51 protein-coding genes and 2 pseudogenes (2 of these 53 cut by a window edge) are annotated in these 57671 nt (G+C 45.1%); 12 read left to right on the top strand and 41 right to left on the bottom strand.

Features of this window, described 5'->3' with window-relative positions; translation table 11 throughout:
* The 18 genes and pseudogenes from ASL11_RS35000 to ASL11_RS36205 all read right to left on the bottom strand — a co-directional run.
* Positions 1-1194: the 5' portion of a sulfatase-like hydrolase/transferase gene (locus tag ASL11_RS35000; RefSeq protein WP_056625991.1), read on the bottom strand. Its footprint begins 279 nt before the window's first position; only the first 1194 of its 1473 coding nucleotides appear in the window; the start codon lies at positions 1192-1194; its stop codon lies off the left edge, out of view.
* A 67-nt stretch (positions 1195-1261) separates the two neighbouring features.
* Positions 1262-2017 carry a sugar phosphate isomerase/epimerase family protein gene (locus ASL11_RS34995; protein ID WP_056625988.1) on the bottom strand — a complete coding sequence of 252 codons (756 nt, stop codon included), beginning with the start codon at positions 2015-2017 and terminating at the stop codon, positions 1262-1264.
* Positions 2014-3099, bottom strand: a complete 1086-nt coding sequence (locus ASL11_RS34990; protein WP_056625985.1) for a Gfo/Idh/MocA family protein — start codon at positions 3097-3099, stop codon at positions 2014-2016. The genes ASL11_RS34995 and ASL11_RS34990 overlap by 4 nt, the downstream gene beginning before the upstream one ends.
* Before the next feature lie 227 nt (positions 3100-3326).
* Positions 3327-4196, bottom strand: a complete 870-nt coding sequence (locus ASL11_RS34985; protein ID WP_056625980.1) for an AraC family transcriptional regulator — start codon at positions 4194-4196, stop codon at positions 3327-3329.
* Positions 4197-4227: 31 nt separating this feature from the next.
* On the bottom strand, positions 4228-5583 hold the full coding sequence (locus ASL11_RS34980; protein WP_056625977.1) for a sulfatase-like hydrolase/transferase: 1356 nt from the start codon (positions 5581-5583) through the stop codon (positions 4228-4230).
* 17 nt (positions 5584-5600) lie between these two features.
* The gene (locus tag ASL11_RS34975; protein ID WP_157257159.1) at positions 5601-6956 is read right to left on the bottom strand and encodes a sulfatase-like hydrolase/transferase; all 1356 of its coding nucleotides are present in this window, start codon (positions 6954-6956) and stop codon (positions 5601-5603) included.
* A gap of 49 nt (positions 6957-7005) precedes the next feature.
* Positions 7006-8517, bottom strand: a complete 1512-nt coding sequence (locus ASL11_RS34970; RefSeq protein ID WP_056625970.1) for a sulfatase family protein — start codon at positions 8515-8517, stop codon at positions 7006-7008.
* Between the two features lie 25 nt (positions 8518-8542).
* Entirely contained in the window at positions 8543-10060 is a 1518-nt protein-coding gene (locus ASL11_RS34965) for an ABC transporter substrate-binding protein (RefSeq protein ID WP_056625967.1), read from the bottom strand.
* A gap of 43 nt (positions 10061-10103) precedes the next feature.
* The gene (locus ASL11_RS34960; protein ID WP_235550667.1) at positions 10104-10940 is read right to left on the bottom strand and encodes a carbohydrate ABC transporter permease; all 837 of its coding nucleotides are present in this window, start codon (positions 10938-10940) and stop codon (positions 10104-10106) included.
* Between the two features lie 12 nt (positions 10941-10952).
* Positions 10953-11915 (bottom strand): carbohydrate ABC transporter permease, encoded by a 963-nt coding sequence (locus tag ASL11_RS34955; protein WP_157257158.1) that lies wholly within the window; start codon positions 11913-11915, stop codon positions 10953-10955.
* A gap of 35 nt (positions 11916-11950) precedes the next feature.
* Positions 11951-12937, bottom strand: coding sequence for a formylglycine-generating enzyme family protein (locus tag ASL11_RS34950; protein ID WP_056625964.1), 987 nt, complete (start codon positions 12935-12937; stop codon positions 11951-11953).
* A gap of 408 nt (positions 12938-13345) precedes the next feature.
* Positions 13346-13648 (bottom strand): hypothetical protein, encoded by a 303-nt coding sequence (locus tag ASL11_RS34945; protein WP_157257157.1) that lies wholly within the window; start codon positions 13646-13648, stop codon positions 13346-13348.
* 48 nt (positions 13649-13696) lie between these two features.
* Positions 13697-14104: a hypothetical protein gene (locus tag ASL11_RS34940; RefSeq protein ID WP_056625957.1), complete on the bottom strand. Its 408-nt coding sequence runs from the start codon at positions 14102-14104 to the stop codon at positions 13697-13699.
* Between the two features lie 319 nt (positions 14105-14423).
* Entirely contained in the window at positions 14424-14642 is a 219-nt protein-coding gene (locus tag ASL11_RS36920) for an aspartyl-phosphate phosphatase Spo0E family protein (RefSeq protein ID WP_157257165.1), read from the bottom strand.
* Positions 14596-15981, bottom strand: a complete 1386-nt coding sequence (locus tag ASL11_RS36915) for a hypothetical protein (RefSeq protein ID WP_056625953.1) — start codon at positions 15979-15981, stop codon at positions 14596-14598. The genes ASL11_RS36920 and ASL11_RS36915 overlap by 47 nt, the downstream gene beginning before the upstream one ends.
* Before the next feature lie 581 nt (positions 15982-16562).
* The gene (locus tag ASL11_RS34930) at positions 16563-17780 is read right to left on the bottom strand and encodes an MFS transporter (protein ID WP_056625950.1); all 1218 of its coding nucleotides are present in this window, start codon (positions 17778-17780) and stop codon (positions 16563-16565) included.
* Between the two features lie 67 nt (positions 17781-17847).
* Positions 17848-18423, bottom strand: coding sequence for a TetR/AcrR family transcriptional regulator (locus ASL11_RS34925; protein WP_056625947.1), 576 nt, complete (start codon positions 18421-18423; stop codon positions 17848-17850).
* 83 nt (positions 18424-18506) lie between these two features.
* A pseudogene (locus ASL11_RS36205) lies at positions 18507-18799 on the bottom strand (IS110 family transposase); the annotation flags it as partial.
* Positions 18800-19002: 203 nt separating this feature from the next.
* Between ASL11_RS36205 and ASL11_RS34920 the strand changes: the two are divergent.
* On the top strand, positions 19003-19284 hold the full coding sequence (locus ASL11_RS34920) for an ArsR/SmtB family transcription factor (RefSeq protein WP_056625944.1): 282 nt from the start codon (positions 19003-19005) through the stop codon (positions 19282-19284).
* A gap of 67 nt (positions 19285-19351) precedes the next feature.
* Positions 19352-20548: an MFS transporter gene (locus ASL11_RS34915; RefSeq protein ID WP_056625942.1), complete on the top strand. Its 1197-nt coding sequence runs from the start codon at positions 19352-19354 to the stop codon at positions 20546-20548.
* 704 nt (positions 20549-21252) lie between these two features.
* On the opposite strand, the gene ASL11_RS34910 is transcribed toward ASL11_RS34915, so the two are convergent.
* Entirely contained in the window at positions 21253-21666 is a 414-nt protein-coding gene (locus ASL11_RS34910) for a MerR family transcriptional regulator (protein ID WP_056625939.1), read from the bottom strand.
* 94 nt (positions 21667-21760) lie between these two features.
* Here ASL11_RS34910 and ASL11_RS34905 point away from each other — a divergent pair, with 94 nt between their 5' ends.
* A complete protein-coding gene (locus ASL11_RS34905) occupies positions 21761-22606 on the top strand; it encodes an SDR family oxidoreductase (protein WP_056625936.1) in 846 nt (281 codons plus the stop codon).
* Positions 22607-22977: 371 nt separating this feature from the next.
* Here the strand turns inward: ASL11_RS34905 and ASL11_RS34900 are convergent, their stop codons facing one another.
* Positions 22978-23373: a ParB N-terminal domain-containing protein gene (locus tag ASL11_RS34900; RefSeq protein ID WP_082596073.1), complete on the bottom strand. Its 396-nt coding sequence runs from the start codon at positions 23371-23373 to the stop codon at positions 22978-22980.
* A 213-nt stretch (positions 23374-23586) separates the two neighbouring features.
* On the bottom strand, positions 23587-26244 hold the full coding sequence (locus ASL11_RS34895; protein ID WP_056625929.1) for a hypothetical protein: 2658 nt from the start codon (positions 26242-26244) through the stop codon (positions 23587-23589).
* 405 nt (positions 26245-26649) lie between these two features.
* On the opposite strand from ASL11_RS34895, the gene ASL11_RS34890 reads away from it, so the two are divergent.
* On the top strand, positions 26650-27315 hold the full coding sequence (locus ASL11_RS34890) for a family 43 glycosylhydrolase (protein WP_056625927.1): 666 nt from the start codon (positions 26650-26652) through the stop codon (positions 27313-27315).
* Here ASL11_RS34890 and ASL11_RS36200 read toward each other — a convergent pair.
* The 3 genes and pseudogenes from ASL11_RS36200 to ASL11_RS37785 form a co-directional block, all read right to left on the bottom strand.
* Positions 27254-27607, bottom strand: coding sequence for a response regulator (locus ASL11_RS36200; protein WP_235550666.1), 354 nt, complete (start codon positions 27605-27607; stop codon positions 27254-27256). The genes ASL11_RS34890 and ASL11_RS36200 overlap by 62 nt on opposite strands.
* Complete coding sequence (locus ASL11_RS34885) at positions 27600-27935, bottom strand: YmaF family protein (RefSeq protein ID WP_056625920.1); 336 nt, start codon at positions 27933-27935, stop codon at positions 27600-27602. Before ASL11_RS34885 ends, ASL11_RS36200 begins: the two co-directional genes overlap by 8 nt.
* 267 nt (positions 27936-28202) lie before the next feature.
* A pseudogene (locus ASL11_RS37785) lies at positions 28203-28344 on the bottom strand (IS110 family transposase); the annotation flags it as partial.
* A gap of 531 nt (positions 28345-28875) precedes the next feature.
* Here ASL11_RS37785 and ASL11_RS34880 point away from each other — a divergent pair.
* The 3 genes from ASL11_RS34880 (at position 28876) to ASL11_RS34865 (ending at position 31824) form a co-directional block, all read left to right on the top strand.
* Positions 28876-29370 (top strand): hypothetical protein, encoded by a 495-nt coding sequence (locus tag ASL11_RS34880; protein WP_056625917.1) that lies wholly within the window; start codon positions 28876-28878, stop codon positions 29368-29370.
* Positions 29371-30143: 773 nt separating this feature from the next.
* A complete protein-coding gene (locus ASL11_RS34870) occupies positions 30144-30869 on the top strand; it encodes a polysaccharide deacetylase family protein (protein WP_056625912.1) in 726 nt (241 codons plus the stop codon).
* A gap of 250 nt (positions 30870-31119) precedes the next feature.
* Positions 31120-31824 (top strand): DUF421 domain-containing protein, encoded by a 705-nt coding sequence (locus ASL11_RS34865; RefSeq protein ID WP_056625910.1) that lies wholly within the window; start codon positions 31120-31122, stop codon positions 31822-31824.
* 306 nt (positions 31825-32130) lie between these two features.
* Here ASL11_RS34865 and ASL11_RS34860 read toward each other — a convergent pair whose 3' ends face one another.
* From ASL11_RS34860 to ASL11_RS34790, 15 genes are all read right to left on the bottom strand, one after another.
* Positions 32131-33093 carry a glycoside hydrolase family 43 protein gene (locus tag ASL11_RS34860; protein WP_327205131.1) on the bottom strand — a complete coding sequence of 321 codons (963 nt, stop codon included), beginning with the start codon at positions 33091-33093 and terminating at the stop codon, positions 32131-32133.
* A 252-nt stretch (positions 33094-33345) separates the two neighbouring features.
* Entirely contained in the window at positions 33346-35106 is a 1761-nt protein-coding gene (locus ASL11_RS34855) for a glycoside hydrolase family 2 protein (protein ID WP_056625907.1), read from the bottom strand.
* Positions 35107-35191: 85 nt separating this feature from the next.
* Entirely contained in the window at positions 35192-37264 is a 2073-nt protein-coding gene (locus ASL11_RS34850; protein ID WP_056625903.1) for an exo-alpha-sialidase, read from the bottom strand.
* A gap of 100 nt (positions 37265-37364) precedes the next feature.
* Complete coding sequence (locus tag ASL11_RS34845) at positions 37365-39731, bottom strand: family 43 glycosylhydrolase (protein ID WP_056625900.1); 2367 nt, start codon at positions 39729-39731, stop codon at positions 37365-37367.
* A 104-nt stretch (positions 39732-39835) separates the two neighbouring features.
* Entirely contained in the window at positions 39836-40672 is an 837-nt protein-coding gene (locus ASL11_RS34840; RefSeq protein ID WP_056625898.1) for a carbohydrate ABC transporter permease, read from the bottom strand.
* Positions 40673-40690: 18 nt separating this feature from the next.
* The gene (locus ASL11_RS34835) at positions 40691-41590 is read right to left on the bottom strand and encodes a carbohydrate ABC transporter permease (protein ID WP_056625894.1); all 900 of its coding nucleotides are present in this window, start codon (positions 41588-41590) and stop codon (positions 40691-40693) included.
* An 80-nt stretch (positions 41591-41670) separates the two neighbouring features.
* Positions 41671-43059, bottom strand: a complete 1389-nt coding sequence (locus ASL11_RS34830; protein ID WP_200962504.1) for an ABC transporter substrate-binding protein — start codon at positions 43057-43059, stop codon at positions 41671-41673.
* A 299-nt stretch (positions 43060-43358) separates the two neighbouring features.
* The gene (locus ASL11_RS34825; protein ID WP_056625891.1) at positions 43359-44282 is read right to left on the bottom strand and encodes an ArsR/SmtB family transcription factor; all 924 of its coding nucleotides are present in this window, start codon (positions 44280-44282) and stop codon (positions 43359-43361) included.
* Between the two features lie 249 nt (positions 44283-44531).
* A complete protein-coding gene (locus tag ASL11_RS34820) occupies positions 44532-45470 on the bottom strand; it encodes a malonate decarboxylase subunit epsilon (protein WP_056625888.1) in 939 nt (312 codons plus the stop codon).
* A 14-nt stretch (positions 45471-45484) separates the two neighbouring features.
* Positions 45485-46111: a malonate decarboxylase holo-ACP synthase gene (locus ASL11_RS34815; protein ID WP_056625886.1), complete on the bottom strand. Its 627-nt coding sequence runs from the start codon at positions 46109-46111 to the stop codon at positions 45485-45487.
* Positions 46102-47817, bottom strand: coding sequence for a biotin-independent malonate decarboxylase subunit beta (locus tag ASL11_RS34810; RefSeq protein WP_056625882.1), 1716 nt, complete (start codon positions 47815-47817; stop codon positions 46102-46104). Before ASL11_RS34810 ends, ASL11_RS34815 begins: the two co-directional genes overlap by 10 nt.
* Positions 47814-48107 (bottom strand): malonate decarboxylase subunit delta, encoded by a 294-nt coding sequence (locus tag ASL11_RS34805; RefSeq protein WP_056625880.1) that lies wholly within the window; start codon positions 48105-48107, stop codon positions 47814-47816. Before ASL11_RS34805 ends, ASL11_RS34810 begins: the two co-directional genes overlap by 4 nt.
* Entirely contained in the window at positions 48082-48978 is an 897-nt protein-coding gene (locus ASL11_RS34800; protein ID WP_082596071.1) for a triphosphoribosyl-dephospho-CoA synthase, read from the bottom strand. The genes ASL11_RS34805 and ASL11_RS34800 overlap by 26 nt, the downstream gene beginning before the upstream one ends.
* Before the next feature lie 8 nt (positions 48979-48986).
* Positions 48987-50639: a malonate decarboxylase subunit alpha gene (gene mdcA / locus ASL11_RS34795; RefSeq protein ID WP_442953119.1), complete on the bottom strand. Its 1653-nt coding sequence runs from the start codon at positions 50637-50639 to the stop codon at positions 48987-48989.
* Positions 50640-50660: 21 nt separating this feature from the next.
* Entirely contained in the window at positions 50661-52073 is a 1413-nt protein-coding gene (locus ASL11_RS34790) for a carboxylesterase/lipase family protein (RefSeq protein WP_056625875.1), read from the bottom strand.
* A gap of 129 nt (positions 52074-52202) precedes the next feature.
* Between ASL11_RS34790 and ASL11_RS34785 the strand changes: the two genes are divergently transcribed.
* The 3 genes from ASL11_RS34785 to ASL11_RS34775 all read left to right on the top strand — a co-directional run bounded on the left by ASL11_RS34785 (position 52203) and on the right by ASL11_RS34775 (position 54536).
* Positions 52203-53081, top strand: a complete 879-nt coding sequence (locus tag ASL11_RS34785) for a LysR family transcriptional regulator (protein ID WP_056625872.1) — start codon at positions 52203-52205, stop codon at positions 53079-53081.
* 181 nt (positions 53082-53262) lie between these two features.
* Positions 53263-54048 carry a hypothetical protein gene (locus ASL11_RS34780; protein WP_056625869.1) on the top strand — a complete coding sequence of 262 codons (786 nt, stop codon included), beginning with the start codon at positions 53263-53265 and terminating at the stop codon, positions 54046-54048.
* Entirely contained in the window at positions 54048-54536 is a 489-nt protein-coding gene (locus ASL11_RS34775) for a hypothetical protein (protein WP_235550665.1), read from the top strand. Before ASL11_RS34780 ends, ASL11_RS34775 begins: the two co-directional genes overlap by 1 nt.
* Before the next feature lie 647 nt (positions 54537-55183).
* On the opposite strand, the gene ASL11_RS36910 is transcribed toward ASL11_RS34775, so the two are convergent.
* On the bottom strand, positions 55184-55348 hold the full coding sequence (locus ASL11_RS36910) for a hypothetical protein (RefSeq protein WP_157257156.1): 165 nt from the start codon (positions 55346-55348) through the stop codon (positions 55184-55186).
* Between the two features lie 163 nt (positions 55349-55511).
* Between ASL11_RS36910 and ASL11_RS34770 the strand changes: the two genes are divergently transcribed.
* Both ASL11_RS34770 and map read left to right on the top strand, forming a co-directional pair.
* Positions 55512-56096, top strand: a complete 585-nt coding sequence (locus ASL11_RS34770; protein ID WP_056625866.1) for a TetR/AcrR family transcriptional regulator — start codon at positions 55512-55514, stop codon at positions 56094-56096.
* 7 nt (positions 56097-56103) lie between these two features.
* Complete coding sequence (map, locus tag ASL11_RS34765) at positions 56104-56850, top strand: type I methionyl aminopeptidase (protein ID WP_056625864.1); 747 nt, start codon at positions 56104-56106, stop codon at positions 56848-56850.
* Positions 56851-57180: 330 nt separating this feature from the next.
* Here the strand turns inward: map and ASL11_RS34760 are convergent, their stop codons facing one another.
* Positions 57181-57671: the 3' portion of a stalk domain-containing protein gene (locus tag ASL11_RS34760; RefSeq protein ID WP_056625860.1), read on the bottom strand. Its footprint extends 112 nt past the window's final position; 491 of the gene's 603 nt are visible here — the last part of the coding sequence; its start codon lies off the right edge, out of view; it ends in the stop codon at positions 57181-57183.

The following is a 57671-nucleotide window of genomic DNA, read 5'->3' as shown; positions in this document are numbered from 1 at the left end:
TTCTACTCCATTGCATTGTGTAAACAAAGCTTCCCTCCATGCTTCTGGCTCCTCGCCATCAAACCATCTCGTCAAGCTGAGCCCTTTCGTATCCGCTGCCATGTACCTACTCGCGTCTGCTATGTCCAGAAAGGTCGGTGCAAAATCCATGATGCTTGTCAGCGCATCGACCTCCCTCCCCGGCTGTGCTATTCCGTTAGGCCAGCGAAGCACACAAGGCAATCTATACGTTTCTTCGAACGGACTGATTCCTTTTAAATACAAGCCGTGTGCTCCAACATTTTCACCATGATCAGATAAGAAGACCACCAGCGTATCATCAGCTTGACCGGTTCGCTTCAAAGCCTTGAGTACTTCTCCCAATAGGTCGTCAACCATGGTGCAATAGCCCCAGTAATGACTAATCGATTCCTTGACTTCTTCCTCCGAAAGTTGATCCCAAATCTTGCGCATCCGGCGGTAAACTTCTGGCCTATTTTGAAGAGAATCGTAGTAATTCGGTGGAAGCGGAATAAGCGACGGATCGTACATTCGTGCATATCTTTCGGGAATTTGAAATGGATCATGTGGCCCCGTTACCCCTACATACATGCACCATGGTGTTTCATCTTTTGTTAGTTTATCCAGCTGTTCAACCGCATGTTGTACCACCCGATAGTCTCTTGTATCCTCGTATTCCACTTGTGAAGTACCATAGAGCTTGTAATTGCCCCAACCTGGCCTTGCAATTTCGCCCGGCTGCCTCGGCCCAGACTGGACCATGCTATCTTTTTCCCGCCAACCGTCTATGGTATGGCCCATCACCGCGTCCATTCCCGCAGTTACAAGAAGCTCTTCCCAGCCCCGATCTACAGGATTTTCTTCCGCTGAAATATGCCATTTACCAGAAAAGTAGAGCTGGTATCCGGCCGACTTGAGCCCTTCCGAGAATGTCGTAACACCTGAGTAAAGCCCACGACGTAGCGCTGCAGCATTGCTCACATTATTATGAATGCCATGCTGCGAAGGATATTTCCCCGTCATGAAGGATGCACGGGAAGGACAACAGTGTGTCATGGTCGTATAGACACGCGTGAAAGTAAGACCGTCATCCGCCAAAGCTCGAACATTCGGCATCTGACAAGGATGATCTCGTGCAATAACCCCGGCCTGCTGCTGGTCGGTCATAAAAATCAAGATATTGGGTTTGCCCACATGTCCCCCTCCTCTAATGATGGCTCCATCTATTTTTTTACGTTTATTCTTATGTGAATAGTCGGATTTAATCCCGTGAAAGGCGCACTAACTGGGTATAACTGACAGCCACACTGTCCATTGCCGACCCTTTGCACTGATCCTGCTCGACCACGTACCATTCTATGCCGTGCTTTTCGCCCCAAATAAGTATAGGTTTGAAATCAATAATGCCTGTTCCAATCTCTGTGAACTCTGAATTGTCCCCTGGCGTCATATCTTTTAAGTGAATATAGGGTATGCGATTAGGGTACTGTTGAATGAAATATAAAGGGTCAATTCCGCTCTTCTTCACCCAATATACATCCGGCTCTGCATAAATATCGCTGCCGTCCGTCGTATCACACATATAGGATAGCGCCGAGCCCCCATCTATCAGCGTCTCAAACTCATAAGCATGGTTATGGTAATGGATGCGCAAACCTTTTTCCTTCCCTTTATGAGCGATTTCATTTAAGACTGACCTCGCCTCCCTAAATCCTTGTTCATTGCGCAATCTTGGAGGCAGCGCTGGACATATGAGGTCGCGAGTGTTGAACATTTCTGCCTCACTTATAACGATATCTAGCTGATTATTAAGCTGCTCATAATCGACGTGCATGCCCGCAACGCGAAGTCCTGTCTCAACTAATACTGCTGCGATTTCACGCGGGTCATGATTGTACAACTGTGCAGTCTGAACACCAGCCCAGCCCATAGCGGCCAATTCCCTTAGTACACCTGCACAATCCTGCTCAAACTCTTTCCGTACCGTATGCAGTTGAATGGCGAATTTCTGTTTCAAGGCTCTCCCCTCTCCTCATCCAACCTGACTTCTCTACCTATGCGTGCAGATTCATACAACGCGCTTAAAATACGAATCATGTCAACGCCATGCTCAGGCCGTATTATAGGCTCCGCTCTCTCTTGCAGCACATCGATAAAATGATGAAGATGCTTGGCATGATTCCCGCCTGTCTTCGCTTTGGATAAATCAGGAATGGTCGTGCACATCGTGTCTGCTATTTCCGAGAACAACTTCACCTCTCCCTTGCGAAGTGAGAACCCTGCTTTGGTTCCACGCAGTTCAACGAATGACTCCTCCTGCTCCACATTCGAGGCCCAACTGAATTCAAGCTGAAGCGTCGCTCCATTCTGGAAACGAATATATCCAGACGCCAAATCCTCTACATCATACACGCCATCATCTTTCTTCTCGCCATATCCGCTATGAATGGAATCCGATAAGCTTGTTTCGGCAAACTTGGTATAGGTTGCGCCAACTACGCTAACCGGTTTCGGATTACCCATCAGCCATATGGCAACATCAATGAAGTGTACGCCCAAATCGATAAGCGGCCCACCGCCGGATATCTCCTTTGTTGTGAACCATCCGCCTTTGCCAGGAATTCCACGTCTTCGTAGCCAACCACAGCGCCCCGTATACGCTTCGCCTAACTGCCCTTGATCAATGAATCGTTTAAGGAACTGCACGCCTGGAGCAAATCGATTATTACGCATCGCCATGAGATGTTTGCCTGACTGGCTGGCAGCCTTCGCCATTTGCAGTGCTTCTTCCACATCGATGGCATCTGGCTTCTCTGTAAACACGTGTTTACCCGCATGCAAGCCTTCAATTGCAATGCGCGCATGAAAGGCATTCGGTGTGCAGATATCGATAAAGTCGAGATCCTTCTGCTTGAGAAGCTCTCGGTAGTCGGTATATACCCTCGGTACATGAAACTCAAGTGCCGAGCGCTTTGCTTTTTCGTAGACAATATCACACAGAGCGGCAATTTCCACCTCAGGATGGGTGCGATAAGCTTCCAAATGAATGGCAGCTACTTGGCCGATCCCAATCACGCCAACTTTTAGTTTCTCTTTCATACCGAATCCTCCTATACCGATATACCGAGATAAATGACAAAACAAAGTAATCTACTTGGAATTATTACTACCAGTGTAACGGATCAATGATCGAATGGAAATGTCATTTTGATTGCCGATCTTTAGCAATTTGTCTCCTCTGAATTCCTGTATATCTAAGGTTTACGTATGTAGATGTTAGCAAAATAAACACTCCCAGCTCACTTATAAATGACACCCTGTCATCGTCATTTGTTGGTTCCTATACGTGTACCAGATTGGTATTGCGTCGGGGACATCCCGTAATATCTGCTGAACGCCCGCGAGAATGAGTATACGTCTGGATAACCAATGGAAAGTGCGATATCCGTTACATTGAATTCTCCATCATTCAGCAGCTCAATACTTTTCTCCATGCGCAGTTTAATCAAATATTGCATAGGACTGAAGCCGAGGATGCGGATACATTCTTGATACAAATGGGAGCGGTGTACGCCAGCAATCTTTGCGACATTGGTAACGGCGATGCCTTCCATGTAGTGGGTGTCCATGTATTGTTTGCATCGCTCCAACCAATCGATATTCACTATGTTCCTCGCCTGCTCATCCGTCTTGCCGATTAACGATTCGAGCAGCTGATACAGCTTCAGCTGCAGCATCACTTCATCATACTCGGCACGGTCTCGAAGCATGCTATGAATACGGTTCATCGTCTGCGCATGCTCCGGCATCCAGCGATGGTTAACATACGGCCTCTCTTTACTGAAGCCGATTCGATCAAGAAAGGGTCCCGCTTGATTGCCTTGGAAAGCTAGCCAATACATCCTCAACTGCTGCTCGTCATCGGCTTTGGCTAGCTGATAGCTGTATCTAAGTCCAGGGTACAGACAGAATAGATCGCCTTTGCACAGTTGAACCGTTCCGTTACCATGTACGAGCGTAACACTTCCACTAATCACAGCATGCACAGAATAACATTCGATTACTTTTGGACCAACTAGGTAGTTGGACTTTGCCCTGTTCTGCCCAGCCCTAATGATCCATAAGCCTCCGTTCTTCTCGAATTCGGATGGTGTGTGGTACAGATATTCGGCAAATTCATGGCCATATTCTTTCATTCGCTCCCCTCCTTCCAAGGAACTATTACTATTATCGTGCTATGAATCGCTCAAGCAGCTCCATCTGCTTCTCCTGGAACTGATGCGCTTTCTCATTCTCCGCTTCCGGCGAACATATTCGCCGCAGCTCCGCATCAAGCTCTGCAGCCTTCCCTGGATATTGCTCATAAACATTACAAAGCTCTTCCGGATCTGTATCTAGGCGAAATAGCTGATGCGGTGCTTCCATGTAAACAATAAGCTTCCAGAATCCTTTGCGTATCATAAACGCGCCCGAACGGGTACCATGACCGTGATATTCAGAAAACACGACACGTTCGGTGTCATCCTGAGCGATTTGCTGCAGTGGGCTTCCTGCCCATTCAGCTGGCCTTATTACACCAGCAGCGTGAAACAACGATGCTTGCACGTCGTGCAAATCGACGGGAGTCGTTACCCGAACGCCCTGCGAGAACCCCGGGCCTGCTCCAATACACGGAATACGTACCGAGTCTTCATACAAGGAACATTTCCACCACATTCCGAATTTACCCAGCATTTCGCCATGATCCGAGGTGTAGATCAATTGTGTGGTTTCTGCTAACCCACGAGCATCTACCGTATCCAGCAGTCTTCCTAGCTGATCGTCAATAAACGCAACGTTGCCCACATAACCGCGTCGAAGTCCGCGAATTTGCTCCTCTGTAAACAAGTCTGCTTCGAAATGCTCGCGCAAATCTTTAGCATAGGGATGATTGGCGCTCTCCTCAATGACGCCATACCGAGGCAGATCAGCCGCTTCCGGATACAAATCCCAATAAGCTTGCGTATTCCATTGTGGAAAATGAGGATTAATCAAATTAATCGTCAAATTCCATGGCGTTGTAAGGGTAGGGGCGACATTCGTCAACCACGCCAATGCTGCATCCATAATCTTTAAATCAGAGTCGAAAGCGTCATCTTTAACCCCATAACCGTTTGCCCGTTGAGCTGCTCCCTCACGGATAGCAAGAGGCCTGCGATGGAAATTGACATCTCCCGGCAGTTTACGTGCCTTCGTATAATGAAGCTCCGAAAAACCTAGACGCTCTATATCGTCAAATACATCAGACTTGCCGAAGTAGACAGTATGAACGCCCTGCTCTCCTAGCACTTTGCCATAGGAAGCAGCACCCGTTGGCAAAGCCAGATTGCAATTGCTATAGTTTTGTAGTTCATGCACTCTCTTACCCGTAAAAAAGGCGCTGCGGCTTGGGCTGCAAAGGGGGGAAGGGCAATAGGCATTTTCATACACCGTACCTCTACCTGCTAGACGTTCCATATTCGGCGTCCGCAAAAACGGATGTCCATATACGGACGAATACATCGGATTATGCTCATCGGACATGATAATGATGGAATTGCTCATACTCATTCTCCCTCTCTTTACACACGTGATTCGTGTTCGGATACACGTCGCTGCCCGCTCTTTTTGCTTTGCGCCTCTACGATCTCGGCTTTCGGTTCGCCTGCCGCTTCCATTCTCCGGAGCAGTCGCTCTCTCAAAATAGCAGTGACATCTCCATGTGAAGCGAACCCTATTAAGTTCGTTAATTCATATGGATCTGCCTGAAGATCGTATAAAAATTCTTCAACGTAGGAATCCGCAGTTGGTACATCGCCAATCGGTTCTCTAGCCGATACGGAATATTTCCATCGCGAAGTTCGAATCGCTCTGCCGATCTGAGCTTCGCTGATCTGCACATAAACATCGTCCGGCCAACTAGCTGTCTCCCGACGTAACAGAGGAAGAAGTGATTTTCCCTGCATCGCTTCCGGCACCTCAATGCCTGCCGCATCCAGCAGCGTAGGCGGCAGATCGATCAAGCTGACAAGCTCGCGGATTTGCCCTCCGCTATCGAAACCTGGGCCGATTACCGCAGACGGTACACGGATGGAGCTTTCATGGCATGACCGCTTGTACTCGCTGTTGCGCGTTTTGAAATGGCACGCGTGGTCGGACGTAAACAAGATAATGGTATTATCGGCGAGTCCTAAACTTTTGACGGCGTCGAACAACCGTCCGAGTGCTTCATCGAGCCGTTTCACCATGCCAAAATAACCGCCTAGATGCTGCGCGCTTGTGCCGCCCAATGCAGCCAAATCAGGAGGTGTCCATCTGCCAGTGTAAGCTTCTTGATAAATGTCCGGCGATGGATAGTCATCCCGATGATTTTGATGATGTGGCTCCAAGAAGGAAAGGAATAGGAAGAAGGGATTTTCCTGCTCCTGATCGATGTAGCGAATCGCTGCATCTGTCAACGCATCGACTCTGTAACCGGGCAGCTTTACTCGCTCATTGTCATTATTAAAGACAACTGCATCGTAGGAGTCGGATGTCATTTCCAAGGCATTCGCCGCAAGCCAATACTCGTAACCGCCACGCCCCTTCTCCGTAACCGGATTCTCGCCAGCGAGATGCCATTTTCCGATATACCCGGTTTTGTATCCTGCGTTGCGGAAATAATGCGCCAACGTTTGTGTCCCTTCCGGCAGCGGAATTGAATTACGATGACAGCCCGTCGTCGTCGGATACAAGCCCGTCTGAAACACCGATCGCGCCGGACCGCAAACTGGCTGACAAGTAAATGAATTGTATAAATGAGTTCCCCGTGCCGCCATTCGATCGAAATTAGGTGTAAGTCCAAGCGGATTTCCGTGCACCCCAGTCGTATCCCAGCGCTGTTGATCCGTGAAGAATACGATAACATTCGGTTGTGAAGCTTTTTGTGCGTTTGCCATAAACATTCATCTCCTTCTTTTTCAATGCAAAATAGCAAGTATTCTCTCGTCAAGCATTGGCGATTCGGGGCATCCAAATCGGTTCTTTCCCAAGCTCCGCCCATGCATACCGCAGCAGCAGGTTGGATTTCAAAGCCTCATATTCCAGTTCATCCCATAGATTCCGCACTTCCAGTGGATCCTCCTGAAGATCGAATAGCTCGCCGTATGATTGATTGTAGTAGACCGTGAGCTTGTAACGCTCATCAACATATGTTTTCAAATGAATGGTCGTTGGTTCATGGTGGTTCTCACAAAGGATATGGTCGCGGGCAGCTTCTTGTTTCCCATTCCAAACCTCCCGTTGGTCTATCCCCGTCATGGAAGAAGGGATTGGCAAGCCTGCGTAGCTTAGCAAAGTCGGTGCATAGTCAACGAGTGATTGCATGGAAACCGACACGCGTCCTGCTGGAACTTGACCGGGGTAACGAGCAATCATAGGTACACGAATGAGATCTTCATAATGAAACGGACCTTTGGCAATGAGACCATGATGCCCGAATAAATGACCGTGATCAGACGTGAACACAACCAGCGTATCTTCTGCAAGACCGAGTTCATCCAACTTATCGAGAATACGTCCAATATAGGCATCCATTAAACTCGTCATTCCGTAGTACACCGCAATGTTCTTGCGAAGCTCTTCCTCATCATGCAAGTGTGAGCGTAAGCCATGCATGCCGAAACCGGACTCTCGATACGAGGAGAAATCAGGCTTTTCCTCTTGTGCCAGACGGAAATGCGGCGGATTGACAGCATGCTCTCCCTGCTGCAGCTTCGGAAGTGTTAACTGATTCGGATCGTACATCGTGTCCCATGGCTCTGGCACTAGGTAAGGTGGGTGCGGATCGAAGAAGCTCGCCCACAGGAAAAATGGCTGATCTGTTTGCTGGTACTGTTCAAGCAGCGCATTGGTGCGTTCAGCGATCCAGGCGTCATAATGATATTGTTCAGGGATCGCCCATTTGTGGACTTGCTTGGGATCCATCGTGCCGGTCGGAGATAGAAAATAGTTACGCCAGTCTGTGCAGCCTTTCTCCTCCAGCCATAGTGCGTAGTGCTGTCCGGCATGGGCCTCATTCGTATGATTCCGGGCAAGCTCCACATGCTTAAAGCCGTAATACGACTCGTCGAACTGCCTCCAAAAATCCAAATCCTGAAGCAGCGGGTATGCCTCTAGAGACGGATATTCCTCCGTCGAAACCAGTGGTTGGAAATGCGCTTTGCCAATGAGCGCAGTTTCATAACCCGCCTTCTGAAAATCTTCACCGACCGTATGAACATTCTCAGGAAGCTTCGTCCCCAATGTCCATGCGCCATGTTGACTCGGGTATTGCCCTGTAATTAAGGAGCTGCGGGTCGGCGTACAGGTAGGATTAGGGCAGTAAGCTCTGGTAAACATTGTTCCTTCCTTGACTAAGCGATCCAGATTCGGTGTCTTAATTTCAGGTTGAAAGGCACCGATCGTATTCCAATGCTGTTGGTCGCTTGTAATAAGCAAAATGTTAGGCTTGCGGCTCACAGAAAACAGCTCCACTCCGAAATTATTATTTTTTAACTAATTGCTTATAATCATCCGATGTATAGTCTTTATCCGCCTGCCAATTAGGGAAGGTGAAATCATCTCTGCTCACCTGCACACCAGATGACTTTACTTTATTCACAGCCTCGTCGAGGCCTTTGTTTAATTTCTCATCATAGGCTTTGAGCAAAGGTGCTGCATCTTTCTCAGCCCCCGTCAGCACCGCTTGCAGAATATCGCTGAATGATGGCTTGATTTTCGGCTGCGAAAGGGTTCCCAGTCCCACGATCACCTTAGCGGTTTGCGGGTTTTGAATCGCATAATCCGGCCGAAGTTTCAACTCTTCTTTATGTAGTTTCAAGAACGAATCGAATTCAGGGTACGGATATAGTGCCTTATTCTCATTAATACTATTAATTGGCGTTAAAGCGACGCCGCTGTTTAGGTACTTTTCATAAAATAGCTGTGAGGAAAAGGCTTTCTCTATAAACTCCGCTGCGGCTTTCGCATTTTTGGATTTGGCCGATATGAGATAGCCAGCTGGGGCTGCTTGCACATAGTAATAAGTTGGCTTGCTTCCAGTAGGCGTCGGTACGGCTGCGAGTCCCAACTTAACATCAGGCGTATCCCTCTTCGCAATCCACATGCGGGCGCGTCCATCAATCAGAAAAGCTGCCTTGCCTTGACCGAATAGCACACTTGCTTCTGTGCTTTTCAATGTAAAAGAGGAGGGCAAAATACTACCGTCCGCTTTGAGCTTTAACAAGAAATCGAAAGCATCAAGTGTGGCTTTGGAGCTGTATACGTATTGGCCGGTCTTATAATTGAATCCCTCTGCCGCCTGAGGATCAATGCCTGCGCTCAGCGCGTTCACGAATTTGCCGATGCCTGAGGCGTCACCGCTCTCTCCACCGCCGAATACGATCCCGTATACATCGCCCTTGCCCTTGGCCGTAATCGTGTTTGACATACTGCGCAGCTCATCCCAAGTTGTCGGCGGCTTCTCTGGGTCAAGCCCAGCTTTCTGCAGTACATCCTTGTTATAGTACAAGATCGAACTCAACTGCGGCCCCGTGAGTGGCCATGAGTAGGTTTTGCCATCAATGACGTTGACACCTTCGGCAAAGGATCCCGCAATAAACTGCTTCTTCCACTCCTCCGAAAGAAGACCGTCATACGGAAGCGCCCATCCATTGGCTACGATGGAACGTATATCTGTATTTTGCGGAGTTTGGAAAATATCTGGAAGCTCGTTAGACGTGGCTGCCGCCTGAACAGCTGAATTGTATTCAGCCCAAGGCATGTAACGGGCTTCGACCCGAATACGACCTTTGTTTTTTTCATTAAATTCCTTTACCATACGCTGACCAGGACTCTCGTCCCCCTTCAAGAAATCGCTTCCTCCCCACACCGTGACGACTGCTTCTTGCCCGACTTCTTTCGTTTGTTCCGGATTTTCAGCGTTATTTCCTGTGCAACCTGAGAGCACCACAACACTCCCCAGCGCCAAAGCGCCAAATCCATTGATCCATTTCTTATTCATAGCCATCCTCCTCTTAAATTAAAAAACTTTTTCTTAAATATGCTTATCCTTTAATTGCACCTGAGACACCTTCGATAAAATAGCGCTGCAGCAAAATAAATACAGCAAGGATAGGCAGCAAAGATATGCTGGCCGCCGCTGCCATTCCCGTCCAGTCCATCGTATTTTCGCCTACGAACTGAAACATACCCACACCGAGCGTCCGTAAATTTGGCTTGCTGAGTGTGAAAATGAGCGGCATAAGAAACGCGTTCCACGTCCACATAAACTGCATGATCGCTGTAGTTGCGATGATCGGTTTTGCCATAGGAAGCATAATGCTCGCAAACGTTCTGAAGAAACCACTCCCGTCGATTTCCGCTGATTCCTCCAGTTCCTTCGGAAGACCACGGAAATAGGCAACGAATAGCAAAATAAACAAGATATGTCCGCTGCCCGCCTCTGCTAAAATTACTCCCCAAAGGGAATTGTTGAGTCCCATAGTGTTAACGAGCGAATAAACCGGAATAATCGTGTATCCCTTGGGCATGAACATTGTCGCAGTAACAGCCGTTACGAAAAACAGCCGTCCACGAAATCGATAACGTCCAATTGCGTAACCCGTAAGGGAGCACACAGCGAGCACGATGAGCACTACCGAAACGGTAACAATCAGTGTGTTCCAGAAGTAAACGGAAAAATGTGCCGTTTCCCATGCCCGTTTATAATTAGCAAGTTGAAACTTTTGCGGCAATAACGTGATGCCTGAAACGATATACTCGTTATTTGTCTTGAAAGAGGCGGCAATCATCCATATGAATGGATAAATCCAGACGATGCCAATCCCGATCAACAAAGTATGCAAAGCTAATAGCGGCATGCGCAGAAGCTTCCTTTTCAAGGTGAGTCCCTCCTATAACCGCCCGGACGCTTTACGTCCGCCAGTCCATTTGACAAACAACCCCAATATAATTGAAATGAGCATGACCACAATCCCATACAAAACTCCCGCTGCGGAGGCGAAGCCTACCCGGGCTTCCCCGTTGCCAGAGAACGCATACCGGTATATGTATACATCAACCATATCCGTTTTGAAGGCTGGGCCGCCGTTGGTCATCGTCTTAACCAGATCAAATACATGGAGCGCATTAACGGCCGACATCAGCACAATAACAGTCCCAACCGGCAGCAACAGAGGTATCGTCAAATAACGGAACAATTGCCAAGCGGAGGCTCCATCGATACGGGCTGCTTCGAACAATTCCTTTGGCAGAGCTTGAATACCCGCTAACCAATACACAAGCTTCATCCCGAAGGTTTTCCAAATGCCAACCACAATGACAATCGCCAATGCCGTATCGATCGATCCGAGCCAATCCACTGGCCGTTCAATCCATCCGAGACGCAGGAGTACCTCGTTCACTAGACCTTTATAAGCACCGAATGCAAACCGCATCACTAAGCCAACAACGGCCGTGGTCGTAACAACCGGTAAGAAGTACACCGTGCGGTAAAACACCTTCCCTTTGAGCCAACTAGCATTCAACAAGAGAGCCATGAGCAGTGCAAGCGGTACTTGAATCGCTACCAAACAAACCATAAACAAAATACTGTTGCGAAAAGCGTTCCAGAAAATCGGATCAAGAAGCGTCTCCTTGAAATTATCGAATCCCGCGAAATCTCGAAGAGGTCCGTAACCATTCCAATGGAAAAAAGCATACACATAGCTCATTGCGATAGGGTACACCGTAAATAGCAGGAACAAAGCCAACTGCGGCGCGATAAAAGCCCAGCACCACATCTCTTTGTGCAAGCGGTAATGAAACCATGTCGGCTTCTCTCTTTTCTGCGTTTTATTTTGAGTAACCATTTGCATGCAGTTACCACCTCCTTTCATTTGAATTCAATCCATTAGGCATCTGCCGCACAGCGAAACCCTATGTTCCCTGTTGAACTATCCGGCGTATTAGCACTGCGAGCAGCAACTCGGTAGCGGTTGCAGTAAGACTTATGGCACAAATACGAACCCCCGCGCATCGATCGGCTAACGCCGAAAGATGGCCCGCGCGGATTTCTCCTGTTTCTGTCCGGCGCTGCTGTAAACCAATCGGAGCACCATTCCCACACATTGCCAACCATGTTATACAAACCGTAACCATTCGGTGGGAACGAACGGGCAGGTGCGGTACCAGCGTAACCATCGGAGGCATGGTTTTTGTCTGGGAATTTCCCCTGCCAAACATTGCATAAATGCTCTGCACCAGGCTTCAGTAGATCGCCCCAAGGGTAGCGCTTCTGAATTAAGCCTCCACGAGCCGCAAATTCCCACTCGGCTTCCGTCGGAAGCCGCTTGCCGGTCCATTTGGCATACTGCGTTGCATCATGCCAAGAAACATGAACGACGGGATGATCCAGCCGTTCATCGATCGAAGAGCCACTGCCTTCCGGCCGAGACCAGCAAGCTCCGTTCACAGCGAGCCACCACGGCACGTTCGGCACTGGCCTTGCATCCACCTCCCGTACCTTATCTGGGACGAACAAATGAAAGACGAACGACCATCCGAACCTTTCCGCCTCCGTTACATAACCAGTTTGCCGGACGAACTTGGCGAACTGCTCATTCGTAATCGTGCAGGCATCGAGATAGAACGGTGAAAGCTCGACCGTTCGAATCGGCCCTTCCCCGTCATTCGGGAAGCCTTCTGCATCATCGGTGCCCATCAAGAAATCGCCTCCCGGCAAATAAATCATGCCTTCTGCTAGAAACGGTTCCTTCTTGCTACTCCCAGCAACCGATTCCATATGTATGAATGTGATCTTGTTTTGCGGCGCGACGGATACTTGCTGCTCCTCTGTTCGAGCAGCGGAGCAACAGCTAAGTTTGTTAGTTGTTCGCATGAAGCGTCTTCCTTTCTATGTTTAGAAATAAAAAAAAAGAGACGCACGACATGAACAATTACGTTCATGAGTTACGTCTCCGTTTATACGGTCGACTATGTTGAAATTAATTAATTAATTAAAACCAATAAGATTACTCGGTTATCTCTTTGTCTAGAATTTTATCCCCTAACCCCGTAAATTGTCAACCGTTTTTGGCAAATTGTTTAGAAGATCGTGAAACGCTAGACCACCAAACTATCCTGCACAAGTTTAAAATAGCCGTATGCCTCGACGCTCTACTGCACGTTAGCTGAGTGAAGGGCTACCAAGTGGCAGCCCTTCTGGCATTGAACTATCGTTCCTCGTTAGTTTAGCGAACTTTTATAAAATCTCAAGCGCTGGAACATTATCATGACCCATCTACAATTAATTCAGTGGCAGAATTTTTCTTAGTTTTTCTGACCTTTGTGCTTGTTTAACTTGTTTCAAATTTCCTTCCATCATTTGAATGAGTGGATGGTTTGGTGGGAGATTTTGCATTAATATGCGTAACTTGTGAGTTTTATCAGCCTCATTAATTGGATGAGTTCGCTTTAAATTTTCAAACTTCTGTGCCTGTTCAACTAGATTTATATTTACTGGCATATTTGAAATGAGTGGCTCATTTAGAGATAGTTTTTGCATTATCTTTTCTATCCTACTATTCGGGGCATTAATCACATTATTCACCCACTTCCTCGCAAACGAATAATTGGTTTATTCAAATTGATATATTATTTAATCTAAATCAACAGTTTTAAAATCCTTATCTAGAACCGTTTGTCCTACAACATTATTACCAGATAGTTCTATACCCTGACTTGTTACCACAACATTTTCCGATGTGTTAAATAACGTGACTCTGACTTCATATGCAAAAACACCTGTAGTAAAAGCAACAAATGAACACGTAGTGCTTTCTTTAATTGTAATTGCGCCACCATTACCTTCTGTTAAATTGGGTCCGTTGAATGAAAGAACTGGTAATAGTGTAGGTATATTATTGTTCCAACTAAAAATTTTTACTAATGCTTTACGGTCATCATCTGGATCTAGATTTGCGACTTCCACATCCACTAAAAATGCTTGGAAATTGAAATTATTTAGGATCCCACTTGATTTAATTATCTTCGATATATTAGACATTAAATTTCCTCCTTTAATGTTTTAGGGAATCTTTCTCCTATCACATTAAATGAGAATCTATATTAATTTGCTATGTACACTGTCCACTTAGAGGACATTTTATAAATAATAACATTCTTCTTCAACTATTCTGCCCGTTAGCTTAACGAAGCTACAAGCGAATCCCGTGGTAGCTTTATTGTGAAGATATTCAACTATCGCGCCCGTTACTTCAACAGACAAAGGCAGCCGATCAATGCCGGCTGCCTTCATGGCTCCTTGATTAAATTATAATTCCTCGTTAACGAAATCACTTCTTGTAATAAACTCTTACAAAGATTTAATCAAATGTTTTATTGATCTTATTGAAAGCATTAATTAATTCATCGAGTTCCATCGAACAATGAAGACATCTAGGGTCTGAAAGACCATATGTTCTAGCGTATTTATTTAATTGTTGCCGTTTCTCGTAAATGGCCTGATCGATTGCTGAAAGGTTGTCCAAAGCTTGTTCAGGCAGAGCCTTTGATAGCTCCCGCTTCAAAGGGATCTTTCCCATGGATTTGTATTTCATTTGATTTACACTCCTTCTCAACTTGTTTAACGACGAGTGAGAAGAAGGTAAATCGAGGCGGTTGAGCTGGTGGCGGCTTCGACCATTGATTCGTACTAAAAAGCCGGAAGTGTTCATAGTTTTGGTTCTTTATCTTTGGCAGAGGCAGAAGAATATCAGGAAAAAGAAAACCCAGACTTCCAAATGACGCACTGCTTCCAGTAACGAGAGATCCGCCCCCTCCCGTTGACCCGTTTCCTGTGTAAAGAGTCAACGGGGCGGAAAACCAAGTACTCGCGAGATCCGTACGAATCGGAGTTGCTTCTGATGTTCCTGTCTGTTCCTTCGCGGCCATCTGTGGCTCGATCAGAGCATTCACTTCCGTCGGAACGGGCAATGATAATACGAGCTTCAACATCCGTAAGGCCGTAGGAGGATCAGGATCTCTTATCGTGGAACACGGGAATGATTTGCTTACCGAGCCGTCTTTCCATTGATCCGCTGTCGGAGTTAACTTGACCTGTGCATCGGGTACGGTACCGTTCACTGGAAACGATCTTGCGGTAGGACTTTCATTCCCACTCGTATTGAAGTGCAGATTCTGAGCTCCGTCTGTTACGATAAGCGGTTCTTTCTTTCCTATCTCAGCCTTTTCTCCCTCGATCAGAGGTAGATTCGACTGGCTCGTACTCGGCACTGGGATATCCGTCACAGACACTTTCACTTGAAGAACGGTCGGAGTAACCACCTCGATTTGGGGTGCTGGTATCGGCGTCAATGGAACTTCAGCCTTAATCGCAGGCGTCTCTATTTGAACGATTGATGTGTCGACTTTTGCGGCAGGCAAGTTTACCGACACCAACGGTATCCGATCACTGGATACTTCCACCTTCACAGATGGAACGTCCAAATTTACCAAAGGCGTTTCAACTGAAATAGGAGGTGTTATCACCTGCAGATCGGGAAGCAGACCGTGTCCGGAAGTTTTCTCCGCAGACGGAGTCGAAACAGGTGGCAAAGACGACGAATCTTTCACCTGGTTAGTGGTAGGTGGAGCCGAATTTCCGATGTTGGTCAGAACGTTAGATAAATTCGGAAGATTCGATACCACTGGCGTCAAATTTAATTGTCCGGAAACCGCTCTCAGTGAATTCTCAGACCCCGACTCTTCACTAGAATGCTTGGCTGAGTAGATTGGGTCTACCGTTAGGTTATTCAGCGACTCCAATAGAGTGGCCTTTGCGATGAGGGGATACGCATACTGCTGTATAAACGCCAGAACGAATACGATGCACAAACTCCTAAGCCAGATCGTTCCTTTTGTTCCTGAATGCTTTGTAAACATACTGTTTTTCACCTCCTTCCCGGCCAAATCAAGTGGGGATACGGATTCCTAACATCTTCCACGAGATAACCCTTTCAGATCTAATGACACTTGTAATCTGGCTTTTGTTACATTTACATAATACTACTTCCAAAAGTTAGTACCTATATTGTTGCTTCTTCTGTTGATACTGGACTTAAATCAGTACCAGTTATTTTAAAATCCCTGATTAGCCAACCCTATTGCTTCTGCGCTTTTATGCAAATCAATTATATCTCGAAGCTTCATGTTACAACATTTTAAATTTAAAGAGTTACCTAGTACCTGGCATATTCGTAGTGCTTCAGTTACACATCCCTCGTCCCGATAAAATTTCCATGTTACCCTGCCCGTTAGTGAGCGAAAGGCTGCCGATCGTGCCGGCAGCCTCCCATTGCAGTGTATTGAACAAACGTTCTTACGTTCTACGCCTAATAATCAACCATTTTTCTTCTTTAAAAACTGCACCCTCTACATTTACTATGAACAAGAAAAATGCCTCCGATAGGATCAATTAACGTTATTCGTTAGCTTAGAACGTGTGGATTACTCAACTGTGCTCCTCAATCAATGAGATTTTCCTTCCTTAATCTCGAAAACTCCGTCGCATAATACGCCATGGCGATGGCTGGTAAGGCGATTCCGATCAGCAGTGCCGCCTCCCAGCCCCCCGTTGCGTAAGCCCATCCCCCTGCCGCTGAGCCGATAGCGCCCCCTAAAAAGAAAATGGCCATATACAAACCGTTAAGCCTACTGCGAAATTCCGCTCCTAAAGAGAAAATCACCCGCTGCCCGAGAACCATGTTGGCGGAAACCCCCATGTCAAGTAAAATCGCCGCAACTACGAGGATGGGGATTGCGAGTGCAGAACTTGATGGAACTAGCAAGGGAAGCAACCCGGAAATGATGACGATGGCCAACGCCCATCCCGTAGCCGGGCGAACCCATCCACGGTCTGCCATACGGCCCGCCGCTGGCGCCACAATTGCCCCCATTACCCCGACTAATGCGAACAGAGCGACCTCCTTCTGAGTGAAATGGAACGGCTGACTTGTCAATACCAACGGAACTGTAGTCCAAAACAAACTGAACGTTCCGAATACACAAGCATGATAAATTGCCCTCCGGCGCAATGCCGGTGTTGCCTTCAGCAGATGCAGCATGGAGTGCAGCAGCGCCGGGTAAGCTGTAGCGGTCAAAGGCTTCCTTGAGGGTAGTGCCTTTGCCAATACAAGAGCCAGCGCGAAAATCAATGCTGCGGAGATGAGATATATGGCGCGCCAGCCCATATACTCCGCCACCAAGCTTGAAATGGGACGCGCGAGCATAATCCCCAGAAGTAGCCCGCTCATGACGTTGCCCACATTGCGACCGCGCACGGCTTCAGGCGAAAGATGAGCCGCATACGGTACAAGGATTTGTGCTGCTACGGAACCTACTCCGATCACGAGTGAAGCGGTGAGGAACAGGATGGCGCTTTTGATTACAGCGGCAATTGTCAAAACAACGGCTGTAAGGAGCAATGATGAAAGGATCAACTTACGATTATCCAGGATGTCTCCCAACGGTACGATAAATAACAAGCCAATCCCGTAGCCGACTTGAGTCAATGTAACGATGAGTGCGGCAGCCCCAGAGGAGAGCCCGATGGTCGAACCGATGGAGCCTATCAATGGTTGAGCATAATAAAGATTTGCCGCTATGATACCGCAAGCGGCTGCCAGGATAAAAATCAGCGATGCCGAAACCGATTTTTCCGTTGGAAAGGAAGCTGAATGCATAGAAAGTCCCCTTTGCTCACCAGAATTTTATGGAACAGTCGTTCCAGAATGTGCAAAAAAAAATGTTTTATATCAATTCCATCACCATGTCTATCATCTGCTGCATCTTGCTGCGGTCACCCTTCACCTTCGCAACGATATTTATACTATGATTCAGGTTTGAGAGCAGATAAGATAAAGTCTTGATATCTTTCTCAGGCATGATTTCTCCCGTCTCCTGACCTTTGCGCAGCAGCTCGTAGAAGGATTTCTCCAACTCGTCAAACCGCTCCCTGATCAACGCATTCAGTTGCTCATCTGGCGAATCCATGCCGACTGCTGCATTAGTAATGAGACAGCCCTTCGGTGACTCTCCGTCCAAGGCGGAATCGATGTGTATCTCGAAGTACTGCCGGATTCCCGATTTTGCGGATGTCGCATTGACGAGGATGTCCCGTTTGGCTTGCTTCCACTTCTTGTACCAGTTGATCGCCTCGATATAAAGCGTTTGTTTGTCCCCGAACGTTTCGTACAGACTTGATCTGCTAAGATCCATAGCTTCCAGCAAATCGGGAATGCTTGCCGCTTCGTAGCCCTTCTTCCAAAAAACGAGCATCGCTTTATGAAGCACCGCTTCTTTATCAAACTCTTTGTAGCGTCCCATGGTTCTCCCTCCGTTTCCGTAGGTAGAGTATATACCTTTCCGGAACGATTAGTCCAGTATTTTCTGCAGATATGAAAATTAGAAATAATTCGATTCTGCAACCGGACACTATATGCTACCCAAAACTCTCGATCACTCATCAGGGTGCGTAGTCTTTGGAACTCTTGAGTCTGCCGCGTATGTTTATAATAATAACCACGGCTTACAATGTCCGCGATGACAAGCGCATCCTTCGGATCACTCTTGGAAGGACTATTATCTCGATTCTCCTTGTTTCTTTTGGTCGTGGCCGGATTCACTAGGACAACATTAGATCCTTTGTTTGTAAGCCAATTCGCTAATTCCACCAATAATGCCCTGTGGGTTCCATGCCAATCTTGGAACGATAATTACGTTGATGCTTCATTTAGTCAGAATATAGAACGTAAAAAGCTCAATGGTGATTTATCATTTTCACCTGATGGCTCTTTTATTATCGGCAAGCGAATGAAAATAACCCTATTTACTTTTATCCTAAGGTATGGTAAATTTATTTCGACAGATATAGAAATAATGACAATAAGCAAAGGTGAGATAACGATGATCGAGGATAACGCGGAAGCACGGCAAGCCGTCAAAGTATACAAAGCACTAGGGGAACCGACACGGCTTAAAATTGCCCTGTTGCTTAACGAAGAGAGGAATTTGTGCTGCTCCGATATCGGAAGCAAGCTGGAATCCGTCGCTGGCTCGACACTATCCCATCACCTGAAGCAATTGACGGATTGCGGCCTGCTCGATCTCCGAAAGGATGGAACGTACATCTACTACAGCGTGAACCGCGAAATAGCACAAAAGTATGCACCGTATTTGCTGGAATAATTTTTTGTCATTATTTCTATATTTCTAGAAATATAGAAGATAGGATTGAGAGAGGAGTAAGAAAATCATGTCATACGCTTGGAAAATTTACATGTTGGCCGCCGTCAGTTTTCTAGTCGGAACGTCGGAGTTTATCATCGCAGGAATTTTGGATAAAGTTGCGGAGGATATCGGTGTCTCGGTGTCCGCTGCAGGACAGCTCATTACCGTTTTCTCGCTCGCTTACGCTTTCGGGACCCCTCTCCTTATGGCCGTTACTGCCCGCTTGGAGCGTCGGAAGCTGCTGCTTTACTCACTCGGCCTTTTCGTAATAGGAAACGGAATCACCTTTATTTTGCCGGGATATGAATCTCTAATCGGATCTCGGATCATCTTGGCACTCAGTACCGGGGTGTTTGTCGTTACAGCCATGACCGTAGCCTCCAAGATGGCTCCGCCTGAAAAGCAAGGTAGCGCCATAGCGACACTCGTTATGGGCTTCAGTACCTCGCTGATCATCGGCGTTCCTCTTGGAAGGGTTGTCGCTTCCGCCTACGATTGGAAAACTATTTTCGGGGGAATCGGCGTACTCGGGCTGTTCGCTATGCTTCTTATTGCCTTCACGATTCCGCAAACGGATGGCGAAGAACCAGTGCCGCTTCGTAAACAGTTGGCGCTGTTGAAGGAACGAAAAACCGTTTTGGCCTTGTCTGTAACCTTCTTCTGGATCGGTGGATATTCGATTGCCTATACGTACATTTCGCCGTTTCTACTCACCGTTACGGGAATGAGTGAAAAATGGGTAAGCATTGGATTGTTCGCTTTCGGCATCGCAAGCTTGATTGGCTCTAAGCTCGGAGGCTATAGCACAGACAAATGGGGATTTCCCCGCACGCTGGTCGGCGGCATGCTGCTGCACGCAGTAGCTCTAATCCTGTTATCGCTGGCAGCTCTATCCCCTGCTCTCGTGTTCCCGCTTCTCATGCTCTGGTCATTCTCGGCCTGGTCGTCGGGTCCTACGCAGCAGGTTCATTTAATCACGCTTGCTCCGGAAGCTTCCGGCATTATGCTTAGCCTAAACATGTCGGTCGTTCAGCTTGCCATGGCCGCCGGAGCGGGGATTGGGGGCATCGTCATAGAGCAAGCGTCGTTGCCGGCCATCAGTTGGATTGGGGCTGCGGGAGTTACCATCGCCGCGGGGACAGCCGCTGCATCGCTCGGACTATCTCGCTCCCATTCGCGCAGGAAGTTGGAAGAGCGAAACTTGAGGGAAGTGGAAGCCTGATTAATCAAATAGGAAGCCAAATTTCACGATAGCTCTTAACAGTTCCGCAGATGGCTGCCGATCCCCCGGTAGCCTTCTCTTTTGGAAGGCCTATACATTCGGAAAGATATGGTTGAGGTGTTCGTCGTAACACTCAAAGACCCGATAAGTAGTTGTAGTCGTTTTGCTTGTCCCACTTGGTTTACTAGATTGATAGACTGCTACTGTTTGATTCAACTAAAAGTTTCCAGTTCACCCAACCCCGAGACTGTACCTTGCTAAACAATCGCGAAACCAATTTGTCATTAAATGAGCAATCCCCGTTGGCAAGTTTCTTACGGGGATTGTACTATGTCAACAGCCCGACATTTATCCATGCTAATCTGCTCTTTAGTTGAATTACAAAAAAGAGACCCACAGCAACGGGCTGAGGGTCTAAGGTTTATATTTTAAAGGGGCGAGTTCCACTGTCTTCCTTCCGGTCTGCTTGCTCGCGATATAGCCAACGAACTATCCATCCCTCTTCCAAACACTTCTTTGATACTAAAGCCTTATCCTCCCCGATTTCTAATCAATGCGGATCGTCTTTTTTAATGATTACTCTAGTATTATTCTTAAGTTTCCTTTAACTCGGGGTTGAGATTCCGAGTCGCCGAACGTAATAACTTGTATGCATGCCTGTTTCAGTTGTTCCGCATGGACTAAAGGGAAGCTACAAATGCAGCTCAATCGGATGAGCTGGCATGCGAAGTCATTAACATCTCTTGAGCTTTTTGCGGATCGTCCATGAGTAGAGTCCGATACTCCAGCATCTTGTTAAGGGTTTCCAGCATTTGGTCGTATTCTTCCTTCTTGCTTTCGATCTCCTTTTTCTTGCCGCGAATCCAATCTATAATCTGTAGGTTAGTTTGCGCATTAGCGTCGTGGTCCTGCAGAACTTCCTTCAGTTCAGCCAGCGAACAGCCGATGGACTGGAACTTCTTGATGAGCTTCAACCGCTCGATAGCTTCTTCCGAATAGTTACGGTAATTGTTGCTTTCTCGCCGGACATGCCGATCATCCAGCAAGCCTTCCTTTTCATAAAAGCGGATCGTATGGATCGTTAATCCCATCTTGTCCGCCAGTTCCTGAATTTTCATGATCATTTCTCCTTTGAAGCGCTTGCCATAGAGTTCACTTTATAGTTTATGCTTAACATGATCAAGCAGTCAACATTTGAAGGAGGATATCATTATGCATGTTTTTGTTACAGGAGCAACAGGGTATGTCGGTTCTGCGGTCGTCCAGGAACTGATCGACGCGGGACATACAGTTTCGGGGCTTTGCCGTTCTGAAGAGAAAGCCGCGGGGTTAAAGGCGGCAGGAGCCGAAGTGCTGTTCGGCAATCTGGACGATCTCGATACTCTAGGCAGCGCTGCCGCGGCTGCGGACGGCGTGATTCATCTGGCATTCACCAACGATTTTTCCGACTTTGAAGGTGCGTTAGCTCTGGATTTGCGGGCCGTCAAAGCCATGGGAGCGGCGCTCGAAGGCACCGGGAAGCCGTTCATTACCACAGCTCACGCAAATGGACATACCGTGGATCTTGCAGTGCTCGCAATGGCAGAGCGGGGTATTCGGACATCGATCGTCTCGCTTGCACCGTCCGTGCACGGTGAAGGTGATAAGGGCTTTGTGCCAATGATGATCAAGATCGCCCGGGCGAAGGGCTTCGCCGCCTACATCGGCGACGGAACGAACCACTGGCCGGCGATTCACCGCCTGGATGCTGCGGTCCTGTACCGTCTGGCGCTAGAAATAGCCCCCGCGGGCTCACGGCTGCTTGGCGCCGGCGATGAAGGCATTTCGCTCCAAGAGATCGCCGCGGTCATCGGGCGGCAACTGAACGTGCCGGCGATCAGTATAACACCTGAAAAAGCAATCGCCCATTTCGGCTTTCTTGGTAGAATTGCGGCATTAGACATCACAAGCTTGTATAACACTACGCAAGCGAGTCTGGCAACAAGGGAGCTTCTGGGCTGGATACCGATGCAGAACGGATTGATCGCTGATCTCGAAAAAGGACATTATTTTGCATAAAAAAAGGAGGGCGTACCTTAAGCCATAAATGGCTGCTTTGGCCCCCCTATAATCACTTCGACTTAAGCTATTAGTATCTGGCTGGACTATATTGAGCATCATCAGTCAACAATTTTACCTATAACAGGCCCGTTAATAGCCTGCCGGATCACTTCGGCAGGCTGTATTATTGTGGTATCTGTTCTTTGTTAGCGCAAAAAATTATTTAAGAGAAACCTTTTTCTTAGCCCTAAAACCGAAGATATCAAAAACACTAGTCCATCACTTCTTTTTCCATTTTATCACAACCGCTCATTGATCATAACTACCCTTAGTTGAATGGTCATTACAAAAAAGCGATGGATTGATTCCACCGCTGAGCTTCGTACCATTTAACTTACTTCTTCACTCTCGTTAGACAAAGCCTTTAACATATTTTCCAAGCTATTGTTATCCCAAATAATAACAAAATACTTTTCTTTCTTTAGTTTTTCTAAAGCACCTAAACGATGATTACCATCTCTTATACTAAATATTCCATTTCTATTTTCCGCAATTAAAGGTGGCATATCCCACCCACCTTCAATACGTTCACAAATTTGATTAATGTTGTAGTTCCACCAATCTTCATTTTCAACGTACTCCATATGCTGTTCAGGTCCAACCACTCTGTCGAGACGATTTATTTCGACTTCTAATGGACCTAGATAGTATCGTTTTTGCATTTTTAAACCTTCCGATAAACCAACATTATCTCCTTCACTATTCAAAAAAAAAAATGAATCCATGTTTCAATATCACCATTTGAGGCATATTCCATTGCTGCTTTCAATGTAAATTCCGACATAACTTACACCTTCTTTTTATATCTTTTCCTATTCCATGAAGTATTCGTGGAGTAATTAAGGTTTTAAATTCAAAATCCCACTCCCCAAAAATCATTGGATCGGGATTTATCAGTACATGAGTACTCTAGACAGACATCATACTCGTTCAACGTTTCAGTCTCTTTTTGTATATTCCGTGAATGATCTCTTCAAATCCTCTGTTGTATAAAGCTTGCCCGCTACAAATAGGGACATGTTACCCAAGATAAGATATTGAGCCATATTGCCAGTGCCATCGTTGGGACTTGTTCCGGATTGCTTTGTTTTTTTCTTGAACAACTGCTCGAACTCTCCATCCTGGACGGTGTCGAGAACGTAAGCCATCTCGACCTTTGTATATTTGTTAGACATTACTAATTTCTTGATTAGTGATTGGTACCCTTCACGCTGCGACACTTTGTTTCCGACCAGCTTTTTCTCCAATGTTTCAAAATCGTAAGCAACCTCACAAAGATACATAACATTATCTTTTTCTATGTAAGATACATCGACTTCCTGAAGCTCTCTTTTGCTGTCCATATCTTTCTCATCCCATTTTTTCGTTCCGATATATATCGGCGTTATCGCCTCATCCGATAGATTGGCGGCTGCCCTGTTGGCATGACGGAACTCGGCCATATGTCCCTGGAAATTGACGAATTCCGCACCTTTGCACATATCCTCCGTGGCCTGCTTGAATTCAGGCTCGCTAATTTTGTTAGGGGTATACTTATGAGCCAGTGTAAGCTCCTGCGCCACTTCATGCATCAGTTCATTCACCTTCTTGCGATTGCCGGTCGCGGATTTTATTCTGCCGATATTTAATGCCAACAGATCGACCTTTTCCGAATTGCCCAAAATGGTAGAAACGATGTTCAAGAGATTATCGTTGTTCTTCCAGCTTTCCTCTATTAATACCTGATTATCCTTGCGGTGGCGCTCCTTTTTCTCATTTAACATCTTGTTACCTCCTGTGCCGTTTGCCTCCCGTTCGTCGGCTTCTTTTGCTTTCAGAGCAGTTTCAGGATTGTTTATGGCCCACTCATTTCTTAACTCTGAAACACGTTGCATAAACCTATCTTCATCTTCCTTGCGCCAGAGATCCGTGAGCTTTTTGATAACTGCTTTTTCTTCTTTATACTGGGCCTGATAACGACTTTTTAAATCAGTTTTTATCTGCTCATCCACATAGGTCACCCGATGTTGCCGAGCCTTTTCCAAGTCAACAATTTTATCCTGTACGTCTTTATGTTCCTTCTCGAGAGTTTGCTTTTCGGATCTGAATTTCTCCAGTGTCTTGAAATTGGTGTCCTTATTATCGATTTCCCATTTATTTATAGCTTTGTCAACAACTATCTCTGCTTCTGCTAATTCTTTAGCTTCAGAAGGGTATTCGGATGCCCAGCTTATATCTGTCCTCAACTTGTCGACACTCTTCCATTTATTTCTTTCAACGATCCTCTTTTGTCGGGTATCCAATGATGCCTTGGTTATCTCATCCTTAGCCAGATCTGTGGTTCGCCCTTTTTCAATGACTGCGATTGATTTTTTTAGCTCTTCAATTTTTTTTGAACGTACTTTTTGCGGGTCTTCGGTGACAGGCACTAACGGTTTCTTATCAGCGATTTGTTTATCAGGAGGCCGCTTAATCGCTTTCTCATCGTACTTATTGGTCGATTTCTGCGTCAATTTTACTACAACATCCGACTTTTCAACGGAAGTCAATTCAACAGTTCCTTCTTTGATAGCAAACGAATACTGCTGATCCCCAGAAGTAATACGGACAAGGTCGACGATTTGATCAAGATTTTTTTTGCGGAAAGTATTGGATGCCAGAGTTTCCGTAACAACCTTCTGCATTTCTTCAGTATTGAGTTTGTACCACTCTAAATTCGTAGGCATGACGACGATATCGGCAATTTTGGTTGAACCTTCAAGCGCAACTTCCTCATTCTGTCCGTTCAACTGCTTGACAGCCTTGATAATCTCCCGTTTAACGGTTTCTACTAATGCCCCTTCGACAACCTTATGTTGGATGGTTTCGACATTACTCCCCCACACGACGCTATCTCCGCCCCATCCGTATCCGAGACCAATCGGTATCTTATCGAGCTCATTCGCTTGCTGTTCCTTTCCTGATTGATTCAAAGCATCTCTTAGATTATCAGGCAGCATCGTTCCGAACTGGGCGGTATTACCTGCTTTTATTTGCTCAAGGGCAAACAATATCTCACGAACAAAGCCGGTGCCAGATTTTGTGGCTTCATTGTCGGTCTTGCTAGTTGATGTCTTCTTAGCCGAACCACTTTCCCGGATTTTAGCCCTGAACGCGGTAAGCGTCTTGTGGAGTCCGTCAGGATTCAACACAAGGCCACTAACTGCCATTTCAAAAATCTCTGCAAACAACCCCGTCGCCTCTCCAATCTCTAGAATTTCCTTGACCTGAGTTTCAGCGTCTTTGTACGTAGGTTCGTCCTCTTTCACTCTGTACATCGTCGAAACGGCTTTATCGACTTGACCCTGGCTATAGCGCTGCAGCACCGGATGCGGCATATCTGATATGGATAATGAGCGAGCGGTTACCGCTCCAGTGTTGGATGTCACCATACGCTGAACTGCCCGGTTTCCTATGGTTTGCTGTAGCTGCATCACTTGATTGGGTCGCATTAGAAATGACGGAGGGCCTGACGGCCTTTCAGAACTTAGGCCCTCTTCTGAGGGCACGCGTTCCTTCCCTGTCAAACTCTCATTTTTTGTACTTTTCCTGCCGGTAAACATATTCATGGACAACAATATCGAGATCTCCTTACGGCGTGGATTCCATCAGCCATTGGATGATTGTTATATAACTGTTGTTACTGATTTCCTTTATTTTACATCAAGAAATTTTGAATAACATGGGTCTTTTGGAATATTATTATATTTTTAACTTCCAAAGGTTGGGAAAGTGTCTGAATGTAGAAAGTTGGTAGCGACTCTATCGTGAAACATTATGAGCGCCCAGGCTAGCCCATGGGTTCCTTCTTCCGAATATTGTGTATGTAATCCGCCTATAAAATTTAAAAACGCCTCATGGCGCCACTCCTGTTTTTCGAGTTATGCTGAAATAAGAAATCATTCAAGATTTAGCATTTAACATAGGTTACTGGAGGAGCACAATAATGAGACATATAGGATCCGGCTAGAGGCTGCGATCTAATGGACAGATATCATGTTTTCTCATCGGAGGATATGGTGAATTGGGTTGATGAGGGAGAGATCCTCCGCTCAGATGACGTGTCTTGGGGCAGACCAGAAGGCGGATTTATGTGGGCACCCGACTGCGCGTTCAAAAATGGGACCTATTATTTCTATTATCCGCATCCAAGTGGTTCGAATTGGAACGACTCTTGGAAAATGGGCGTCGCAACAAGTCAACACCCTGGAAGTGGCTTTACCGATCAGGGATATATCGTAGGACTTGGCGGGTTTGCGATGATCGATCCATGCGTACTGGTGGATGACGACGGTCGAGCTTATATGTATTACGGTGGTGGGAGCAGGTGTGCAGGCGGTGAGCTGAACGACGATATGGTGTCCCTTAAGGGGGACATGCAGGATATGGTTGGGTTGGAAGATTTCCACGAGGCAGCTTGGGTGTTCAAGAGAAACGACATCTTCTACTTGAACTACTCGGACAATCTCGACAACCTGAACCGCATGCGTTACGCCACCAGCACGAGTCCCCTTGGTCCGTGGACATATCGTGGCATTTTCCTTGAGCCGACTGGCTGTTCGACTTCCCACGGCTCCGTAGCAGAATTCAAAGGACAATGGTATGGTCAATACGCTCCCTCTCTAGTTGAGAAATGGCTCTCTCCATAACTTGGCCGAGTTCCAGCGTATTAATCGGCTTCAACAAATAGTCGAAGGCACCGAGCTTCATGGCTTGTCGGACGATTTCGAAATCATCATACCCGCTGACGACTACAGCATTCCAGGCAAACGTTGCCTCCTTCACTAACGCGTCGAGCAATTGGAGTCCTGACATCCGTTTCATTTTCATATCCGTTATGATCAATTCAGGCTTATGTTCTAGTGCCAAGGCTAACGCTGAGTAACAACAAAAAAGGCCGCCCAGAAAGCTCTGGCCGGCCTTTTTGGCTTGATTATACAAGCGGTCTATCAATTAACGTAGCAAAATTGAATTGGTGTCTATGCTCATCATTCTCTGTCGTCATTCCGGTGACGAAGTGCACATGCTTGCCGTTGCCGACAGGAATGGCGGGCCCTGTTTTGATTTTTTTGAGATTATGAAAATGATCTAAAAAGTCCGTATTCGATAGATCGATTTCATGAATATGGCTTTTGCCGCTCCGAATCGCTTGCCCTGTTACGCCTGCAAATCGATGATTGTGTCTGTCCGCGCCTTCCTCCGCCAGCTTCGTACTTCCCTCAAATTCATGAACGTGCGTCTGCCGCTTTCTCGTCGCCTTTTTTTTCATCCGACAATGTCATCCCCTTGGAGTCAAGTCACTTCAAGAGTAGTTTATTAATTATCGGCAGACGTTGTGTTAGGTCTATCGACCAATTATTGAAGAGCTGTCATCCCATTCATTACTTCGGAACCGAGCTGGGGTACATAAACAGTAGCAAATACGGCGTGCCGAGCAAAGCCACGATAATACTTCAAAAAAATAGGGACGTCTGACTGTGCGTCAGCCAGTGTCGTTAAACAGAAGAGGCTACCGATCCATTGTTAGCGGTAAAATGTTCTCGAATGCAATTGATTTTCCATATTCGACTCCGCGAAAGTCTTGCGCTCTAGCCAAATGATTGAACTTGGCGATGTCTACACCAATAATTACTCTAGCCGGTGATTTGAGTTATTTTCTGATTTTGGGTAGAATTCATAGTGTAGTCTCCTTGATATTGCTATTGGATCTGTCGCTGTCCAGCAACTAGGATCCTTTTTACATCATACCAAGGAGTCTTTTTGGTCTTCAAACCTCGTATTTCTACATTATAGGAATGCTGCCCGTTAGATGAATAAATGCTGCCAATGCCGGCAGCATTTAAGGATGTTATATTCAGCAAATGTTATCTGTAATTTAAATAACAAAAATACGATTTGCAGTCTAGAGAAGGTAACCTCCACTGCTGTCCCCCCCCCGGATATAAAAACATTTTCAGTATTTGGTGTGCTTTCCTCATTTCGCTAAATTATTCGTCCTATAATCACAAGTAATATTAGAGCATAAAATACAAACAGAGCCTGTCAAACCACAACTGCTGAAATCAGCAAACTCTGGTGAGAGGCTCCTACATGAATCGTCTATGTATGTTCTATGTCATTCGGACAATGTTCTAATTCAATAGTATACAAAAACTACAAATGGGAATTTTAATTGTGACATCTTCTTTCCTAAAATTGGAGGTATATTGGTGGTCACTTTGAACATTATTATGTTTTTAATAAGCATTGGGGTTCTGTATACATTACGAAGGATGCAGAAAATATTCCTACCAATTGAAAAAATAGTGTACTACATGGTCATTGTAGTTACCATTGAACAGATCCATTCGGCGATTCTTGATAATTATAAGCTGCTTGAGTTTTCGGAAGCTCTTTCCGCTTTTTTCTTCTATAAAATGAATCAGTTAGTAGTATTTCCGATCGCAACGATGTGGCTTCTTTTTTCGTTTTTCCACAGTAAACCACGGTTCCTCTTCAAAATGCTTTTCTTAGGGATATGGTTTGCAGTTTTGATCGAATCGTATATGTTATTTGAAAAATTAGGTATAGTGAAATTTACGGGCTGGAATTTCGGCTATGCGATCGTTGTTTGGTATGTCGTCTTGGTTGAATCATTTTGCTTCAGCTTATTATTCAGAAAAATGTATGGGAAGTGTGATCACCGTGATATTGTATCCCCCTGAACGATTTGACATAAATGAATGGTTTACTCTAATTTCATTGGCTGTTTTATTAACCGTAGCAATATTGCTTCCTAAACGTTTTTCTCCACTATCGATTATAGTTTATACGGTATTTACTGTATTTATTTCGCAGACAGTTGATTCGTTAATAGCTGTTAAACCATTTGATTTGTATGACGTAAACGATAGTTCTAAATATGAGGTAATGGATATTGTCATTTATTATTTTAATTACCCTCCATTCACATACATTTTTTTATGGTTTTATGATAAGTGGAAGCTGAAAGGAATCTATCGCAATCTATATATAATCGGGTTCTCATTAATATCTGTTTTTTTTGAGTGGTTAGCTCACCTTTGCCACGTATTTATATATAAAGGTTGGAAGCTATGGTATTCCCCCTTCATTTATATAGTAATTTTTATTTCATATATTTTTGTATTTCATCTAACAGAAAATTTACTGAATCCGAATCAGAAAAAGAAAAGCAAAGCTTGAGTAACCCAGTTTATAAAGTTTTTTTTGATCGTTTCAAGTACCTGTTCTTCACAACAAAAAACTACACCCTTCCTCTTTCCTCTTGCCTCAACATAGTCGGCTGCAAGCTATCGATTCCCTTTTGCATAATATATATCACTACTTAAGCTAAAGAGTTTTTGTAAATAGAATTTCTATCGGTTCATCCTCAATTTATACCCATTTTTTTACCGAGTTAATTTAAACAATTGGTGCATCCTAATATTGAAAATTGAACTAAAATCAGGAGGCAACCATGAAAACGATCCTAAATTTTTGTATTTGTTTTTTTTTATTTCAGTCTGTTGGTTACGCCGCTCCCCAAAAAGACCGATCTTATTATGAAACGAGAGGAGAAGTCGTCTGGGAAATATCTACCGATGAGAAAGTGATCGCCTTAACATTCGATGACGGTCCTCATCCAAGATATACACCTCAGATCTTGGACTTGCTCAAGCAGTATCATGCTAAAGCCACATTTTTTGTGGTTGGGAATAAAATAAAACTATTTCCTGACGTACTCAAACGAGAAGTAAACGAAGGACATGAGATAGCCAATCATACATATAGCCATGCTTTTCTTTCGAAACGGATAAACATGAAAAATGAAATTAATAAAGCAGAGGAAACCATTTTCTCCGTCGCCGGGATTCGATGTCATTTATTTCGTCCCCCTGGAGGCTTTTATAACGAGAGGTTAGTCAGTATTGTCAAGCAAGAAGGATATCAAATGATAATGTGGTCTTGGCATTTAGATACGAAGGATTGGAATACGCCAGGGGTCAGTACAATTGTAAATAAAGTATTAAACAATTCGAGCAGCGGGGATATCGTATTGTTCCACGATTACGTGGAAGGACAAACTCAGACTATTGAGGCTCTTAAAAAAATCTTACCGGAATTGGAGAAGAGAGGGTATCGGTTTGTTACCGTCTCCGAGCTATTAACCTATCGCAAGGCAGTCCCTGCTAAGAATCCGTGAACGTTCATGAAAGTTGCTGCTACGGCTTACCTTTATGCCATTGAACTAGTCGCTTGTAGCCTCATACTTTCATTAAGTATTATTAACTATGTTGCTTGTTACTTCACCGATGCTGCCGATTGTTTCAGGCAGCATCGGCCTGATATTTATTGAACAAACGTTATCCGTTAGCCTTCTTAACCAATGTATTTTTTTCTAGGAAAAGAAATAAAATAACAAAGCACTCATATGAACAGGGAGGATAGTTGATATGTTGTTGGAAACAATTCTCCGGACGGTGGTTGCTTTCGTTCTTATTATGTTAATTACGCGAGTTCTAGGAAAACACACGATAGCGCGAATGACTTACAATGATTTCGTCGCTTCGATCACACTAGGTGCCATAATCGGTAATTTAGCATTTAATACTCATTTGAAGACTTGGAATCTTATCACTTCTTTTTTGATCTTCAGTGGCATTGCCTATCTCATCTCTTTGTTATCCATGAAGAGCCGAAAAATCAGGAAATGGTTTGCCGGAAAACCGACGGTAGTGATCGAAAACGGCAAAATTATGGAACAGAACTTAAGGAAAATTCAATTTACACTCGACACTTTAAATCAAGAATTGCGAGAAAAGGACATTTTTGATATCGAAGAAGTACAATATGCCATCTTAGAGCTTAACGGTAAACTCTCGGTGCTCAAAAAGCCAGAATATCGTCCCCTTATACAAAAGGATTTGCTTTTGACAAATACAACAAAGATCCAGTTTCCTGTTGAACTAGTTATGGACGGAAATATTATGTCAGATAATTTACAGCAAATTGGTTTATCCAAAGAATGGCTCTCGAAGCAGCTACAGCAACGGGGTGTTACAGCAGAAGAAGTCTGTTACGCTATCAGGGGAACACAAGGTAAACTATTTTTTGATCTATATCAGGATCAAATCCGGCATCCAATTGATCAGGAGTAATAGTCATATATTGGCACCATGAAGTAAGAGGATAAGAACAGACTCATGTTGAGATAAAAGAAATAACTGCACGATAGCTTAATGAGGCCGCCACTCGTTTTCGAGGGGCAGCCTCATTTTATAATTTAATGAAGTATCTTTCTCTGATATTGTGGATACGAAACAAAGTAAAATAGGCGCTCACCCAGAGAGTGAACGCCATTGTTTTAATTCAGTTTCAGTTGCACGCGAGTTTCAACAACAAGGAAAAGCGCTTGTTGACCCGAATATGAACGACTGAGCCCTCTCAAGCTGTCGGATCGATTTTCACTTTTCACCGGAAGGCACGTCAAAATCGACCTCAGCCGGTATCGGAGCACCGAAGTCCGGGTTCCCGTCCGCCGTCCAACCGAATTTCTGCATTCTAGCGCTTCTTTGTTTACTGCCTCCTTCAGATACCGGTATAGCATGATAGACGATCCAGTCTTCCGTTCCGTCCGGGGATACGATAAAGCTGTTATGACCGGGGCCGAAGACGGAGTTTTCAACCGATTTATGGAAAACGGGTTTCTCGCTCTTGGACCATGAAGCCGGATTCAGCAGATCGCTGTCTTCCTTCGCGGTCAGCATCCCTAGTGCGTAGTCATCGGACCAGCATGTGCTTGCGGAATAAATCAGGAATACTTTGCCGAATCGCTTAAGGAAGCAAGGCCCCTCATTAATCGCCATTCCACCTTGATGCTCCCAATCGTATTCGGGCTTAGTGAGCAGCGACTCCTCCCCCTTGATCGTCCAAGGGTTTTCCATTTCGGCGGCGTAGACCGCTGAGCCGTATTTCGGAAAATGGCCGTAGCCCGCGTACATGAAAAAAAGCTTCCCGTTGTGCTCCAGCACCGTTCCGTCCAATCCGGGCAAGGCCGTATTCACGGCCCCCTTCATCCGCCATGTTCCTTCGAGAGGATCGGCACACTCATTTTCCAGCACATAGATTTTGCGTGCATCGTCTCCGCCACCGTTGTTATCTGTGAAATAAATGTACCATTTGCCTCCGAGATGATGGATTTCCGGAGCCCACAGTTTCCGTCTATCCAACCCTTCCGCCGGAGGAGTCCAGACGGTCTTCATTGCGCCGTTCGCAATTCCACTCATCGATTCGGATTTCCATAAATCCAACCGATCACCTCGCGTCACCATAAAATAATAATGACCGTCCGTATGCCGATATATCCAAGGATCGGGACCAATATCCAATATTGGGTTTTGAAATGTTTTCATCTCCATCGTGCTCATATAACGACTCCTTCCACTTCATGCATTTATGTAATTTCAGCTTGCTCGCCAGCGCATGCTTTGACAGCGGCAGTACGATCTGCGTAAAGATGCGGATGTAGTCAGCATCCATAATAGCATTTGACTTGTGAATCAAAGTTGGACTCCGCCTTGGCCGCGATCAAGTTTAAAATCCCAGCGCCATTCTTTTGCATCTTTAAATTCGTACGTCCAAGTCTTCTATATTCCATTCTCAACACCGCTTCCTAACTTTTATGCGAGGTTAATTTCTTTGATAAGCTCTAGTGGAATCTTCGGTTTCCGGTCTTCAGTGAGCAGTCCGTTCATTTCCTGCTGGACATCAGTCACCTGCGTATAGCAATACCCACAAATGTAGTCGATATCCTTAATCGCTTGGGTAATGCCCCGGAACCGCTCAACAAAGGCCTCTTCCGTCACGACCTGATTGCCGTACCCCCAGCCTTTATCGGTTTGGAAAGCGATCCCTCCAAATTCACTAATGATAATGGGCTGTCCACGATACGTGTATCCTTGAGCTAGGGCATATTTCCCATTGTTGAAGGCCCATTCGTTATTTACGATAGGGGATTTATCCGCATAACGCTGGAGAAATTCCGAACCGTTTTCCACATAATCATGTAAAGTCAAAATGTCTGAGACGGTATGTTCCCATCCGTCATTTGTAATGACAGGACGATTCGGGTCTATCGATTTGGTCAAATGATAGATACCCTCGGTGAACTTCTGCTGCTTACGGTCAGTCAAAATTTGCATAATGCCCCAAGACTCATTAAAAGGCACCCACGTGATGATGCTCGGATGATTATACTGCTGCCTTACAATCTCGATCCATTCCTTGGTGAAAGTCTCAACGGCCTCATCATTAAATTCAAAGGTGGCTGCCATCTCGGACCATACCAAAAGCCCTTTGACATCGCACCAATATAGAAACCGCGCATCTTCAATTTTCATGTGCTTCCTCACCCCGTTGTATCCCATGGCGAGAATAGCATCGATATCCTCTATTAATGTTTGCTCCGAAGGCGGCGTCAAATGACTGTCGGACCAGTACCCTTGGTCCAATATTAACCGCTGATAAATAGGCGTATTATTGAGGAGAACTTTTCCTTTTTCTATGGAAATCTTCCTCATGCCGAAGTAAGAATACACGTGGTCGATCACCACGTCATCTTTTAATAGTACAAATTCCACATCATATAAGTTCGGATTTTGCGGAGACCATCTGCTTACCTTCCATGGACCATTTGCTTCATGCAGCAAATCTACCTCCAATTGCAGCCAAGGCCGATCTACGATCAAAGCGGTTTGCTTGAGGATCTTCCCCTTAAAACTAATTCGAGTCTCTACGCGAAGCTGCCCCTGCTTTAAATCACCATGCGTTTGGTATTCGAAGCGTACCGATTGACGGTCAAGATCAGGTGTCATTTTCACGGATTTGATATAAGATTCCGCCACATATTCCAACCATACACTTTGCCAAATTCCAGTTGTCTGAACATAAAAGCATTCGAAATTGTCATTCACCCAACGCTGCTTACCGCGTGGTTGCGTGCAGCTCGGGCTGTCCTCCACCTTCATGACGAGGCTGTTAGACTGACCAAATTGAATATAGGGCGTAATATCAAATGAAAACGCTGTGTATCCACCTTGATGTTGACCTACACACGTTCCGTTCACCCACAATTTGGCTATATAGTCCACCGCTTGAAAATGCAGGATGATCCTTTTGCTTTCTTGTTCTTTCGGAACTTCGAGCAATCGGTGATACCATATTTGAGGGTGAAATGCCTCTTCGCCAATACCGCTGGCCTTCGTTTCATAAGTGAACGGAACCATGATCTTGAGGTCCCCCTCAAACTCCTCGTACCACTTTTCATTCTCTCCTATGTTTCCGTCATCAAAACGAAAACCCCACTCACCGTTTAAACTATGCCATGATTCTCGTACAAACTGAGGTCTTGGATAGTCCTTTATATACATTTTTGTCGACATCTTGTGATGATCACTCCTACTTCTGATGATTGTTTATTTAAGTTGATCCGCACACAAACCATTTTGTGCGCGGGAAATGCCTTAATTAATTGGTTCGGAAAAATTCAACATTATCGATATCTGCCCATTGGCTGCCGCTGCTGTTTGAAGCGAAAAATCCTATGATCGCCTGACCACTGGTGACATTAATACCAGAGATTGTCACCTGTGTCCAAGTCGAAGTAACCGGGAAATTGGCTTGCTGAGTTGCCCCACCATAGTTTTTCACTTCCATATAATTGCTGTTTTGCCCCCCGCTGCTCCTCAAATAAGCTCGCATCGTATAAGTTCCGTTTTGAAGACCTGTAATGGTTTGACCGACATAAGCTGTACCCGGTGAACTAATACCTGCAAGACCGATGAAGTAATTCCCTCCACCTGGTGCACGCGCAATACCATCGTTAATACCATGAATGTGAATACGATCCGGGTAATCGGACCCATACGTCGTCCATCCGTTCACATTTGCCGTTTCATATCCCCAGTTATTCGTGAGATTGACATTTAGCGGCGTGGTCGAAGCTGTTTTGATAAATTCAACGTTATCAATATCCGCCCATTGGCTGTCGCTTGTATTCGCAGCGTAAAAACCGATAGTCGCCTGTGCATTTGTTACACTAATACCGGAGATGGTTACCTGCGTCCAAGTTCCTGTAACGGGAAAATTAGTTTGCAGTGTAGATCCGCCATAGTCTTTCACTTCCATATAGTTACTGGTTTGGCCGCCACTGCTCCTAATATACGCTCGCATTGTGTAGGTACCGCTATCCAAACCAGTGATTGTCTGACCGATATATGCAGTACCAGGAGAACTGGTTCCAGCAAGACCGATGAAGTAGTTTCCGCCCCCCGGTGCACGTGCAATACCGTCATTTACTCCATGAATGTGAATCCGGTTTGGATAATCGGCTCCCGAAGGCGCCCATCCGTTAACATTCGCTGTTTCAAACCCCCAATTATCGGCAAAATTTACGTTAGAAGGAGTACCTGCATTTCCCGTCCGCAAATAAATGCCTGTGCTAGGAAAGTTGGCGGATGTGACTGCCATAACGCGAGTCGTATCGACAGCCATTAATGAATTCCAGTTGGAAAACTTCGTGTCCGATACAGGGAATACATTATATAAATAACCCCAAGTCGCGCCGTTATCGGAGCTGATCATCGTTCGCATCGAAGAATAACTGTCTCCCGTATTGGCGCTGGAATCATCCGTTTGAAAGCTGGCCATTAATCTGCCATCGCCTAGTTTAACGACAAACGGCGCTCCGGCTTTTTTCCCTGCATTCGTTGGAATAAACATGGTTTGCCGTGTGCCTGACCAATCTAAGCCATCAGTGGAAATTTTATATTTGATTCCAAATGGATGCCCGCTAACGTCCGTAGCTTCGAATACCACAATGTACCTGCCGTCTGCCATTTTTGTAAAAACCGGCATGCCATCTCTGGAGCTATTAGCTACACCGTCGCTGACAACTGTCGCGCTGTTCCAACCGCTTCCGTTCCAGGTTTTCATCAATAATTTCTGCTTCCCCGAGGTACCGACAACGGCTGAGCTATCGTCCGCATACATGACACAAATCGTGCTTCCCACATAACCGAGGAATGGCTCCCATACCCCAGTGAAAGAGTTTTCCGATTCGGTCGCTATTTGACCGTTTGCCAGATCCGACCAGGTGCTGCCTCCATCGCTGCTCTTTCGAACTTTCAAATAAGTGGTATACGTGCTGCCAGAATGTATGACCACGCGATAAGCCAACCAAATGTCTCCATTGGTTAATAGGAGCATCTGACCGTTGCCGACATCCCCATTCGCATCAGAGGCGGCTGTAATAGGCGTCCCCCATGTAAGCCCACCATCCGTGCTTTTCGCTACCTTAACTTTCGTAAAACCTCCGTCCGCATTTGAATCAAAGGAAGCCAACATGTTGCTGCTGCTAACCTGAAGCATCCTCGGATACCAGACTCCACCTGTACCGGTAGTGTAAACTGTCGTGTTTGACGTTGGCCAAGCCATCCCGCTCGTTGCTGCTTGAGCCATATTGAAAGGAATAATAAGCAAAGCCACCATCATCAAAACCATCATTAATTTACCCAAGCGCAAACGACTTTTAGCATTCATCTTTACATTTCCTCCTTTGAAAAAATGTTAATCGAATAGCATTACTCATTGCGTGCTTGTGTCGAATCTAGAGGTAATTTAAAGTAATTGAACTATGAAATCACCTCCTTACTAATGATAAATTGGTAAAGAGCCACGATGGCGACGCTGAACGAATACCGATTTTTCCGTGCATCCATGCATTCGCATCCGTCCATTCCAAGGCAGGTTGCTTCAAATCGTTTAGATATACCTTCATTGTTGCTCCACTTACGTCAACAGCGATGTGTACGATTGAACCGTTGGCAAAACTGATCGGAGCTGAGTCTACTTCATTCTGGTCATAATTCATTTTCTTCAGAATCATACGTCCGTTACGGAAGGTCAGTTGATAGCCCATGAACGAATCCCTTACTTGCTCAGGAAATTCAGATTCGTTCGTGACACGAAACAAGATCCCTGCCTCTTCAATAGAATCTGCAGTGGATTTCAGATCTACTTCTACCCGATAGTCCGTCCATTCATCGCTGCCTGCATACATTTTGGCATCCGAGCCTTCTGTTTGTACGGCATACCCGTCTTCTTGCTTCATCCATTTGCCATACATATCTTCAGGCAAAATTTGATTAAACATATTTGAGAGCTTTTCATCCGGCAGTTCTGAGATTCTGTATATATCCAAATAACGGTAATTTAATTTGCCTTTGATTAGCTTTACTGTCAAAATATGCTCACCCTGTGTTAGCTGCATATTTCCTATGTGCTTTTTAACCCAAGGGTTTCCTTCGCTCTGACTCATGTGGCCTAATTCGAAACGTTGAGGTTTCCCATCAACCTGCAGTTCCACCACATTTTCATTCCCGTCTTCCTTCATCATTGCATCAAAACCGTAGGTTCCGTCTGACTCCACATTAATTCTATATGCTAGCCAGTCTCCTTTTCCCGCCATCGTAACGTCATTACTGCCGTCTTCACTCGTTTGGATCGGAACACCGTCTTCTTCACGCATAACAGACCCTTTAACGGGATGCCCCACATGAAATCCTTGATCTTTTTCTCCCAAATAATGAACCGCTTCAATACTTCCGGGAACAGGTTTGGCTGTCTCATAGTCACTGCTGCCATCCGCTTCGTTAGAAAAAGCTGTGTATTCCAACGTCGGCTTGATGTGGCGATATGCATACCCGATTTTCCCAGGTATCGCATGGATATCTGTAAGAGTCAGCTTGTTCATTTGATCGAAATAGATGTTAGTACCTCGCGCATTACTCTCAACTCGAATGGTATGCAGCTTAGTAAAGTCCATCGCTTGGGGAAGCTGAGTAGTTGCAAGCTGCTTTCTATTCCCGTCCTTCATTTCGATCAGGGCGATACTTCGCAATGCGGGATCAATACCAACAGAGTAATAATTATTGTCATCCGTATAGGAAAAGACTGTCTCGAACGAAGCCTCCCCCACTCCTGTATTCTCCAAGTTCATGCGAAAATTAAATTCTGCTGTAAACCGATTCTTATCGGCAGCTTTACTGCTCAACCATTTCGTTTCATTTACATTGTCACGCACATCCCAAAGCTTCTGATCCAACGGTTTATTGACGCCATCATAAAAATCCGGCATTCGTGGAACCGGTTGAGGAAAATGAGTACCATCGCCAAGAACTACCATTTTCTCGCCGTTAAAAACGATTCGGTCCATATTTAGCATACGAACCGGAGGACCTTCCTTCGAACGGCCAATTAAATTATGATAAAACATATAATAAGAATCGAGGTTTGGACCTAACACACTTGAACTATGGCCCAGCCCATTAAAATCTTGTTTTGTGCTGATGACGATCGGGTTATTCTCCGGCACTTTATAGGTTCCGATTGGCGAGTCCGTCGCCACAGCGTAATTAATCCGATATCCTTTACTGAACACGTGATTTCCTGTATAAGTCATGAAATATTTGCCGTCGCGTTTAATGATCATCGAGCCTTCTGTCCAATGGCCCAAATAAGCGTCAAGCGTCTTCTCTTCAGTCATCGTGTAAGGATCAGGCATTTCGTGTCCAATAATACCTTTACCGCTCGCATGCGTAAAATACCATTTGCCGTCATCATCAATAAATACAGAGCCATCAATGGATAAGCCCAAATTTTCAGTTTGAATCGTGAACGGTCCAATAGGGCTCTCGCTGCGAAGTACATAATGTCCTTTGCCGGCAGGCGAGGTATACATATAGAAATACCCATTCCAGTAAACGACTTCCGGTGCGTAAGCCCCTACGGTTAGTGGCTCTTCCGTAGCTAGCCCTTCATATTTCCAATGAATTAAATCGCTCGAGCTCCAAGCTTTAATACCCACACGAAAATCCTTCGTACTGCAATACAAATAATAGAGTCCGTTATATCGCATAACATAGGGATCGCCTATCCCGTAATCAGGCCATTCCTGCTCAAGCGCCAATGAATTCTGATACGATTCCCCAAGCGTGGAATTCAACATAGGACCTCTTCCTTTCCCGCTAAATGAAATTGTAATCACTATGGCTAATAGGAATAATACAACTAGCCCCATAAACATTGTTTTCGTTCGTATCCTACGTTTGGTCATTTTAATCCACTGATGCTTAAGGATTCAATAAAGTACCGTTGGCAGAAAAAGAACACGAGAACAACCGGCACTAAAGCGATCAATGAAGCTGCCATCATATTAGGGTAGTTGGCTTGCGAGATATAGTTAGCTTGCAAACTTGCAATAATAACTTGAATCGTTTGTTTTTCCGACGAATGCAAATAGATCACAGGTCCAAGAAAATCGTTCCATATCCCCATGAATCCAAGTGCCGCTTGTGCAGCAATCGCTGGTTTTACAATGGGTAACGCCACAGAAGCAAACGTTCGGAAATAGCTCGCACCGTCGATTTTCGCTGCATCAATTAAATCCGAAGGAATGCCCCCTTGCATAAATTGTTTGAAGAAAAAGATCGTGACAATATGACCGAATAATCCGGGCACTATAAGTGGAAGCAGCGTATCCACCCAATTCAGGTATGAAAAACCGATAAATTGTGGAATCATCACCACGGAGTATGGAATCATCATCGTGGCTAGCAAACAAAGAAAAATAGTCTCTTTAAAGGGGAAATCAAATTTGGAAAATGCATAAGCAGCCATCGCAGAAACAAACAAACCCACACCCAAAACACATACCACAATAATGGCGCTATTCATAAATCCAGTTAACAGCGGGGCTTTATTCCAAACATCCACAAAGTTATTCCATGTAATGGGGTCCGGTATCCATTTCGGCGGGAGATCGAAAACATGCTCTTGCGTTTTAAATGCTGTCGAGACCGTCCATGCAAATGGAGCCAGCATAACAAAAGAGCCTAGAAGCAAAATAACGTAGGCCATTATATTCGTAGACCGCTCATTTCTATTCATCGCGCAACCTTCCTTTCTCTAGTCGTTATAGACCCAACGTTTGGATAATTTAAATTGAATTAGTGTGATGATAAAGATGATGATACCTAATACCCATGCGACGGCACTGGCGTACCCCATGTTGAAATACTTGAAAGCCTCATTAAAAATATAGAAGACGATCGTTGCCCCGCTGTATTCTGGTCCGCCATCTGTCGCCATAATGTACATTTGGCTAAACGATTGAAAGGTACCGATAATACCCATGACAATAACAAAAAAGTGAATCGGGGAAAGCAACGGAAACGTAATATGGCGAAAAAGATGCCAACGGTTCGCACCATCAACGGTTGCCGCTTCGTAATAATCGGAAGCGATCCCCTGCAGCCCCGCCAAATATAGCACCATGGTTCCGCCAATGCCTCCCCATAAACCCATAAGAATGAAAGAAGGCTTAACCCAATTCGGATCACCTAACCAGTTGGGTCCCTGGATACCGAAGAGTTGATAAATCCAATCATTGATTAGCCCATAATCATTATTCAAGATCCATTGCCATAACAACGAAACAGCAATGATAGGTGAGATAACCGGAATATAGTAAATGGTTCTCAGGAAAGAAATTCCTTTTAGCTTTCGATTCATTAGAATAGCAACCAGGAGGGAAAAGAACATACCGATTGGTATACCAATAAGTAAATATAAAGTGTTATACAATGATTTGTAGAACTTTTCGTCCAATACCATTTCTTTATAGTTCTCAACACCATTCCATTTCGCAGGAGAGATCATGTCCCAATCCATAAAGCTTAATACAAGCGATGATACGATTGGCGCAAGCCCGAAAATGAGAAACCCAAGAACGGGAATGGATATAAATAAGTACGACCATATTATTTCACGGCGTCTAAAGCCTGTTATTTTGTGTGCCCTTATCATACTGATCCCACCTGTTTTAGGACGAAGGACGAAACCGGAAGCCTTCAGCCTCTATTTTCGCCCTTCTATATCCTTATTTATTATTTCTTGTTTCCTTTATCGTAGAGCTCTTGAAGCTTAGGTTTCATTTCTTTAGCCCAGACTTCAGCCGTTTGTTTCCCTTCCCATACACGGCTTATCTCTTGGTTAAAAGTGTCGAGCCATTTCGTATCAACGGATCCTACAGCAATCGTCGGATGGCCATAATCTTGAATGATGTCCAGGAATACTTGGCGATTCGCAGGTGCTTTATCATATTTTAAGAATTCGCCTTTTGCCATATCGATCAGATTCGGAACCGCTTGACCCAATTGGTAGTTTTCTTTCTGTGAGTTAGGATCCAAACTCAAATAGGAAGCAAAGTTAAATGCATCTTCAGGATATTTGGTTTTGCCCGAAATGACGAATCCTAAAGAACCTAACCATGTTGCTGTTTTCCCTGTTTTCGGACTTGCAGGCCATGCGGCAATATCCCATCCAAAAGGCAGCTTCCAGAAACCAGGCTGATCCCACGGCCCCATTGGGAACATACCAATTTTGCCTGCAACAAAGCGGGCATAACCACCTTGCGCTTTCTCATCTGTTGGCGAAGGACTAACTTTATATTTCAATTTTAAATCTGCTACGAATTGTAAGGCTTCTGTGAAAGCAGGTTCGTCAATTTTGATGGTTCCTGTATTGTAATCAATATAGTCCCCACCATTCGCCCATACGGCTGATTCCAATGAATAACCAGCAACCCCGAATACATCTGTCTTCCCATTAGCGCCTTGTGTTGTGATTTTTTTGGCAGCATCAATCATATCATTCCAAGTCCATTCACCAGCTTTTGCGCTTGGATATTTGACGCCCGCTTTATCAAACAGCTCTTTGTTGTAAGCGAATGCCCATGGACCTACATCTTTTGGCAATCCGTAGAGATTTCCTTTTCCGATAACTTTACCATCATAACGATAGCGGTCTAATCCCTGCTTCCAAACATTCTTTTCATCAAAAGTTGATGATGTTTTGGTTAGATCATCCAATTTCAGCAAACTTCCACTGCCTGCAAGTTTTTGGAACTGAGCTTCACCTGCATAGAAAACATCCGGCGCTTTGCCCGAAGCAATCAAGGTATCCAATTTTTGATAATACTCAGCAGGAGGAACGACGGTATATTTCACTTTCTTTGTTGGATACTTCTGCATATAGGAGTCAGTTAGTTTTTGAAATACAGCCTTTTCTGAATCGCCACCCCAACCCATAAAGGAAATCTCGGAATTCTCTGCTGGTTTGGCTGTTGCAGCTGCAGGTGTTGCCTGGGCAGAAGGTTGCGTGGTGGATTTGTCTGTCGATTCCGTTGTGCTTTTTGAGCAACCCGTTACAACCATAGCAAAACTTAGCATTAGAGGCACTGAAAGCTTAGCCATCTTACTTTTCAATACGTTCATTTAAATTCCCCCAATTCAGAATTTGGTTTAATAAGGCATAAAATCAATAAGCAAGAATTATGAATTGTGAAGCGGTTACACAAACAATTTTTCCTTCCTTTTGTTATTTTTAAATAAAACATTTAATTTAGTTTATTACAAATAAAATGTTTATATTCATACAATACTTGTATTTCATTTAATTGTCAACGCTTTCATTCAACTATTATGTTTATTTCAACGTAATATAGTGATAAAGCCCAACCGTTACATATAATACGTAACAGTTGGGCTTTATGGTAATGCCTATTCTATATTTTTTATACATATTGAATTTTCATCACAATTGCTTGGGCATAATCGCCGAAGCCGCGACCAAATAAGTTGATTCCTCCATGGTGCAAAGCATCAGGTTTAACCCCAATTTTGAATCCAATGAAAGGATATTTCTCAAGATGAAGATCCGCAAGCGAGATAGAGGATGTTTTTTCATTATCGACAGAACTCCTCTTTTCATCCACTCTCCATGTTTTCAGAATACCGTATTGAGTACTACTGTCGTTCCACCACGAAGGGTTAAGTTTGCCTCTATGGTCGCCGAAATCGCCTGGTGAAGTCCAGGTTCCTATCTCTATGCCATTTACCCATACTGTAATGTCTGAAGGCCACTCATTGTTATAGTTAGGCGCTTCCGAACAAATTTCCAACGAAAACTCGATGGATGTTATCGTTGCATGCTGTGGAATCACTTTAGGAAATCGATATTCGATCCATCCCTGCCGCAACCATATGATTTCAGCTGTTTTACTCTCAGGGTGATAAAAGCTAACCGGATCATCCTCCGGAATCACCATTCCGTTTAGATTAGCCATACCGCATGTCGGTAATACTTCGAAGTTTATAAAATGACCGATAGGCATCTCGATCTCATACAAATTGTTAGGATTTTTATACATCGCAATTGGGTTCAGAATCATGCGCACGTCATCAAAATTACGGCTACAAACCTTCATTGCCCCTCTCGTTGCAGGTTGTAATTCCGTTAAGATGAGCCCTGATTCCTCTAATACCTTAACATTAATCGCAGTAGTTGAAACTGGAATATTAAGCATCTCGGCAATTTCAATGATATTCAGGTTATGATGTTGTAAGAGGAGTTTGATTATATTAATTCTGGTGTGAGAAGAAAGTGCATGAGCAACAGCGACTAATTGATTTGGTTCATTAATTGATAATTCCAACATACATAATCCCCCCATTAACAAACTAATTCTCGAACTTGTAAACGTTTATTACAATATTTTAACGAATAATCTCATCTCTTGTCCACTTATTATATAACAAATTATTTTTTGAGTAATAAAACACTCTTTATGTATTAAACTCCCCCCGCATACATCAATGCTATTGAAGCTAAATTAAAAAGCCCTACGATTTCTCGTAAGGCCAGTTTTAAGGAGCGCAGATACACTATTGCGAAAACGCAACCATATTCATGTTTCGTTCCATTTACGCTCCCGGTTTATTAAGTAGACAACCGAATCAAGTCTTGTTTCCCCCATAGCTATGGATTGAACGGAAGGCAGCTCTTGACGAGCAAGATTGGTAAGAACTTGACCTGGAAGCATTTCGACAAACAAACGAACACCAAGCTCACTCAAAAGTGTTGTAGCTTGGTGCCATTGGACAGGATTCGCCACACCGCAAGCAAGATCATTGCGAATCGCATCCGCTGATCGTAATAATCGTGCGTTCGTATTCGCTACATACGGAAAACAGGGCTCTTTGAAAATCACTTTCTTCATTGCCAGCTCCAAATCATATGTAACCTGATTGAGGAGTTTACAGTGGGAAGGAACCGAGACTTGGAGAAGCTCAGCTTTTCGCGCTCCGTTCCTTCGAGCCTCCACAAACAGGTTTTGGATATGCTCCAACTTACCAGCTATCGTGATTTGATGAGGGCCGTTGAGGTTAGCAATGAATACCTCTTGACCGCACTTGAAGGCTTTTTCAACCATGGAACGCAATTTTTGCTCTGCGATACCTTTAATGACCCCCATTCCGTAACCGAAACGAAACGAATTCTCCATCCATTCGGCACGCAGTTTCACTAGCTCACATGCATCTCTAAATGACAGGACTTCCGAAATCACTGCTGCTGCGAAGCTTCCAACCGAATGCCCTGCTACGAAACGTGGCTCTGCACCTTCCTGTATGAGCGCGCGACCACTGGCAACTCCTGAGTAAAGAATTGCCAACTGTACGGAAACCGTAGAGGATAGTGCTTCAGAAGTATCTATCGAAAGCGCATCTTTGCCCATGAACGAAGTCGCTTCATCAAGGGTTGTCTCGATCACAGGATGAGATGGCAGTTGATGCAGCATACCTGGAAACTGCGAGCCTTGACCTGGAAACAAAAAAGCCACGCTCATCTTCTTTGACCTCCCTATACGATGATCCAAGGATCCTTGACCAAACGAGGACCTAAGTCCGTTCTCAAAAGCATGGAACCACTTCCTTTCGCATATTCCACTAATGAAACAGCTCCTAATGGCGTTTCAAGCTGAACATCGATTCGGACAGGAAATGACTTATGAAATTTGATTAATTCTTGGGCAACACTTTGCACCAAACGTTGCGGAGTACGAATAACCACATCCAGATCACTTCCTACGTGTGCTGTAGGTACCCCGCTGGCCAGTTCAAATCCGATACTGCCAGTTGGTCCCCACGATAAGCTATAAGCGGAATAAATCTCAATCAATTTATCAAGGAAATTAAAGGCATCAATCTGTGAGCGCCGCGGACTACTTTTCCATAACCGCTGCTCAATCAAGTCCTCTGGCTCAACCTTCTCTATGATGGCATCCATCGGCAAAAAAGCGGGAAACCGCTGACTGCGTGAATTCCCGCGAATACCAACAGGCACCATGCCATGCTTGGCAATATCGCGGCGGACTACAACCCAGTTCGCATGATCTATGGAATCACAAACCCAATCCGGAATCGGGGTATCAACGATTAGGGAGCCTACCGATGGGATCCTCAACAAATCATGTACCCTTATATCCATTGTTCCGCCAGCTTGAGACGAACTGTGATAGAAGCGGCTCGATTCATCTTCGCCTCTTCGGAAAGAAGGCGGCTGCTCAGGTCCGGTGAAGATGAACGCGAAGCCGAGATGGCATCCATCAGAAGATGCTGTTTGACTTTCTCGATATCTGATTGCGTTGGTTGATCAGCATTAATGCCGCCTGTCAAACTGTGTAATGCTCCTAAGGTCGCAAAAGATTCGATGTCGTATGCCGTAGCTGGGATCTTTTGCGCCGTTGCCTCTAGCTCTTCTATGCTCCGTCGAGTAACTCTTGCAGCCGACTTCTTGGACATGACCTGCACCGAGACTCCTGGATCATTCAGCGCAACTAATCGGTTGGCTTGCAGTCCATGGGCCAGAAATGCACCGGATATCGCATTCCCAACCATAAAAGCAATCACTGAGTGCCCTGCGAGTCGTGCACTCGCATAAGCATCTACCGCTGCTGCACAAGCTAAAAAAATCCCAAGCATTTCCTCGCGATACCCGTATGCTTGACTCGGAACGTCGACGATCGCCACAATCGCCCTTCGCTGTCCATCCTTATCTTCTTCCATGGCTTCACGAATATATTGTGCAATCGTCCATCCTTCATCCAGACCGACTTCTCCGCTGCGGGCGCGATGAAAACGGTTGTTCCTATTCGGAACAACCGCGATGTATCGCACCGGCTCGTCCCCAATGATCGAGTCTGCACAAAGTACAGTTGGAACTCCGTTTTGCAACGGTTCCCGATTTCCTACTAATGCTTGAAACCAAGTTCTTCCCCTGCTAATTGTGGTTTCTGGATTCGGTTGCTGCCAAAGCGCCTTCAATGTTTCAATGTCACTATCGTCGGTATGGAGAGCGGATTTAGCCCACAACATCCGAAGCGATTCTGGTTGCATGGTTTGCTCGGTATCGATCAAAGCAAGTCGTGCAAGAAACGATTCTACTTGTGCACTTCGAAGATTGTCATGGATACCGCTCCGATAGACGCTGCGAATCGACAGAAAGATGTCCTCAACATCATCCTCCATAAGGAAATCCGCCATTCCTGTTTCATAGCGCTGCTCACCGCCGACAGTTTGCCAAATCAAAGGTCTGTCTCTCGAATCCCACTCTAAGATCCCTGCTTCTTGTTCGATTACTTCTGGGCCATTCAATTGAAGTCGACCTTGCCGAGTCATTATAATCGTACTGCAGAGGCCTGCCGTAATGGACATACCGCCGAAGCAACCGATCATTCCAGCGATCACACAGACAACTGGCTGGTAACGACGCAAAGCTACGATAGCCGCGTGCATTTCCGCGATTGCAAGGAGACCGTAGTTCCCTTCTTGCAGCCTGACTCCTCCTGTTTCGAGCAGTAATACGGCACGAGTGGGGATTCCATTCCGATTATCTTGAATAGCCAGTTCCAAAGCTCCTGCGATTTTGGCACCCGATACTTCACCAATGCCTCCCCCCAGAAAAGCACCCTCGATGGAGACAACAACGGCGGAATGCCCCTCTATCGTCCCTCTTCCTATGATAACGCCATCATCGCTCTGCGGAACGATACCTTGAGCCTCCAGATGGGGGGATTCCATCCTCTCGAATGGACCTAGAAGTTCTCTGAATGTTCCATGATCGATAACGGATTGGGCACGTTCTCTCGCATTCAGCTCGATAAAACTGTTTCTTTCCCTAATAGGAATCGTCATAACTCCAACACCTCAATGGCTTGGGCTAATCGCAAGGAAACGACGCCAGGAGTCGCCCCAAAATCGTTAATCTCAATTCGAGCAGCCAAATGATGTTTCAGAAAGAATCGGTCCATAATGGCTTTCCACGTTTCCTCGAATCCATCAGACTGCGTGCGGATATAAACCTGAGCGGTCCGTTCTGTTAGAGGTTCAATTAATATTTCCAAATCACCCGAGCCGGCTACACCTACATGGGCACGTCGGGAAATAGATTTATTCGCATCATAGTGAAGTATAAGTTTTTCCATTGTAAACTCCTCCCTCTGTTCCCTTGTGATGTAACGATATGTTCGACAAACGATCCACAAACAGCGTTGCTGCCAGTAAATCCGCACTTCCCCCAGGTGATACATGTCTCATTACGAGGTCTTGGTCCAATCGCTGCAACGCCTCCCATCCGGCGACGGAAGATGCCCCACCGAGATCAAGAACTTTTTGAGCGTCCTGCTGTACAACTAATAACGTTTCCATGCCGCCGCGATGAATCAAACAAGTATCATATAGATTGGCCATGATGGCAAGCAATGCGTTTAACCGTGCATGTTTTTCAGATATTTTGCTCCTGCGAGAGTCTCGCAACACGGGGAGTCCGACCTTCACTACGTGCGGAAAGCCATCCATTGCTTCTCCACGAGCACCTTTAACTCCATAGTTTTGCATAGCCTTTGTGCCGTTGGAAGTTGGTACGAATGCGTGGCGATCAGCAAATCGAGCTAACGTCCCCGCAGCTTCTGCGATTTGCTCAGGAGCATCTCCATTTCCGCAAATGGCAGCCCCCGCGATAAGTAAACCTAACGCCCAAATGGCGCCACGGTGCGTATTAATGCCTCCAGTAGTATGCAGCATGTTCTGTTCCCCGTCACGTCCAATGCATGCAAGGGTCTCCCGTAGCTCTTGATTCGGCTCTCCGCCATAAGCCGCATAACCCATTGCCACAAAGCTATCGTACAAGGACCTAGCCGAAGCAACCATAAGTGCAACGTTCATATCCTTATGGCTGCCGGAGGACTGTAAATCCACCAATCCGGGCTTAGGAGTCAACTCCACTTCGTCAATTAATGCGGCAACTGCCAGCTCTCCCAAGCATTGACCGCATAGTTCGGCATTCCTCCATATCATGGCTTCACCTACCAACTGCGAAATTTACCGGGAGGTCTATAAAGTCCATCTGACCATTCCACAAGTTCTTCAACACTTTTGGCCGCAAGCAAGGAGCGCTTGGCGTCTGTCCGGCGAATTCCCAAATCTTCCGGAAAAGCGATCAAACCATCTTTCCTTAATTGTTCGTTAAGGGAAAGGTTATGATTACGGCCTAGAGGTGTAACCCCAGCGATGGCAGCCAAAGCTAGCTTGCGTTCTTCCAAATTTTGAGCCTTGTATAAATAGGCGATCCCTTCTTCTGTAATCACGTGAGTCACGTCATCGCCATAAATCATAACCGGAGCTATCGGTAAATTGGCATCCTGCCCTACAGCGATCGCATCCAAGGACTCAACAAAAGTCGGCTGGTCTCCTTTTTGAAATGTTTCAACCATTTGGACAACCAGTTTTTTCCCGCGGACGATCGGCCCCTCATTAGAAATCATATCCAGCCAAGCTGGGGACGAATGCCTGCGCCCATGAGGATCACTGCCCATATTCGGTGCTCCGCCGAATCCCGTTAGTCTGCCCGATGTAACCGTCGACGAGTTGCCTTCCTCATCCATCTGGAGCGTTGACCCGATAAACAGATCGACACCGTACATCCCAGCCATTTGACAATAAGCACGATTCGACCGAAGGCTTCCATCTTTTCCTGTGAAGAAGATATCCGGTCTTGCTGCAATGTACGCCTCCATTCCTACCTCTCCACCAAAACAGTGAATACTCTCCACCCATCCGCTCTCAATAGCTGGGATAAGTGTAGGATGCGGATTCAGCGCCCAATGTTTGCAAATTTTTCCGCGGAGGCCAAGGCTTGAACCATAAGTAGGCAGCAATAACTCGATAGCTGCGGTATTAAATCCAATCCCATGATTCAACGACATTACTTGATGCCGCTCATAAACGCCTCGTATAGCCATCATAGCCATAAGGATCTGCATCTCCGTAATTTGTCGCGGATCTCGCGTAAACAAAGCTTCAAGCTGATAAGGCTTATCTGCTACAACGATGACATCTACCCAAGACGCCGGAATGTCCACTCGGGGCAACTCATCTACGAGTTCATTCACCTGTACGATGACAATCCCGTTGGAAAAAGCTGTCGCCTCAACAAGTGTCGGTGTCTCCTCCGTATTCGGTCCGGTATATAGATTACCGGCAAGATCCGCTTTATCAGCAGCAACCAAGGCGATGTTAGGAATTAAATCAATAAACATCCGCCCGTACAATTCGAGATAAGTATGTATGGCACCCACTTCAATCAAGCCGTCTTCGATCATTTGTGCAATTCGCAAGCTTTGGGGTCCTGCATAGGCAAAATCCAGCCTACGAGCAATCCCTTTTTCGAAAATGTCAAGGTGTTCAGGTCGAGAGATACTGCTGATAAGCATATGCAGGTTGTTGACTTTATGGGTATCCAGTTTAGAGAGTGCTCCAGAAAGGAAGGTGGCTTGCTTTTGATTGTTACCTTCTAAGGCTACCTTATCACCCGGAGATATCAATGCTTCCATGGCATCCACGATATGATCCGCCTGCAAGATGGAACCTCGTAACCACGATTTTACCAAGCTCATTCGGCGTTTTTTTTCATCTCGCCTCTTCGTCCATTTGCGCACTTCTTGTAATTGTTCCACCACATTCATAACCTCCATAGCGTATTACAGGACGAAAACCTGCGAAGGAACGTCTTTAATAGGCTGACTAGAAATAATCTGGCACTCATCGTCAAAAATCATGGTCTTACGCTCCATAAGATCAAACTTACGCCAATGTACATCGTCCACTTCCGGATTAGCGAATTTCATGAATGAAATCCATACTTGGTGCATGCGATCAACTAACCCCTCGATCTCTTGCGGTCTCGTCGGGAGTTTCCAGATCAATGACATTTCCGCCCCATGGGCAGCGCCCATCGGTCCCTTGCTGCAATCAAATCGGTACAGCCAAACAGGAACATCGTTCACTGCAAGAGCCTCTGCAAGTTGAACAACTGCGTATCCATATAGATAGCTAGTCAATGTTTCAATTGCAGCTTGTTCCCTCGTCGTTTGAGTGCTGGAATCTTCATATGCTTGTAGAACCTCACCACTATTTCTTCCAAATAAAGCTTGAATTTTAGGTTTCTCAAAAATGCTTAAACCTTCCATTTGAACCTGAACTAGAGCCTCTTCCCTATTGGAACCGATTAAAATAGGTACTAAATTCGCTTCACCCATTTGAATCGATTCTAACGGAGGTCGTACAATCGTTTTGCCGTCAATCACAGGTCCAAACTTATGAAGTCCAGTCATTCCTCCAGAGAAAATCGATTGTGCCTCTAACAGCTCGGAAACCGGCATCTCCAAGAGAATATCCCCTTGTTCTTTGGAGATATTCAAAGCCTTAAGAAATTGACCGGTAATTTCAGATGCTGTATTAAAATCTCGTATCGATTGAACGCCTCCGCTCTGAATAATGGCCCTTTGGAATAATCCCTTTGCATCTGGAACGCAGAGTAGAGAGGAAGCCAATTTCGCTCCAGCTGAGTGCCCCATCACAGTAACTCGAGTAGGATCTCCCCCAAAGCTCGAAATATGTTGTTGAACCCAGCGTAAGGCTGCGACGATGTCCAACAATCCGCAATTACCAGAACCTCTGTACGCCTCACCCAATACATCACCTGATTCCAAAAAACCTAACGCACCCATTCTATAATTGATCGTTACACTAACGATTCCATTCTCAGCGAATACCGAGCTATCATACAGTGATCCTGCTCCCATAACAAAGGCTCCGCCATGGATCCAAACGACAACAGGACGCTTTCGATCATCACAAGCAGGCGTCCATATGTTCAAATACAAGCAATCTTCTGACTGCTCTTCCATGATTGGGAATACAGGCTGTCTAACTTGTGGAGCTATTTTGCCAAACTTCGACGCATTCAAAATACCTTCCCATGGTTGTACCGGTTCAGGAGCCTTAAATCTTAATTCCTTGACAGGCGGGCAAGCATATGGAATGCCTTTGAATATATGTAATCCATTCTCTTGAATACCTTCAAGTTGTCCATCGCTAATTGAAACTACCAATTGGATCCGTCCCTTCTTCAACGAAGACTTATACGTCATTCTATTTCATTTTATTACCGAATCATATATAGTGTAAAATATATAAATTTATATATCTTATATAACTAAATGCATATATACAGGAGGACTATGGAGTTATCTCAACTAAAATATTTTAGACATACAGCGCGAACAGAGAATATCACCAGATCAGCGGCTGAACTGCATATTTCACAACCGGCTCTAAGTAAAATGATCGTTACCTTGGAAAAAGACTTAGGTGTAAAGCTGTTTAACCGGGAAGGAAAACACATCAAGTTAAACCACCATGGGGCTGTTTTTTTGAAATACGTGGAAATTGCTCTGGGAGCTTTAGAGGATGGACGAAAAGAACTGGAGGATGTCAGCGGACGAATGGATGGGACACTCAACATAAGTTTTGACGTAGCCTCCCAATTGATGCCTGATTTGTTGAAAGAGTTTCGTGACCGCCATCCAGAGGTGACTTTTCATCTCTTGCAGCATGCCAGAAATCCTACGCAAACGAAATTCGATTTTTGTATCACTTCATCACTAGTTGGACCATCCGGAACTGAAAAAAAAGCGCTGCTTAAGGAAGAAATTTTTCTCGCTGTACCTGAGACACATCCTCTTGCTTCCCAAAAAAGTGTCCATCTCTCCAGTTTTGCGGAAGATGGATTTATCACTTTGAAACAAGGAAGCAGTTTGCGTGAGACAACGGATGCCTTGTGTGCACTAGCCGGATTCAAGCCACGCATTATATTTGAAAGCGACGATCCTGCAACGGTGCGCGGATTGATTCGGGCAGGTCAAGGAATAGCGTTCGTTCCTGCCATCACTTGGAAAGGCGCTACTGACTCCTCCGTTGTTTTGCTTCATGTTAAACATCCTGAATGCACGCGTATAATCGAGCTGCACTGGATGAAGGATAGCTATCTTTCCATTGCAGCCCAAGCATTTCGTCAATTCACGATAGATTATTTCTCAAAATTACCTCATTCTCCCTAAAAATTAGTTTATCTTTAATTACCCTCATCGAGTTCAGAAATAGAGGGTAGTATTCCATTAGGAGTTCCTTAGTCCGGTATTCAACTATAATATCTCTTCACTAACAAATACAGATCACGAATAAACTGTAACAATTTAACAAATAATACCTGCAAACTATTCCAGTGGAGAGGATCTATTAATGAATAACTTCCGTAACAAATATAGAAATCGTTATTATCTAGCCAATGTTACTTCGTTCGGAACAATTCAACTTCATCAACGAAATCCTCTGATAATTGCTCTATGGTCAGTTGCGTTCCCTGGATTCGGTCACCTCTTAGTACACAAATTCATCACTGGCTTTGCATTGTTTTTTTGGGAATTTTATATCAACCAATTAACCCAACTTAATACAGCCATGATGCACTCGTTTAACGGCGATTTTGCCCAAGCAAAGGCTGTATTAAACGAAAAGTACATATACCTCTATATTCCCGTTTATTTGTTTGCAATTTGGGATAGCTACCGAACTACTGTCGATGGAAATAAGCTCCACCTGCTGGCGAAAAGGGAAAATGCCAGATATCCAAGCTTCTCGGTGAGCCCTTTCGAGATGAACTATTTGGACAAGAAAAAGCCATGGCTTGCATTGGTTTGGTCGATGACAATCCCAAGTCTCGGGCAACTGTATATTCATCGGATCTTAGGAGCTTCTTTAACACTTTTAATGACCATGTTTATTGTTATTCATTCCAACATGATTGAAGGATTTCATTATTTTTTTCTAGGGAACTTTCCTAAATCAAGAGAAATTATGGGAGCTCAGTGGTTCCTTTACTTCCCATCGATTTATTTCTTTGGTTTGTATGATTCCTACTCAAATGCCGTAGAGCTAAACAAACTGTTTGATTGTGAACAAGCCGATTTCTTGAAAAGAGAATATCAATCGCCGAACTTTGTTTTACAGAAAGGAGAAAAAATCTAATGGGCATACAATTCTTCTCTACATTTCAGCATTCACACTATGTAGAGCTTGCTATAAGTAAACTTAAAGAAAATGAGGTCGTCAATATCTACGCTGTTCCACTTGATAATCGTTCAATCGATATGAAACTGATTGATACAATGCACGGTACAGACGGAACCTCGTTAGTCGATATTGGACTTATACTTGCCATGATGGGCGGGACGATTGGGGTATCTAGAGGATTTGTTCTCTACTGGGGTCCCGTATTCTGGGGGCTAATTGGAGCAGCTAGCGGTTTTACGATTGGTTTTTTATACGATTTTACAAAGAATTTAATTAAACGAAAAAAGATCAGAACTGCGAAGACGAAAAAAGGTGAAGTTATATTAATTGTCCAGTGTACAAATGAGCAATCTCAGTTTGTGGAGCAGACTCTGTGGGGGAACTTGGCACTAGGAGTTGCCAAAACACGAATGCAAACACTTCAACTCGAGACAGATTCATGATTCAACTGCGGTTTAAGAGGTAAAATGAATACTTCTACTCGTTACCTTAATGAATCAAAAAAGAGCGCTCTTTCAATGCAGCTCCTGCGCTATAGTTTCTCGTTAGCTAATTTTTGTAAATAATTGCAAATAAGGTATTCATCCTTCTATAACTCCACCACTATCTTTTTCTTCTGGTCTATTCCCCTAATCTCACATATACTTCCTTCACCACGAACGATTGTAGGACTCTCTGAAGTATCTCTTGCAACATCACCATTTTTTAGGAATATGTTAACGCTTCTCGTAATGATGGGATTGTTTCAAGAATAGATTTACCACTCGAATCTCTCCGTTCTCTCAGCATTATGGTAGTAATACCCAAAGTCTTGCAGATCAGTCGGAGACTTAAATTACCCTCCCTTAAAGTTTAAGTAGCAAAAAGAGACCCCCAGCAACGGGCTGAGGGTCTAAGTTTATATTTTAAAGGGGGGTTGAGTTTTATTATAATCCCAAATGATTAATGTAAGATGAATATAAGATTTCAATCATGTAACAATTTACTCAACTCTCGTTTCTAGTTAGCTCAACAAGTTAATCCTGTTTAACAGGTCTCATTGGTGCAAAACAAGCTAGTACTCTTTTAGTACCTATTCCATCCATGAATTTTAATATTTATACTGTATCGCTCCTCCGCCAGTAATTCCAAGAATTTTACCTCTTCCAAATTTATCATGTTGGATTTCATCTTCGACCCCAATAGTTCCAATAAATTTTAGTTGCTCATCGGGAATTTTGATATCAGACTCATAGATATTTACTACTGGTTCCATGCGCAAATGCTCGGGCGGCCACGAATATGAATTATTGCTAAAGTACTTTATTTCAATTAAATAACTTTATTTCTCTAACAGATCATTTGCATTTCCCCGCCCCATTCGTTATTATTTTTATATTGACAAATTTGCAGGTCTATACAAGGAGGTTTACGCGTCCATGTGCCCCCGTACCAAAGAACAAAATGAGCTCATCCGCATGCAGCGCAGTGAACAGATCCTTGACGCTACCGCTCGCACCTACTTCCGCACTGGCGGCAGCTTTGATATTCGCGACGTCGCTCGCGAGGCCAAGATCGGTTACGGCACGGTATACCATTATTACCCCAACCGACATTTATTGATAGAAGATGTGCTGGCCAGCGGCTTCGAGCGATGCGAGCAAGCTCTGGCAGAATGGGCTAACATCCAGGGAGGCGGCCAGGATGAGACGCAGATGTTGACATATTGCAAGGCGCTGCTCCGGCTGTGGCAGTCGGACGCCCGCGCATATCTCGTCTACAAAATGGCGGCGGAACATTATGCAGGCTTGCCTGAGAGGGATCGGCACTCCACCAAGAGACGATTCATGGAACAGCTGTACGTTCCGCTCCAAGCAATTGCCCAGCGCGAAGACGACAGCGTCGACCTGATGCTTTCCGTACTGGTTGGCTGCTGCGGACTGCACTACTATGCAGGCGCTTCCGAGCTGGATGTCGATCGAATCGCCAAGCTCGCGATGCAAGCTATTACGAAGGAGTCCTGATACGAACATGGTGATCTTAAAAAGCAAGCATGAAATCGAGGCTATTCGCAAGGCATGCCAAGTGGTGGCTGAATGCCATCGCACGATTGCCCCGCTCATCAAACCGGGAATCACGACGAACGATATTGAGCGCATCTTCGAGGAAATTATCCTGAAGCACGGCGCCAAGCCCTACACGAAGGGCTACAAGGGTTATCAATATGCGACCTGTGCCTCCGTCAACGACGTGATTGCACATGGCTTTCCTAGCGATAAGCCACTTGAGGAGGGTGATATCGTGACGATCGATACGGTCGCGGAGCTCGACGGCTGGCTCGGCGATTCAGCCTGGAGCTATGCGGTCGGGAAGATCTCGCCGACAGCCGAGAAGCTGATGCGTGTCACGAAGGAATGCCTTGACCTCGGTATCGCGCAAGCGCAGCCCGGCAATCGGCTCGGGGACGTGACAAGCGCCATCCAACGACATGCCGAATCGAACGGATTCGGCGTCGTGCGTGACCTTCTCGCGCATGGCATCGGCCGGGACCTGCACGAGGCGCCGAACTATATGCATGTCGGCAAGCCCGGCAAAGGCTACCGCATCAAGGAAGGCATGGTGTTCACGATTGAGCCAATGATCACCGAAGGCACCTACTACATGTCAATCGATCCGGACGGTTGGACCGCGCGGACGCTGGACCGCAAGCTCGCCGCCCAATACGAGCATACGATCGCTATCACGGCTGAAGGTCCACAAATCCTGACCGCGCAATAAAATAATTAGAAGTCGACCACGAGATGGTCGACTTCTTTTTTTCGTATTCGGGATAGCATCTTTCTTCATCCGATACATGCGTTTATCCGCTCTCCTATAGAGCTCGAAGGCATTTTTCGGAAAATGGCTGGTTCCAATATTACGGTGATCGATAACTCGTTCTCGTCTTCAAGCCGAAGCAAGTTCGCAGACGGAGTAGCCTCAATGATCGTGATGAGGCTACTCTGTCCGTATTTAGACGCTCAACATCTGGACCTGTTTTCCAAAAATATACCAATAAAATTTCTTCATCATTATATTCTAAATGTATAGGACTTTATGAACGGAGGATTATTTGTACCCTGTGACTTCAAAATCCACTTTTTCATATTTAGAGAAATCCCCGACTTCACCAGCCGAAACATACTTAATTTCGCCCGTGCTTATGGTCATCTTTTGGGCAGAGCTACTAGGTTTTGACGTGCCTGATGCAATCCCAATCAACTTATTGTTCTCGTCATAAAAATGCAATTTAAACTCAATTTCATGTTCAGTAATCGAATCCTTGTCGTGATCTAAAGCTAATAATCCTCGAATGCCCGTATATCCGCCATCTAAGTATAAGTCGAGCAAACCAAAGTGAATATTGGCATATTTATCATCTTTAAGTATGGGAACATTTGAAGGAAAATGATTAATTGTAATGTCCTTGTATGTACCTTGATCTGTGTAATCAACAAAAGCCCCTAGCTTTTCAGCTATAAATCGGACAGGAACGTAAGCGTGCCCTTGATAATTAAGTACCGCATACTCCTTGTCGTCTAAAGGGACATTTTGACCAT

The organism is Paenibacillus sp. Soil750 (genome assembly GCF_001428045.1).
Lineage (GTDB): Bacteria > Bacillota > Bacilli > Paenibacillales > NBRC-103111 > Paenibacillus_E > Paenibacillus_E allorhizoplanae.
Note: the sequence above shows the minus strand (reverse complement) of the source record. Positions and strands in the feature narration are given on the sequence as shown.

What these genes read in the sequence shown, in the direction of transcription:
- ASL11_RS34910 (WP_056625939.1), bottom strand. Translation starts at nt 21,666, where the DNA reads ATGAAAATTCAGGAACTGGCGGACAAGATGGGATTAACGATCCATACG.
- ASL11_RS34770 (WP_056625866.1), top strand. Translation starts at nt 55,512, where the DNA reads ATGTGCCCCCGTACCAAAGAACAAAATGAGCTCATCCGCATGCAGCGC.
- ASL11_RS34840 (WP_056625898.1), bottom strand. Translation starts at nt 40,672, where the DNA reads ATGAATAGAAATGAGCGGTCTACGAATATAATGGCCTACGTTATTTTG.
- ASL11_RS34800 (WP_082596071.1), bottom strand. Translation starts at nt 48,978, where the DNA reads ATGATATGGAGGAATGCCGAACTATGCGGTCAATGCTTGGGAGAGCTG.
- ASL11_RS34980 (WP_056625977.1), bottom strand. Translation starts at nt 5,583, where the DNA reads ATGAGCAATTCCATCATTATCATGTCCGATGAGCATAATCCGATGTAT.
- ASL11_RS34900 (WP_082596073.1), bottom strand. Translation starts at nt 23,373, where the DNA reads ATGGATTCATTTTTTTTTTTGAATAGTGAAGGAGATAATGTTGGTTTA.
- ASL11_RS34805 (WP_056625880.1), bottom strand. Translation starts at nt 48,107, where the DNA reads ATGGAAAAACTTATACTTCACTATGATGCGAATAAATCTATTTCCCGA.
- ASL11_RS34975 (WP_157257159.1), bottom strand. Translation starts at nt 6,956, where the DNA reads ATGGCAAACGCACAAAAAGCTTCACAACCGAATGTTATCGTATTCTTC.
- ASL11_RS34815 (WP_056625886.1), bottom strand. Translation starts at nt 46,111, where the DNA reads ATGGATATAAGGGTACATGATTTGTTGAGGATCCCATCGGTAGGCTCC.
- ASL11_RS34940 (WP_056625957.1), bottom strand. Translation starts at nt 14,104, where the DNA reads ATGTCTAATATATCGAAGATAATTAAATCAAGTGGGATCCTAAATAAT.
- ASL11_RS34920 (WP_056625944.1), top strand. Translation starts at nt 19,003, where the DNA reads ATGATCGAGGATAACGCGGAAGCACGGCAAGCCGTCAAAGTATACAAA.
- ASL11_RS34810 (WP_056625882.1), bottom strand. Translation starts at nt 47,817, where the DNA reads ATGACGATTCCTATTAGGGAAAGAAACAGTTTTATCGAGCTGAATGCG.
- ASL11_RS34905 (WP_056625936.1), top strand. Translation starts at nt 21,761, where the DNA reads ATGCATGTTTTTGTTACAGGAGCAACAGGGTATGTCGGTTCTGCGGTC.
- ASL11_RS34850 (WP_056625903.1), bottom strand. Translation starts at nt 37,264, where the DNA reads ATGAATGCTAAAAGTCGTTTGCGCTTGGGTAAATTAATGATGGTTTTG.
- ASL11_RS34855 (WP_056625907.1), bottom strand. Translation starts at nt 35,106, where the DNA reads ATGTCGACAAAAATGTATATAAAGGACTATCCAAGACCTCAGTTTGTA.
- ASL11_RS34860 (WP_327205131.1), bottom strand. Translation starts at nt 33,093, where the DNA reads ATGAGCACGATGGAGATGAAAACATTTCAAAACCCAATATTGGATATT.
- ASL11_RS34780 (WP_056625869.1), top strand. Translation starts at nt 53,263, where the DNA reads ATGAATAACTTCCGTAACAAATATAGAAATCGTTATTATCTAGCCAAT.
- ASL11_RS34990 (WP_056625985.1), bottom strand. Translation starts at nt 3,099, where the DNA reads ATGAAAGAGAAACTAAAAGTTGGCGTGATTGGGATCGGCCAAGTAGCT.
- ASL11_RS34985 (WP_056625980.1), bottom strand. Translation starts at nt 4,196, where the DNA reads ATGAAAGAATATGGCCATGAATTTGCCGAATATCTGTACCACACACCA.
- ASL11_RS34955 (WP_157257158.1), bottom strand. Translation starts at nt 11,915, where the DNA reads ATGCAAATGGTTACTCAAAATAAAACGCAGAAAAGAGAGAAGCCGACA.
- ASL11_RS34885 (WP_056625920.1), bottom strand. Translation starts at nt 27,935, where the DNA reads ATGAAAAAAAAGGCGACGAGAAAGCGGCAGACGCACGTTCATGAATTT.
- ASL11_RS34870 (WP_056625912.1), top strand. Translation starts at nt 30,144, where the DNA reads ATGAAAACGATCCTAAATTTTTGTATTTGTTTTTTTTTATTTCAGTCT.
- ASL11_RS34890 (WP_056625927.1), top strand. Translation starts at nt 26,650, where the DNA reads ATGGACAGATATCATGTTTTCTCATCGGAGGATATGGTGAATTGGGTT.
- ASL11_RS34835 (WP_056625894.1), bottom strand. Translation starts at nt 41,590, where the DNA reads ATGATAAGGGCACACAAAATAACAGGCTTTAGACGCCGTGAAATAATA.
- ASL11_RS34845 (WP_056625900.1), bottom strand. Translation starts at nt 39,731, where the DNA reads ATGTTGAATTCCACGCTTGGGGAATCGTATCAGAATTCATTGGCGCTT.
- ASL11_RS34820 (WP_056625888.1), bottom strand. Translation starts at nt 45,470, where the DNA reads ATGAGCGTGGCTTTTTTGTTTCCAGGTCAAGGCTCGCAGTTTCCAGGT.
- ASL11_RS34930 (WP_056625950.1), bottom strand. Translation starts at nt 17,780, where the DNA reads ATGCATTCAGCTTCCTTTCCAACGGAAAAATCGGTTTCGGCATCGCTG.
- ASL11_RS34825 (WP_056625891.1), bottom strand. Translation starts at nt 44,282, where the DNA reads ATGTTGGAATTATCAATTAATGAACCAAATCAATTAGTCGCTGTTGCT.
- ASL11_RS34775 (WP_235550665.1), top strand. Translation starts at nt 54,048, where the DNA reads ATGGGCATACAATTCTTCTCTACATTTCAGCATTCACACTATGTAGAG.
- ASL11_RS34830 (WP_200962504.1), bottom strand. Translation starts at nt 43,059, where the DNA reads ATGAACGTATTGAAAAGTAAGATGGCTAAGCTTTCAGTGCCTCTAATG.
- ASL11_RS34915 (WP_056625942.1), top strand. Translation starts at nt 19,352, where the DNA reads ATGTCATACGCTTGGAAAATTTACATGTTGGCCGCCGTCAGTTTTCTA.
- ASL11_RS34925 (WP_056625947.1), bottom strand. Translation starts at nt 18,423, where the DNA reads ATGGGACGCTACAAAGAGTTTGATAAAGAAGCGGTGCTTCATAAAGCG.
- ASL11_RS34785 (WP_056625872.1), top strand. Translation starts at nt 52,203, where the DNA reads ATGGAGTTATCTCAACTAAAATATTTTAGACATACAGCGCGAACAGAG.
- ASL11_RS36915 (WP_056625953.1), bottom strand. Translation starts at nt 15,981, where the DNA reads ATGTTTACAAAGCATTCAGGAACAAAAGGAACGATCTGGCTTAGGAGT.
- map (WP_056625864.1), top strand. Translation starts at nt 56,104, where the DNA reads ATGGTGATCTTAAAAAGCAAGCATGAAATCGAGGCTATTCGCAAGGCA.
- ASL11_RS34950 (WP_056625964.1), bottom strand. Translation starts at nt 12,937, where the DNA reads ATGCGAACAACTAACAAACTTAGCTGTTGCTCCGCTGCTCGAACAGAG.
- ASL11_RS34965 (WP_056625967.1), bottom strand. Translation starts at nt 10,060, where the DNA reads ATGAATAAGAAATGGATCAATGGATTTGGCGCTTTGGCGCTGGGGAGT.
- ASL11_RS36910 (WP_157257156.1), bottom strand. Translation starts at nt 55,348, where the DNA reads ATGGAACCAGTAGTAAATATCTATGAGTCTGATATCAAAATTCCCGAT.
- ASL11_RS34865 (WP_056625910.1), top strand. Translation starts at nt 31,120, where the DNA reads ATGTTGTTGGAAACAATTCTCCGGACGGTGGTTGCTTTCGTTCTTATT.
- ASL11_RS36920 (WP_157257165.1), bottom strand. Translation starts at nt 14,642, where the DNA reads ATGGGAAAGATCCCTTTGAAGCGGGAGCTATCAAAGGCTCTGCCTGAA.